General features: G+C 65.2%; 46 protein-coding genes. 14 read left to right on the top strand and 32 right to left on the bottom strand.

Translation table 11 applies throughout. The annotated features are described in order from the left end of the window. Window positions 1-84: 84 nt before the first annotated feature. The 4 genes from ACED18_RS14670 to ACED18_RS14655 all read right to left on the bottom strand — a co-directional run bounded on the left by ACED18_RS14670 (window position 85) and on the right by ACED18_RS14655 (window position 2431). A complete protein-coding gene (locus tag ACED18_RS14670) occupies window positions 85-786 on the bottom strand; it encodes a class II aldolase/adducin family protein (protein ID WP_377293479.1) in 702 nt (233 codons plus the stop codon). 131 nt (window positions 787-917) lie between these two features. After that, on the bottom strand, window positions 918-1562 hold the full coding sequence (locus ACED18_RS14665; RefSeq protein ID WP_377293477.1) for a nucleoside/nucleotide kinase family protein: 645 nt from the start codon (window positions 1560-1562) through the stop codon (window positions 918-920). Between the two features lie 254 nt (window positions 1563-1816). Beyond that, window positions 1817-2035 carry a hypothetical protein gene (locus ACED18_RS14660; RefSeq protein WP_377293475.1) on the bottom strand — a complete coding sequence of 73 codons (219 nt, stop codon included), beginning with the start codon at window positions 2033-2035 and terminating at the stop codon, window positions 1817-1819. Window positions 2036-2173: 138 nt separating this feature from the next. Next, window positions 2174-2431, bottom strand: coding sequence for a WGR domain-containing protein (locus ACED18_RS14655; RefSeq protein ID WP_377293473.1), 258 nt, complete (start codon window positions 2429-2431; stop codon window positions 2174-2176). A 201-nt stretch (window positions 2432-2632) separates the two neighbouring features. Between ACED18_RS14655 and repA (ACED18_RS14650) the strand changes: the two genes are divergently transcribed. Together repA (ACED18_RS14650) and repB (ACED18_RS14645) are read left to right on the top strand one after the other, a co-directional pair. Continuing rightward, window positions 2633-3829, top strand: coding sequence for a plasmid partitioning protein RepA (gene repA / locus ACED18_RS14650; RefSeq protein ID WP_377293471.1), 1197 nt, complete (start codon window positions 2633-2635; stop codon window positions 3827-3829). A gap of 80 nt (window positions 3830-3909) precedes the next feature. Next, complete coding sequence (gene repB / locus ACED18_RS14645; protein WP_377293469.1) at window positions 3910-4887, top strand: plasmid partitioning protein RepB; 978 nt, start codon at window positions 3910-3912, stop codon at window positions 4885-4887. Window positions 4888-4991: 104 nt separating this feature from the next. Here repB (ACED18_RS14645) and ACED18_RS14640 read toward each other — a convergent pair whose 3' ends face one another. From ACED18_RS14640 to ACED18_RS14590, 11 genes are all read right to left on the bottom strand, one after another. Further along, window positions 4992-5606: a VanZ family protein gene (locus ACED18_RS14640; protein WP_377293467.1), complete on the bottom strand. Its 615-nt coding sequence runs from the start codon at window positions 5604-5606 to the stop codon at window positions 4992-4994. Window positions 5607-5849: 243 nt separating this feature from the next. Next, the gene (locus ACED18_RS14635; RefSeq protein WP_377293465.1) at window positions 5850-7352 is read right to left on the bottom strand and encodes an NAD(P)(+) transhydrogenase (Re/Si-specific) subunit beta; all 1503 of its coding nucleotides are present in this window, start codon (window positions 7350-7352) and stop codon (window positions 5850-5852) included. Between the two features lie 19 nt (window positions 7353-7371). Beyond that, window positions 7372-8946, bottom strand: coding sequence for a Re/Si-specific NAD(P)(+) transhydrogenase subunit alpha (locus tag ACED18_RS14630; RefSeq protein WP_377293463.1), 1575 nt, complete (start codon window positions 8944-8946; stop codon window positions 7372-7374). A gap of 1232 nt (window positions 8947-10178) precedes the next feature. After that, entirely contained in the window at window positions 10179-11684 is a 1506-nt protein-coding gene (locus tag ACED18_RS14625; protein ID WP_377293461.1) for a tripartite tricarboxylate transporter permease, read from the bottom strand. 10 nt (window positions 11685-11694) lie between these two features. Beyond that, complete coding sequence (locus tag ACED18_RS14620) at window positions 11695-12156, bottom strand: tripartite tricarboxylate transporter TctB family protein (RefSeq protein WP_377293459.1); 462 nt, start codon at window positions 12154-12156, stop codon at window positions 11695-11697. Between the two features lie 244 nt (window positions 12157-12400). Beyond that, a complete protein-coding gene (locus tag ACED18_RS14615; RefSeq protein ID WP_377293457.1) occupies window positions 12401-13378 on the bottom strand; it encodes a tripartite tricarboxylate transporter substrate-binding protein in 978 nt (325 codons plus the stop codon). Window positions 13379-13581: 203 nt separating this feature from the next. Then, on the bottom strand, window positions 13582-14937 hold the full coding sequence (locus ACED18_RS14610; RefSeq protein WP_377293455.1) for a sigma-54-dependent transcriptional regulator: 1356 nt from the start codon (window positions 14935-14937) through the stop codon (window positions 13582-13584). Continuing rightward, a complete protein-coding gene (locus tag ACED18_RS14605) occupies window positions 14934-16658 on the bottom strand; it encodes an ATP-binding protein (RefSeq protein ID WP_377293502.1) in 1725 nt (574 codons plus the stop codon). The genes ACED18_RS14610 and ACED18_RS14605 overlap by 4 nt, the downstream gene beginning before the upstream one ends. Before the next feature lie 211 nt (window positions 16659-16869). Then, entirely contained in the window at window positions 16870-18273 is a 1404-nt protein-coding gene (locus ACED18_RS14600) for a PepSY-associated TM helix domain-containing protein (RefSeq protein WP_377293452.1), read from the bottom strand. A gap of 80 nt (window positions 18274-18353) precedes the next feature. Then, a complete protein-coding gene (locus ACED18_RS14595; protein ID WP_377293450.1) occupies window positions 18354-18761 on the bottom strand; it encodes a DUF2946 family protein in 408 nt (135 codons plus the stop codon). 100 nt (window positions 18762-18861) lie between these two features. After that, window positions 18862-19491 (bottom strand): exopolysaccharide biosynthesis protein, encoded by a 630-nt coding sequence (locus ACED18_RS14590; protein ID WP_377293448.1) that lies wholly within the window; start codon window positions 19489-19491, stop codon window positions 18862-18864. 278 nt (window positions 19492-19769) lie between these two features. Between ACED18_RS14590 and ACED18_RS14585 the strand changes: the two genes are divergently transcribed. Next, entirely contained in the window at window positions 19770-22295 is a 2526-nt protein-coding gene (locus tag ACED18_RS14585) for a methyl-accepting chemotaxis protein (protein WP_377293446.1), read from the top strand. Between the two features lie 94 nt (window positions 22296-22389). Here the strand turns inward: ACED18_RS14585 and ACED18_RS14580 are convergent, their stop codons facing one another. Further along, the gene (locus tag ACED18_RS14580) at window positions 22390-22920 is read right to left on the bottom strand and encodes a GNAT family N-acetyltransferase (RefSeq protein ID WP_377293444.1); all 531 of its coding nucleotides are present in this window, start codon (window positions 22918-22920) and stop codon (window positions 22390-22392) included. Between the two features lie 138 nt (window positions 22921-23058). On the opposite strand from ACED18_RS14580, the gene ACED18_RS14575 reads away from it, so the two are divergent. The 8 genes from ACED18_RS14575 to ACED18_RS14540 all read left to right on the top strand — a co-directional run bounded on the left by ACED18_RS14575 (window position 23059) and on the right by ACED18_RS14540 (window position 31130). Next, complete coding sequence (locus tag ACED18_RS14575) at window positions 23059-23685, top strand: DUF922 domain-containing Zn-dependent protease (RefSeq protein WP_377293442.1); 627 nt, start codon at window positions 23059-23061, stop codon at window positions 23683-23685. Between the two features lie 55 nt (window positions 23686-23740). Then, on the top strand, window positions 23741-24268 hold the full coding sequence (locus ACED18_RS14570) for an MgtC/SapB family protein (protein ID WP_377293500.1): 528 nt from the start codon (window positions 23741-23743) through the stop codon (window positions 24266-24268). A gap of 119 nt (window positions 24269-24387) precedes the next feature. Continuing rightward, on the top strand, window positions 24388-25584 hold the full coding sequence (gene repA, locus ACED18_RS14565; RefSeq protein WP_377293440.1) for a plasmid partitioning protein RepA: 1197 nt from the start codon (window positions 24388-24390) through the stop codon (window positions 25582-25584). Between the two features lie 3 nt (window positions 25585-25587). Beyond that, window positions 25588-26574 (top strand): plasmid partitioning protein RepB, encoded by a 987-nt coding sequence (repB, locus tag ACED18_RS14560; RefSeq protein ID WP_377293438.1) that lies wholly within the window; start codon window positions 25588-25590, stop codon window positions 26572-26574. Window positions 26575-26728: 154 nt separating this feature from the next. Continuing rightward, window positions 26729-27943 (top strand): plasmid replication protein RepC, encoded by a 1215-nt coding sequence (gene repC, locus ACED18_RS14555; RefSeq protein ID WP_377293436.1) that lies wholly within the window; start codon window positions 26729-26731, stop codon window positions 27941-27943. Between the two features lie 70 nt (window positions 27944-28013). Next, complete coding sequence (gene pncB / locus ACED18_RS14550) at window positions 28014-29318, top strand: nicotinate phosphoribosyltransferase (RefSeq protein ID WP_377293434.1); 1305 nt, start codon at window positions 28014-28016, stop codon at window positions 29316-29318. Window positions 29319-29353: 35 nt separating this feature from the next. Continuing rightward, window positions 29354-30058, top strand: a complete 705-nt coding sequence (locus tag ACED18_RS14545; protein WP_377293432.1) for a GntR family transcriptional regulator — start codon at window positions 29354-29356, stop codon at window positions 30056-30058. 109 nt (window positions 30059-30167) lie between these two features. Next, complete coding sequence (locus tag ACED18_RS14540; RefSeq protein ID WP_377293431.1) at window positions 30168-31130, top strand: dihydrodipicolinate synthase family protein; 963 nt, start codon at window positions 30168-30170, stop codon at window positions 31128-31130. Between the two features lie 123 nt (window positions 31131-31253). Here the strand turns inward: ACED18_RS14540 and ACED18_RS14535 are convergent, their stop codons facing one another. The 6 genes from ACED18_RS14535 to ACED18_RS14510 all read right to left on the bottom strand — a co-directional run bounded on the left by ACED18_RS14535 (window position 31254) and on the right by ACED18_RS14510 (window position 35110). Continuing rightward, window positions 31254-31634, bottom strand: a complete 381-nt coding sequence (locus ACED18_RS14535; protein WP_377293429.1) for a DUF6481 family protein — start codon at window positions 31632-31634, stop codon at window positions 31254-31256. Window positions 31635-31682: 48 nt separating this feature from the next. Further along, window positions 31683-31907 (bottom strand): hypothetical protein, encoded by a 225-nt coding sequence (locus ACED18_RS14530; protein ID WP_377293427.1) that lies wholly within the window; start codon window positions 31905-31907, stop codon window positions 31683-31685. Window positions 31908-32251: 344 nt separating this feature from the next. After that, on the bottom strand, window positions 32252-32461 hold the full coding sequence (locus ACED18_RS14525) for a cold-shock protein (RefSeq protein ID WP_007605510.1): 210 nt from the start codon (window positions 32459-32461) through the stop codon (window positions 32252-32254). Window positions 32462-32802: 341 nt separating this feature from the next. After that, window positions 32803-33522, bottom strand: a complete 720-nt coding sequence (locus ACED18_RS14520) for a D-lyxose/D-mannose family sugar isomerase (RefSeq protein ID WP_377293424.1) — start codon at window positions 33520-33522, stop codon at window positions 32803-32805. 51 nt (window positions 33523-33573) lie between these two features. Further along, window positions 33574-34383, bottom strand: coding sequence for an SDR family NAD(P)-dependent oxidoreductase (locus tag ACED18_RS14515; protein WP_377293422.1), 810 nt, complete (start codon window positions 34381-34383; stop codon window positions 33574-33576). Window positions 34384-34411: 28 nt separating this feature from the next. Then, the gene (locus tag ACED18_RS14510) at window positions 34412-35110 is read right to left on the bottom strand and encodes a FadR/GntR family transcriptional regulator (RefSeq protein ID WP_377293420.1); all 699 of its coding nucleotides are present in this window, start codon (window positions 35108-35110) and stop codon (window positions 34412-34414) included. Window positions 35111-35234: 124 nt separating this feature from the next. Between ACED18_RS14510 and uxuA the strand changes: the two genes are divergently transcribed. Next, the gene (gene uxuA, locus ACED18_RS14505; protein WP_377293418.1) at window positions 35235-36413 is read left to right on the top strand and encodes a mannonate dehydratase; all 1179 of its coding nucleotides are present in this window, start codon (window positions 35235-35237) and stop codon (window positions 36411-36413) included. Window positions 36414-36504: 91 nt separating this feature from the next. Here the strand turns inward: uxuA and ACED18_RS14500 are convergent, their stop codons facing one another. The 6 genes from ACED18_RS14500 to ACED18_RS14475 all read right to left on the bottom strand — a co-directional run bounded on the left by ACED18_RS14500 (window position 36505) and on the right by ACED18_RS14475 (window position 44276). Continuing rightward, the gene (locus ACED18_RS14500) at window positions 36505-38160 is read right to left on the bottom strand and encodes an ABC transporter ATP-binding protein (protein ID WP_377293416.1); all 1656 of its coding nucleotides are present in this window, start codon (window positions 38158-38160) and stop codon (window positions 36505-36507) included. A 1-nt stretch (window position 38161) separates the two neighbouring features. Beyond that, complete coding sequence (locus ACED18_RS14495) at window positions 38162-39010, bottom strand: ABC transporter permease (RefSeq protein WP_377293414.1); 849 nt, start codon at window positions 39008-39010, stop codon at window positions 38162-38164. Then, window positions 39010-39960: an ABC transporter permease gene (locus ACED18_RS14490; protein WP_377293412.1), complete on the bottom strand. Its 951-nt coding sequence runs from the start codon at window positions 39958-39960 to the stop codon at window positions 39010-39012. Before ACED18_RS14490 ends, ACED18_RS14495 begins: the two co-directional genes overlap by 1 nt. Before the next feature lie 188 nt (window positions 39961-40148). Further along, the gene (locus tag ACED18_RS14485) at window positions 40149-41750 is read right to left on the bottom strand and encodes an ABC transporter substrate-binding protein (RefSeq protein WP_377293410.1); all 1602 of its coding nucleotides are present in this window, start codon (window positions 41748-41750) and stop codon (window positions 40149-40151) included. 270 nt (window positions 41751-42020) lie between these two features. Next, a complete protein-coding gene (locus ACED18_RS14480) occupies window positions 42021-43394 on the bottom strand; it encodes an aspartate aminotransferase family protein (protein ID WP_377293408.1) in 1374 nt (457 codons plus the stop codon). A 39-nt stretch (window positions 43395-43433) separates the two neighbouring features. After that, complete coding sequence (locus ACED18_RS14475) at window positions 43434-44276, bottom strand: GNAT family N-acetyltransferase (protein ID WP_377293406.1); 843 nt, start codon at window positions 44274-44276, stop codon at window positions 43434-43436. 325 nt (window positions 44277-44601) lie between these two features. Here ACED18_RS14475 and ACED18_RS14470 point away from each other — a divergent pair, with 325 nt between their 5' ends. Both ACED18_RS14470 and ACED18_RS14465 read left to right on the top strand, forming a co-directional pair. Continuing rightward, complete coding sequence (locus ACED18_RS14470) at window positions 44602-45270, top strand: haloacid dehalogenase type II (protein ID WP_377293403.1); 669 nt, start codon at window positions 44602-44604, stop codon at window positions 45268-45270. Window positions 45271-45446: 176 nt separating this feature from the next. Then, window positions 45447-46721: an NAD(P)/FAD-dependent oxidoreductase gene (locus ACED18_RS14465; protein ID WP_377293401.1), complete on the top strand. Its 1275-nt coding sequence runs from the start codon at window positions 45447-45449 to the stop codon at window positions 46719-46721. A gap of 108 nt (window positions 46722-46829) precedes the next feature. Here ACED18_RS14465 and ACED18_RS14460 read toward each other — a convergent pair whose 3' ends face one another. From ACED18_RS14460 to ACED18_RS14445, 4 genes are all read right to left on the bottom strand, one after another. Continuing rightward, complete coding sequence (locus tag ACED18_RS14460; RefSeq protein ID WP_377293399.1) at window positions 46830-48287, bottom strand: NAD-dependent succinate-semialdehyde dehydrogenase; 1458 nt, start codon at window positions 48285-48287, stop codon at window positions 46830-46832. Between the two features lie 10 nt (window positions 48288-48297). Beyond that, window positions 48298-49347, bottom strand: a complete 1050-nt coding sequence (locus ACED18_RS14455) for a tartrate dehydrogenase (protein ID WP_377293397.1) — start codon at window positions 49345-49347, stop codon at window positions 48298-48300. A gap of 10 nt (window positions 49348-49357) precedes the next feature. Next, the gene (locus ACED18_RS14450; RefSeq protein WP_377293395.1) at window positions 49358-50821 is read right to left on the bottom strand and encodes an aldehyde dehydrogenase family protein; all 1464 of its coding nucleotides are present in this window, start codon (window positions 50819-50821) and stop codon (window positions 49358-49360) included. Between the two features lie 167 nt (window positions 50822-50988). Next, the gene (locus ACED18_RS14445; RefSeq protein ID WP_377293393.1) at window positions 50989-51357 is read right to left on the bottom strand and encodes a cupin domain-containing protein; all 369 of its coding nucleotides are present in this window, start codon (window positions 51355-51357) and stop codon (window positions 50989-50991) included. Between the last annotated feature and the right edge of the window lie 11 nt (window positions 51358-51368).

Here is a 51368-nt window from a genome sequence, read left to right as displayed (position 1 = left end):
AAGGGGCACTGTGCAGACGGCAGGGCGCGGGTGGTGACGATCCACCCGCGCCCTGTCACGTGTCGAATGGAAACGGCAACCGGATCAGCCGGCCGACTGGCGCGGCCGGGCAACGTCGCTTTCGCCTTCGGCTTCCGGGCCAAAGCCGTAGCTCATGCGCTTCATCTGCGCGGCGACGCGTTCCATTTCCGCTTCGGAGAGCACGGGTGGCTCGCCCAGCGTGAGCGCCTGCACATAGATGCGCGACAGCGTCTCGATCTCGATCGCCATCCACAGTGCATGCTCGAGGTTCTTGCCGAGCGAGATCTGGCCGTGCTGGCCGAGCAGGCAGGCAAGCCGCCCTTCCAGCGCCTTCAGCGCATGGTCCGACAGTTCCTGCGTGCCGTAGGTCGCATAGTCCGAGCAGCGGATCGTGTTGCCGCCGGCAATGGCGGTCATGTAGTGGAAGCTTGGGATGGAACGGTGATGGCAGGCCAGCGTCGTCGCATAGATCGAGTGGCAGTGCAGCACCACCTCGATATCCGGCCGGTTCTTCAGGATATCGCGGTGGAAGCGCCATTCGGACGAGGGGCGCGGGCCGACATAGGTGCCGTCGAAATCCATCTCGACGATATCCTCCGGCTTCATGGTTTCGTAAGCCATAGACGACGGAGTGATCAGGAAGCCGCGGTCGATCCGGACCGAGAGATTGCCCGAAGTGCCCTGGTTGATGCCGCTGTCGTTCATGCGGCGGCAGATGTCGATCATCTGCCGGCGAAGCTCGGCGTTGCTGGTGGCGGTGGTCATGTCGTGATCCTTTCGGAAAGCCTTTTGCTGGCGTTGGGTGGACGGGTCGTCAGCTTCGGCGTCTTCTTCGCGCGTGACCCGTGCCGTGACCGCCGGACCTCCCTCCCCGGGGCTCCGGCGGGAATTCTGTCTCAGTTCTTGATGCGCAGATCCGGCTCCGCGCTGCCCCGGATGATCGTCATGCCGTTCGGCATGTCGTTTTCGTCAAGCTTGAAGCGGATCTCGTCCGGCGTAAGATTGTAATGCACCCAGCGCGCCGTCAGGCGGCGGCGCAGCTCCTCCTCGGTGACATCGACGAAGACGGTATAGTCGAAGACGGGCTTCAACTGGTCCCAGGGTGTGGCCCGCATCAGAAGAAAGGTGCCTTCGCAGACGATGATGCCGGTGGAGCGGGGGATGAGCCGGCCGCCGGCGCGCGCGATCTCAATATCGCGGTCGAAGACCGGCACGGCCACGGTATCGTCCTCGTTCGCCTTCAGCCGCAGCAGCATGTGGCGCAGGCCGTGCACGTCGAACGTGTCCGGCGCGCCCTTGTAGGGCCGGCGCCCGATCGCGTTCAGCACGAGGTCGTCATAGTGATAGCCGTCCTGCGGAAAGATCGCCGCGTGACCGGGCGCGTCCCGGTTCAGCCGCTCGACGACGGCCTCCGACAGCGTGGATTTGCCCGAACCCGGCGGGCCGGCAATGGCGATGATGACGCGGCGCCCGCCGCCGTCGCGAAACCGGGTCTCGGCGACCTTCGCAATGATTTCCGCATTCTCCATGAGATCGGTCACGGCGCATCTCCTCCGGCCTGCTCCGGCAGATGAGATAGCACCGCTGACCGCCGGAAGGCGACAGCAAAATTGCAGGTTTGCGCAGCAAATTGCTGCGTTTGTCACTCAAAAGAGGAAGGCCGGGAACGGACATCTTTGCCCCCTCCCCTTCCGGGCCCCATTCGGCCGCACCGGTTTTCGCGCATCAGTCCTTTGCAAGACCGGCTGACGCCTGCGAAACCGTTGGTTCTGTCGCCTTCTCCGGGCGTTGCCTGTCAGTAGAACAGGTGCCAGGGCGTGAGAAAGGCGCGTGCCATTTCCTCTTCGCGTTCCCGCTCGCTGCGTTCGTCGCTGCGCTTGCCGAACAGGCTCTGGAAAAAGGAGGGCCTCTCCGAGCCTACCGTTTTCGTCTCCGCTGCCCGCAGGGTGTCTGTGCCGCTGGTCGTTTCCGCCGCAGCCAGGTAGCCCATCGTCATGCCGCCAAAGTGAAACATGCCAAATCCCCTTCTCGCCAATAAGGTCCGACCGCGCCTCTTTTCGTGCGCCTGTCCGCGGCTGTTGGTTAACCGTCGGTAAAGAAAGAGTGCCACGTTCCCGCCGAGAGTCAATAGTCTACCAATATGGTCGTGAACTCACGCCACAGGGGATCCGATCTCGGCATAGCCGCGCTTCCTCCGCCGCGCCGCCTGCCGGGCAAACGCCGCTTCCGCCTCGCCTTCCGTCGCATGCCATTCGATGCGCTGCTGCCCGCGCGTGCCGATGCGCCCCCAGACGCGCACCAGTGCGACCGGTCCGAACAGCGTCGGCTGCAGGCTGAGCCCGTAGTAGCGCGCGACGTTGCGCGAGGGGTCTTCGCGGCGGAAATGCAGGTGCTGGGGTGGCGTCATCATGGGGTCGAGTCTGGATCGTCCCGCAGCCAGCGTCCAACGCATCTTGTGAATCGGTTCGGGCCAACCGATTCACGATCGTGATGCATCGCGCTGGCATCATGGTGACCAGTGGATTAACGCTTGCGCGATTCCTGCAAATCACAGAATAATAGCGGCAGATCGGCGTTTCAGCCGTAATTGCCGCCAGAATCCGGTGACCCCATGCAGCACCTGCCCAGCCTTCCCGTCTTCGAGTTCGACGACAAGATCCTGCACCAGGGTGCGGAAATTTCCCGCAAGCTCGACCAGCTGCGTTTAGAGAAGTTTCCGCCGAACGCGCGCAAGACGCTCAGGCAGTTTTCCATGGCCGAGGTCGCCCACTATCTCGGCGTCAGCCCCAACAATCTCAAGCGCCTGCATCTGGAAGGCAAGGGCCCGGTGCCGACCACCGCCTCGGGCGGGCGACGCTTCTACACGGCCGAGCAGATGCAGGAGCTGCGCCTCTTCCTCGACCGCACCGGCAAGGCCGAAGCGAAGAAATACGTGCCGCACCGCAAGCCCGGCGACAAGCTGCAGGTGATCGCCGTCGTCAATTTCAAGGGCGGCAGCGGCAAGACGACGACCACGGCCCACCTCGCCCAGCATCTGGCGCTGACCGGCCACCGCGTGCTTGCCGTCGATCTCGACCCGCAGGCTTCGCTCTCGGCGCTGCACGGCTTCCAGCCGGAGCTTGATCGCAATCCATCGCTTTATGACGCGATCCGCTACGACGACCAGCGCAAGGCGATCGGCGAGATCGTCATGCCCACCAATTTCCCCGGCCTCGACATCATCCCCGCCAATCTCGAGCTGCAGGAATATGAATATGATACGCCGCTTGCCATGCAGGGCGGCGGCGAGGGGCGGCGGTTCTTCACCCGCTTCGGCAAGGTGCTGGCAGAACTGGACGAGCGCTATGACGTGGTGGTGGTCGACTGCCCGCCGCAGCTCGGCTATCTCACCCTGACGGCGCTGACGGCAGCGACCTCCGTGCTCATCACCGTGCATCCGCAGATGCTCGACCTCATGTCCATGTCGCAGTTCCTGCTGATGCTCGGCAACATCACCCGCACCATCAAGCAGGCCGGTGCCGATGTGCGCATGGACTGGCTGCGCTATCTCATCACCCGCTACGAGCCGCAGGATGTGCCGCAGGTGCAGATGCTCGGCTTCATGCAGTCGATGTTCGCGGAAGAGATCCTGAAGAGCCCGATGTTGAAGACCACGGCAATTTCCGATGCCGGCCTCACCAAGCAGACGCTCTACGAGGTTGACCGCTCGGCCTTCACGCGTGAAACCTATGACCGGGCCATCGAATGCATGGATGCGGTGAATTTCGAGGTCCAGGGCCTCATCCACCGGGTCTGGGGCAGGCTTTAGGCGGGCGCTGCTGTTGACGGCCGTAAAAAGTCGTTATTTCGATATCAAAGTCAAGGAATTAGCTGGGCTGGAGACGAGGCATGGCGCGCAAGAACCCCTTTGCCAATCTGATGGACGACAAGCCGGCCGAGGACGGCCGCGTCGCGCTCGACTATACGATCAAGGGCGCCTCGAAGTCGATCCTGAGCTCCATCAACGAGATGGCCTCGCAGGCCGACAAGCTGCTGGCCGGCGAGACGGTGGTGGAGATCGCCCCGAGCGATATCGACGGCTCCTTCGTGCGCGACCGCATGGCCGATGACGATCAGGAGTTCGAGGCACTGGTGGAGGCGATCCGCGAGCGCGGGCAGGACAGTCCCGTGCTGCTGCGGCCGCATCCGTCCGCCGCCGGCCGCTACATGGTCGTCTTCGGTCACCGCCGCGTGCGCGCTGCCGAGCGGCTGGGGCTGAAGGTCCGTGCCGTCATCAAGCAGATGGACGACCGCGCCCATGTGATCGCGCAGGGCCAGGAAAATTCCGCCCGCGCCAATCTTTCCTTCATCGAGCGCGCCGTCTTCGCCGAGCGGGTGGCGCGGCTTGCCTATGACAATGACAACCGCGTGGTGATGACGGCGCTCGCCGTGGATCGCAGCACGCTCTCCAAGATGCTCTCCGTGACCGCCATTCCGGGCGACGTGCTGGAGGCGATCGGTGCCGCGAAGGGCATCGGCCGCGATCGCTGGTACGAGATGAAGCAGCTTCTGGAAAAGCCGGTCCGGCTGGAAGAGGCGAGGGCGCTGCTTTCCGGTGCCGACATGGGGTCGCTTTCGAGCGACGAACGGTTCAACCGCCTGATGACAGTTCTGAAGGCCGCCGACAGGCCGGTGAAGGCGAAGCCGGTGCGAAAGAGCCGGAGCTGGGCCGCGGAGGACAAGGCCGTGGCTGCCGACATCTCCTCCGACGGACGCCGGTTCACGCTGGCGCTGAAGGCGCGCGACGCCGTCGATTTCGGGGACTTCCTGTCCGATCGCCTGCCGGAGCTCTACGAAGCCTTCCGCAGGGAAAAAGACGGCCGCTGATCGGGCGACCGTCCAGCTCGGGCGCCGATACCGGCGCCGTCAACCTTTCGTTAACCATGAAGCGTCGGCTCTCGACGCCATCGGTCCGTGCACCTCGCCCCGTCTCAGGCGGCCAGCCGGCGGAACTTGGTGCGGACTTCCTCCACATAATGCTTGCCGGGGGAGGGGGCGTTGACGAGTGCCTCGACATCGCCAAGGCTGACGCCCTCGAAGAGACGCTGTTCGCCGCTGTGCAGGCGCACCCGGAGCTTGCCATCCTCGGGGCTGAAATAGACGGCCTCGATCAGGCGGGACTGGACCGGAAGTGCGGTCATCCCCTCCACGGCCGGAATATCGGATACGACGCGAAGCGGCGGCCGGCGCGTGGCGCGGGTGGCATGGCGCATCGCGCGCAAAGCGTTGTAGGCATAGGCGAATGCCATGCCCGCTGCGGCGCCCGCCGTCTTCACCAGCGCATCGTCGATGCGGGCGTGCCGGGTCGGCGACAGCAATTGCAGCGCCTCGGTCGCGCTGGCCGCGAGAACAACGAGCAGGCCCACCTTCAAGGCATGGCGCGGATAGGCAATCATGAAGCCTGCGGCCAGAAGGCCGAAGGCGAGTGCGCGATCCACATCCACGGCGAAAATGTCGCCGGGCCGCATCTGGATGGGGGAGACCGTCACGAAGACGATGGCGGCAAGGGCGGTCCAGACCGCGATCTGATAGGGTGCGTTTTTCATGCCCGGGAGCTTAGGGCGTCAAGTCCTAAAGCTCTGCCTAAAGCGCGCAGCCTTCCGCCGGCGATCGTTTCGGAGGGTTAAGGGAGGGTCAAGCGCGCCGCGGGCCGTCTCATTGGCCGGCCCTGAGCGTTGATGGGAGGCGAGGGGAGGGGAGCGGTCGGTGGACACAGCGCCTCGCCCCCCATGCAACAAAAAGCCCCCGGCCATCGCGTGATTGCCGGGGGCTTGCGAGAATGGGCCGTATCAGTCGATCAGCGGCAGAAGCTCGCTGACGGACTTCTTGGCATCGCCGTAGAACATGCGGGTGTTCTCCTTGAAGAACAGCGGGTTTTCGATGCCGGAATAGCCGGTGCCCTGGCCGCGCTTGGAGACGATGACGAGCTTTGCCTTCCAGACTTCCAGCACGGGCATGCCGGCGATCGGCGAGTTGGGATCGTCCTGGGCAGCCGGGTTGACGATGTCGTTGGAGCCGATGACGATGACGACGTCCGTGTCCGGGAAGTCCTCGTTGATCTCGTCCATTTCCAGCACGATGTCGTAGGGCACCTTGGCTTCGGCCAGCAGCACGTTCATGTGGCCGGGCAGGCGTCCCGCGACGGGGTGGATGGCGAAGCGGACATTCTTGCCCGCCGCGCGCAGCTTGCGCGTCAGTTCGGACACCGCAGCTTGAGCCTGCGCCACCGCCATGCCGTAGCCGGGCACGATGATGACGCTGTCGGCTTCCTTCAGGGCGCTAGCGACGCCGTCGGTGTCGATCGCCACCTGCTCGCCGGTGATTTCCATCGCCGGACCCGTGGTGCCGCCGAAGCCGCCGAGGATGACGGAGACGAAGGAGCGGTTCATCGCCTTGCACATGATGTAGGACAGGATGGCGCCGGACGAGCCGACCAGCGCGCCGGTGACGATCAGCAGATCGTTCGACAGCGAGAAGCCGATGGCCGCCGCCGCCCAGCCGGAATAGCTGTTGAGCATGGAGACCACGACCGGCATGTCGGCGCCGCCGATGCCCATGATCAGGTGGTAGCCGATGAAGAGCGCCAGAAGCGTCATCAGGATCAGCGTCCAGCTGCCGGCGCCGTTGAAGTAAAGCACGAGCAGCAGCAGCGAGCCGATGGCCGCGCCGGCATTGAGCAGATGGCCGCCCGGCAGCTTCTTCGCCTTGCCGTCGATCTTGCCGGCCAGCTTGCCATAGGCGACGACCGAGCCGGTGAAGGTGACGGCACCGATGAAGACGCCAAGGAACACCTCGATCTTCAGCACCGAGAGTTCCGGCAGGGTCTTCTGGGCGATCTTCAGGGCAAAGCCGTGGAAATCCGCAAAGAGACCCGACTGCCCCGCCGCCGTCGCGCAGGCGATGGCGCTGGAGAGCGGATCGCAGGCCGCAATGCCGGCAGCACTCAGCGTGGAGGCGATGCGCCACATCTCGACTTCGGCGTTGAAGCCGATGAAGACGGCGGCAAGGCCGACGAGGGAGTGCATGGCCGCCACGAGCTGCGGCATTTCCGTCATCTGCACGCGCTGGGCCACGACCCAGCCGATCGCGCCGCCGATGACGATCATGACGAGCGAGACGCCCCAGTTGCCGGCGCCGGGTCCGTAGATGGTCGCGGCAACGGCCAGCGCCATGCCGACGATGCCGTACCAGACGGCGCGCTTGGCGCTTTCCTGGCCGGAAAGGCCACCGAGCGAGAGGATGAAGAGAACGGCCGAGACCACATAGGCCGCCGTGGTGAATCCGTATTCCATGTGTCTTTTCTCCCCCGGCTCAGGACTTCTGGAACATGGCGAGCATGCGCCGCGTGACCATGAAACCGCCGACGATATTGATGCCCGCCATCAGCACGGAGAGCGCGGCGAGGATGATGACGAGCCAGTTGCCGGAGCCGATCTGCATCAGCGCCCCGAGGATGATGATCGAGGAGATCGCATTGGTGATGGCCATCAGCGGCGTGTGCAGCGAATGGCTGACATTCCAGATCACCTGGAAGCCGACGAAGCAGGCGAGCACGAAGACGATGAAATGGCTCATGAAACTCGCCGGAGCGTAAAGACCGGCGAGCAGGATCAGCGCGCCGCCGCCGGCAAGCATCGCCACCTGGCTGCGGGTCTGCGCCTTGAAGGCCGCGATCTCGCGGGCGCGCTTCTCCTCCGGCGTCGGCTCCTTCACCTTTTCCTTCGGCTTGGCGGCCGCGATCGCCTGGATCTTCGGCGGCGGCGGCGGGAAGGTGATCGCGCCCGCATGCGTCACGGTCGCGCCGCGGATCACGTCGTCTTCCATGTTGTGCACGACCGTGCCGTCCTTGGCGGGCGTCAGGTCGGTCATCATGTGGCGGATGTTGGTGGAATAGAGCGTCGAGGCCTGGGCGGCCATGCGGCTCGGGAAATCGGTATAGCCGACGACGATGACGCCGTTGTCGGACACGATGCGCTGGTCGGCGACCGTGAGGTCGCAATTGCCGCCGCGTTCGGCGGCGAGATCGACGATGACGGAGCCGGGCTTCATCATCGCCACCATGTCGGCGAGCCAGAGCTTCGGCGCGTCCCGGCCGGGGATCAGCGCCGTGGTGATGACGATGTCGATGTCAGGCGCCAGCTCGCGGAACTTGGCGAGCTGCTTTTCGCGGAACTCGGGCGAGGAGGGGGCTGCATAGCCGCCGGTCGCCGCACCGTCCTGGGCCGGGCCGTCGAAGTCGAGGAAGACGAATTCGGCGCCCATGCTCTCGATCTGCTCGGCGACTTCCGGGCGCACGTCGAAGGCGTAGGTGATGGCGCCGAGCGAGGTGGCGGTGCCGATGGCGGCAAGGCCGGCCACGCCTGCGCCGATCACCAGCACCTTGGCCGGCGGCACCTTGCCGGCGGCGGTCACCTGTCCGGTGAAGAAGCGGCCGAAATTGTTGCCGGCCTCGATCACGGCGCGGTAGCCGGCGATGTTGGCCATGGAGGAGAGCGCATCCATCTTCTGGGCGCGCGAGATGCGCGGCACCATGTCCATGGCGATCACGCTCGCACCGGTCTCCTTCGCCTGCTCCAGAAGATCCTTGTTCTGGGCGGGATAGAAGAAGGAGATCAGCGTCTTGCCGCCCGACAGACGGGCCACTTCCGCGCTTTCCGGCGGGCGCACCTTGGCGATGATGTCGGCATCCGCATAGAGCGCCTCGGCACTGTCGACGACCGTCACGCCGGCCGCCCGGTAGGCCTCGTCGGAAAAGCCTGCGGCCTTGCCGGCACCGGCTTCGATCAGGCAGGCATGGCCGAGTTTCTGCAGTGCGAGCGCGCTGTCGGGCGTCATGGCGACGCGCGCCTCGCCCGGATAAAGCTCTTTCGGTGTCCCGATCTTCATAGGAAATCCCCCTGTCTGCGATGGTGTGCTGCCGGCGGCCGGCGGAAGATGACCGCGGTAGCGCCTGCAAGTTGTGATGCTGGATGAGCGTCGGGCTCGGCCCTTGCCGGTCCCGCAGCACGCGGCCAGCCTGCCGATGTGACAAAGACGTCTGTCATGCCGATATGCCCCTCCCTCTGGCCCTATCGTGCGCGCGGCGCTTGCAAGTGGCGCCTTCTTTTCTCCCCGTTACCGCATCGTTCGCAAAACACAAGGCCGCCAAAGGCTCGGCCAAGAAAATATTTTAAGCTTAAACGATTTAGGTTCCTCCCGGCGACGATAGAGGAGAAGATTTCCGCTGAACAGCCGCAGGCCACGCTTCGATTGCGAAAAATGACGCAACGACGCCACAAAATGCCGCTTGTCGGGCACGGACGTCGCCAGGTGGCCTGAACCCCCGAAGGAGAAGACGAAGCGATCCTCGCCGGGTGCGGCCTCCACCGGGTCCGTCTGTCCAAGGCGTCTGCCATCCAGGCTCCCTGATATTCCGACCGGTTGTTTACCCATTGTTCGGAGTTTATGCGGTAGCCATGGGCCACGGGCGCTTCAGGTAGTGCGTGCGCCCGGCTTTTCCTTTCGCCCATGGCCCCGTTGCCCACAGGCTCAGAAAATCCTTCCGAAAATCAAATAGATAGAAGCGCGTCATTGCACGCGTGGGAACGCGTGTGCTCTTTGTACCGGTATGCAACGAGCTATGCATGCACGTGCAATGCTGCTTTGCACAATGGACATTGGTCAGGCGGCCGCTCCCGCTCTATAAACATTCTCAGAAACCGGGTCTCCTCCTCCTCCCAACGACCTGNGCACGTGCAATGCTGCTTTGCACAATGGACATTGGTCAGGCGGCCGCTCCCGCTCTATAAACATTCTCAGAAACCGGGTCTCCTCCTCCTCCCAACGACCTGGTTTCGGGCGACCGCGGACCTCCTCCTCCTCCCAGTCCGTGGTCAATTTCGGGAAGCCCGGCACTCCTCCTCCCAGCCGGGCTTCCCCTCCTCCCCCCCCCCCCCTTCAATGTCTTGCAGCAACGTACCCTTTGACCGGCCAAACGCTTTGAGGCGCTTGCGTGCCGGTGTTTCCGTGTGGTCGCCCATCCGCATGCTTCATCGGCCATGCCCGTCGCGGCAAAGAAAAAGCCCCGAAGCGTGGAACTTCGGGGCAGGGGAGGAGAGGGAGGAGCCTTGTGCTGTTTCTCAGCCTTCTTCCTGGAAGACCGTCTCGCGCTTTGCCTTCACGCTCGGCAGGAAGACGACGATCAGGACACCCAGTGCGATCAGCAGCAGGGTGGCGCTGATCGGCCGCGTCACGAAGGTGCTGGGATCGCCGCGCGACAGGATCATGGCGCGCCGCAGGTTTTCCTCCAGAAGCGGGCCGAGGACGAAGCCGAGCAGCAGCGGCGCCGGCTCGCAGCGCAGCTTGGACAGCAGGTAGCCGGCAAGACCGAAGCCCGCGACCGCATAGAGGTCGTAGGGGTTGCCGTTGACGCTGTAGACGCCGATGGCGCAGAAGGCCATGATCGTCGGGAAGAGCACGGTATAGGGTACGGTCAGCAGCTTCACCCAGATGCCGATCAGCGGCAGGTTCAGCACGACCAGCATCAGATTGCCGATCCACATGGAGGCGATGATGCCCCAGAAGAGTGCCGGCTGTTCGGTCGCGACGTTCGGGCCGGGCACGATGCCCTGGATGATCATCGCGCCGATCATCAGCGCCATCACAGGGTTGGCGGGAATGCCGAGCGTGAGCAGCGGAATGAAGGAGGTCTGGGCACCGGCATTGTTGGCCGATTCCGGACCGGCGACGCCGGCGATCGCACCCTTGCCGAACTCTTCCGGATGCTTGGAGATCTTCTTCTCCACCGTATAGGAGGCGAAGGAGGCGAGGATGGCGCCGCCGCCGGGCAGGATGCCGAGGGCCGAGCCGATGCCGGTGCCGCGCAGCACGGGGCCGACCATCTGGCGGAAGTCGTCCTTGGTGGGCAGCAGGCCGCTGACCTTCTTCATGAGAACGGTGCGGTTGAAGTCACCTTCGAGGTTGCGCAGGATTTCGGCGATGCCGAAGACGCCGACGGCGAGTGCCACGAAGTTCAGCCCGTCGGCATATTCACTGATGCCCATCGTGAAGCGCGGGGTACCGGTGTAGATGTCCGTGCCGACGAGGCCGAGCAGCAGGCCGAGCGAGACCATGGCGAGCGCCTTGATCACCGAACCGTGGGCGAGCGCGATCGACGAGACGAGACCGACCACCATCAGCGAGAAATATTCCGGCGCGCCGAACTGCAGGGCGATGACCGTCAGCGGCGGGGCAAAGATCGCGACCAGCATCGTCGAGACCGAGCCGGCGAAGAAGGAGCCGATGGCGGCGATGGCGAGCGCCGCGCCGGCCCGGCCCTTGCGGGCCATCTGGTAGCCGTCGATGGCGGTGACGGCGGATGAGGATTCGCCGGGCATGTTGATCAGGATGGCGGTGGTCGAGCCGCCATATTGCGCGCCGTAATAGATGCCGGCGAGCATGATCAGCGAGGAGACGGGCTCCAGCTGGAAGGTGATCGGCAGCAACATGGCGATGGTCGCCGTGGCGCCGATGCCGGGCAGGACGCCGATCAGCGTGCCGAGCAGGGCGCCGATCAGGCAGAACAGCAGGTTTTCCAGGGAGCCGGCGGTCGCAAAGCCGAGCGCGAGATTGTTGAAGAGTTCCATGGCGGCCTCCTTAGAACCGGACCCAGGGGCCGAAGCGCTCGAAGGGAAGCCCGAGTGCGTAGCTGAAGATGGCGACCGAGAAGACGGTGATCGCCGCGGCAAGTGCCAGTGCGCCGAGCGGCTTCATCTTGCCGGATGCGAAGGCGGCGATGAACGATGTCACGAAGAGCGATGGCACGAAGCCAAGGCCGCGCACCGTCAGGCCGAAGAAGATCGGCGCCGGCAGGATGAAGAAGATGCCGCGCCAGGCGAGCATGCCCATCGGCTGCTCTTCCTTGCCGAAGGAGCCGACGAGGATAATGAGCCCGAAGATCATCAGCAGGATGGCGAGCATGAACGGGAAGTAGCCCGGGCCCATGCGGAAGGCGGTGCCGAGGTCCAGCGCGAGCGACTGGACGGCGAAGAACAGGCCGAGGCCGATGAACAGCGCTCCACAGAGCAGGTCGGTCCGATCATAGCGAGATGGTGACATGGTTTCCCCCGGAAGTCTTGGCCGTCCGGCGCATCGGCTGCGGCGGCGGCGTGACACGGCCCGGCCATTGCCGTGGATGATCATCATCGACGGGGCCGGGAACGCATGGGTCTTCGGTTGTTTGTGACGCCGGTCCAGTGACCGGCGTTGGTGCGTCTGGCCGTCCTCCCGGCCGCGTCGCCGGGTGGAGGCGAGGGGAGCGGGGCCATCACTGCGCGCCGCTCCCGCCGGGTTTGCCCTTGCCTTAGTCGGCGTAGGTGCCGGCCGCGTCGATGATCGGCTTCCAGCGGGCGATTTCGCCTTCGAGCTTGGCCTTCAGCGCAGCGGGCGTCGCGTCGGCTTCCGACGACGGTGCGGTGCCGAGTTCGGCAAAGCGGCTGACGACGTTCGGATCCTTCAGCGCCTTCTGCAGCGCAGCCGACAGCTTGGTGTTGACGGCTTCCGGCGTGCCCTTCGGCGTGTAGATGCCGTGCCAGATGCCGATTTCGAAGCCCGGCAGGCCGCCTTCGACGGCGGTTGGCACGTCGGGGAAGATGTCGAGGCGCTTGGGCGCGGTCACGGCATAGGCCTTGATGGTGCCGCCCTGGATCTGCTTCGTCGTGTTGGTGGTCTGGTCGCACATGATGTCCACCTGGCCGCCGAGCAGGTCGGTCATCGCCGGGCCGGTGCCCTTGTAGGGCACGGTGACGAGCGGGGTCTCGATCGCGCTCATGAACAGCATGCCGCACAGGTGCGAGGCCGCGCCGATGCCGGCATTGGCGACGGTGACCGTGTCCTTGTTGGCCTTGACGTAGTCGATCAGGCCCTTGAGGTCGGTCGGCTCGAGATCCTTGCGGGCGACGATCGTCATCGGGACATCGGTCACGAGGCCGACATAGTCGAAGGCGTTCAGCGGATCATAGGCGAGCTTGCGGTAGAGCGTGGCGCTGGTGGCCATGCCGATGTGGTGCAGCAGGATGGTGTAGCCGTCCGGATCGGAGCTCGCCACGCGGCCGGCGCCCAGCGTGCCGCCGGCGCCGCCGACGTTTTCGACGATGATCTGCTGGCCGAGATCCTTGGACATGGATTCCGCCACGAGGCGCGCGACCGTATCCGTCGGACCGCCGGCCGAGAAGGGCACGACCATCGTGATGTTGCGTTCCGGATATTCGGCAAAGGCCGCGCCGGAAAAAAGGGTAGCCGCAAACGCGCCCGCGACAGCGAGCGTTTTCAGGAATGACATGGGTATCCTCCACCTGTTGAAAGCAAGCCCGGAACACTCCTCTGTGCCGGATGCTTGGAGGCGATTGTGAGCACCTTTGCCGCGTTCACAACGGTTCGCCCGGCGGCATGTCTCAATTTTTGCTTAACAATCGCCGTGGATGGGTGGAGAGGGTAACAAACGCCATGTCTGATGGGTGGATTTCCACCCATTCGACCGTGGGATTATTCGACGAGGCGGCCGTCCTGCTTGTCGAGGCCATATTTCTGCATCTTTTCGTAGAGCGTCTTGCGGGAGATTCCGAGCGTTTCATAGACCGGTTTCAGCGCGCCGCCATGGGCCGCGATCGTGCTGGCGATGATGCGCCGCTCATAGGCCGCGACGCGATCGGCAAGCGGCAGGTCCGTGCCGCCATCGTCTGTCCTGCCGGCCCGCGCCACCTCCGGCTGGCCGATGCCTAGCACGAAGCGGTCGGCGGCGTTGCGCAACTCCCGCACATTGCCCGGCCAGTCGGCCTCCCCGACATCCGCCAGAACCGAAGGCGGCACGTCAGGATCCTCGCGCCCGTAGCGGGCAGCCGCCTCGCGCACCAGATGCAGGAAGAGCAGCGGAATATCGGCGCGCCGCTCGGCAAGGGCGGGAATGTGCAGGGTCGCGACGTTCAGCCGGTAGAAGAGATCGGCGCGGAAACGGCCGGCGGCGACCTCGCCTTCGAGATCGACCTTGCTCGTCGCCACGAAGCGCACGTCGAGCGGCAGGGTCTCGTTCGATCCGAGACGCGTGATGGTGCGCTCCTGCAGCACGCGCAGGAACTTGGCCTGCAGGTCGAGCGGCATGGAGCCGATCTCGTCGAGCAGGATCGTGCCGCCGCGCCCGTGCTCGAACTTGCCGTGCCGGGCCCGGAGCGCGCCGGGGAAGGCGCCGACCTCATGGCCGAACAGCTCGCTTTCGATGAGTGATTCCGGCAGGGCCGCGCAGTTGATGGCGAGGAACGGCCGGCCGGCCCGGCTGGAGAGATCGTGCAGCGCGCGCGCCGCCACCTCCTTGCCGGCGCCGGTTTCGCCGATGATCAGCGTATCGGCCTCCGTCGCCCCGATGGCCCTCAGACGATAGCGCAGATCGACCATCACCGGGGTGCGGCCCGGCATGCGGGTTTCCAGATCGTCATTCTTACCGGCCACCGCCTTCAGCCGCCGGTTTTCCAGAACCAGCCCGCGCCGGTCCAGTGCGCGGGCAACAATCCCGGCAAGCGTCTGCAGCGAGAAGGGCTTCTCGATGAAGTCATAGGCGCCCTCGCGCATCGCCTTGACGGCCAGCTGCACGTCGCCATGGCCGGTGACGAGGATGACAGGGATCTCGTGGTCGATTTCGCGGATCCGCTGCATCAGCGTCATCCCGTCCATGCCCTGCATGCGGATGTCGGTCACGACGATGCCGGGAAAGCCGAAGCTGACACGCGCGAGGCCATCCTCCCCACTCGAAAGCGCCTCCACGGGAAAGTCTGCGAGTTCCAGCGCCTGGGCCGTCGAACGGCGCAGTTCTTCCTCGTCGTCGATCAGCAGGATACGCGGATTCTTCACTGGGCGGCTTCCATGGTGGTCGATACCGGATTGGCTGTGGCCAGCACGATGGAGAACACCGCCCCGCCGTCGGGATGATTGGCAACGGAAAGCTCGCCGCCGAAATCCTTGACGATGTTATAGGAAATGGAGAGCCCGAGGCCCAGTCCCTTGCCCACCCCCTTGGTGGTGAAGAAGGGGTCGAAGATGCGCGCCGCGATGGCCGGCGGCACGCCCTCGCCATGGTCGCGCAGGGCAATCGTCACCGCTTCGCCGCTTTCGCGCGCGGTCAGTTCGATCAGCCGGTTCTCCCGGCCCTCCACCGCATCCCCGGCGTTGGTGATGATGTTGACCAACACCTGCTGCAGGCGCACCGGCCCCGCCAGCACCACGGGTGCGGGATCGCCAAGGTCGATGACGAGGCGTGCGCCGGCGGCGTTGAGGCGCGGCGCGACGATCTCCAGCGTGTCGGTCAGCACGGCCGGCAGCGAAACGGGGCCGAGCTTTTCGTTCGGCTTGCGGGCGAAATTGCGCAGGTGCTGGCCGAGCGAAGCCATGCGGTCCACCAGCTTGGTGATGCGCGAGACATTGTCGGAGGCTTCCTCCGTCCGGCCCCGCGCCATGAGAAGGGCGGCGCTTTCGGCGTAGTTTCGCACCGCCGCCAGCGGCTGGTTGAACTCGTGGGAAAGTGCTGCCGACATCTGGCCGAGGCCGGCGAGCTTGGCGGCCTGGATGAGATCGGCCTGCGTTTCGCGCAATTGCTGGTTCACGCGGGCGAGATCGGAGGTACGCTCCTCGACGCGCCGCTCCAGTTCGGCCTTGGCGCGGATTTCCATCGACAGCTGTTCGTCGCGTCGCGCCTTGCGTTGCATCAGCACCAGAAGGCCCAGCCCGGCGAGAAGCAGCGAGAGCACGATGGCCACCGTGGCCGTCCGGATCTGGCTTTGCACCGACGCGGTGTCGAGGAGCACATGCACCGTCCAGCCGGCATCCGTCACATGCTCCTCGCGTGCCAGATATTCGCGCGTCGTCCCGTCGCGGTCCGTCACGCTCATCAGCACATGGTCGCGAAAGCGTGTCTCGCTCACCGGCAGCTCCCTCAGGACCGCATCGGAGTAGCGCCGCGAGGCCTGGGTGCGCGCCAGTCGCTCTGCCGTCAGCGGTTTCAGCCCGGCATATAGCCAGTCCCGATTGCCGCTCATGAAGATGATGCCTTCGGGGTCGGTGACGAGAATGCGCGACTCGCCCGCCGGCCAGCTGGCCTCGATCTGGTCCACATCGACCTTGAAGGCGATCACGCCGCGGATCGTGCCGTAGATGCGGATGGGCGCGGAGAAGTAATAGCCACGTTTGGCCGACGTCGTGCCGAGCGCATAGAAGCGCGCATCCCGGCCCGCAATCGCGTCCTGAAAATAGGGCCGGTAGCTGAAATTCTCCCCGATGAAACTCGCAGGCCTGTCGAAATTGCTGGCCGCGATCGTCTCGCCCGTCTCGTCCATCACGTAGATGTCGGAGGATTTCAGCAGCGCGTTGATGGCGCGCAGATAGTGGTTGGCATTGGCACGCAGCGTCTTTTCGCCCGGCCGCGCCAGCAGTTCCTTGATGTCGTCATTGTCGGCGATGAGCGCCGGCAGCGCCTCGTAGCGTTTCAGGTGCCCGTTAAGGGCCGCCACGGCGAGGCTGAGCGTGCTCGCGGCCTGTGTGGACGCTTCGTCGAGGAAGCTGCGCTTGAGAAAGGGCATGCTGACCGCCGCCGCAAGGACCGCGAAGGCGATCGTCACGGCAAAGACGGTCAGACCCTGTCTTGTTCTGCGCTGCAAACCTCGTCCTCCCGCAACGTCCACAACCGCAACAATAATCATGCTGGCGGCCATTGACCATGGGCTTGCGGAGCGCGGCAGGCGTCGCCACCCGCGCCGCCTGTCATGCGGCGGCGCGGGCAGTGCTTAAGGGTCAGCCGAAGGCGTGGCGCAGGGCCGGCACGCGAGAGAGAACGAGCATGTCCAGCGCCAGCACCGCCATCAGTGTCAGCCCCGTCAGCGGGAAGGCCATGGACACGACCAGCATCAGCAGCATGGCGCCCTTCCACATCGGTACATTGTCCGGCAGCGGTGGCGGGGCGAGCCTGAACGTGCCCGCCGGGCGACGCTTCCACCACATGATGAGGCCGCTCACCGAAAGGAAGAGGATGGAAAGGCAGAAGATGGTGACGAGCACCAGGTTCCACAGGCCCATCTCGCCTTCGTGAAAGGCGACGCCGATCGCCATGGCCTTGGCAACGGGGGCGTAATCCCGATAGCCGATATCGGCGAGCACCTTGCCGGTGTAGCGGTCGATATGGACGATCCGGTCGGCGGTGGGGTCGGACGAATCGTAACTCATGCTGTCGCGCGAGAGGCTCCAGACATCTGTTTCCTTGACGGGGATGTTGAGCTGGAAGCGACCGTCAAACCCGATCTGGCGCGCATAGGCCACGACGCCGTCGAGATCAGGCGCGACACCGTCCTTCAACCCCGACGTTCCGGCATTGGAGCCGGAGACGGGCATCGGCGTCTGCTCCAGCGTCCAAGGCACGTTCTTGGCCCCGCCGTCGTTCAGTGCCGCGGCATGGCTGACGTCGGAGAGCGGCGTGTCGTACCATTTGCCGATCGGGAAGGTGTTCCAGGCCTGGGTGAACTTCTCGCCCCAGACGCCTGCCCAGGACAGGCCGGTCAGCAGGAAGACCAGCAGCAGACCCGCACTCCAGAAGCCGACCACCTTATGCAGCGACTTCCACCACATCCGACCCTTGAGCGAGAGATTCGGGACCAGCACACCGTCATCAACCCGTCGGGCACGCGGCCACCAGAGATAGAGGCCGGTCACGATGAGCACGATGCCGAAGCCGCAGGCGATCTCGATCAGCCGGTCGCCGACGGTGCCGATCATCAGCGAGCCGTGGATCGTCTCGGCGAAGTCGTACCAGCCGTTGCGGCGCGGCCAGGCGCCCAGCGCCTCGGCCTTGTAGGGATCGACGGCGACCATCACGGCGGCATCGCCGGCATTCACCCGGAAGAGCGCCGCCGTTTCCGGCGTCCGGGGAGCTATGTACTGCTTCAGCACGCCGCCGGGTACGTAGCTGAGGGCGGCAGCGGCCTGTTCGGTGACGCTGCGCTCCGTGCCGGCCGGCACGACGGGGAACGCCTTTTCGCCGTCACGGCCGACGAAAACGGTGGACCAGACCATGATGACGCCCGTGACGGCGAGCATGGCGAGGAAGGGCGCGACATAGAGGCCGGCATAGAAGTGCCAGCGCCAGACGGCGAAATAGAAGTGGCGCGCGGGTTCACGCGCGGATGCGGGCTGAGCAAGGCTCATGAAAAACTCCTGGATATGACATCACGATTTCCCGGCGCGCAGCGGTTGGATCACGTGGCAAAGCGACGGGCTTCGAAGGATCAGGCCAGGAGGGAAGGGGGCGCTCGTGAACGTGTGTTGCCGGTCCGGATGACGGGCAGCGGAGGCGCTTCGCGTCCGGGTGTCAGCCGCTCCGCCGGCTCGCCTGCGGGAATGCCGGGCGTGTCGGCCGGCAGCGGCAGGACCGTCGAGGCGCTGATCCGGCAGGCTTCGCAGCCGGGATTGCCGTGGCCGGGCCCCTTGTGATCAGCGCTCTTGGCGTCGCTGGTCTCGCAGAGCGAGGCGAGCGTGCCGTCGGGCAAGACATAGGCGGCGGAAGCGATTGTCGGATCGGCGGGCGTGGAAGCCGTCGCGACGGGCGCGCGGTGGGCGAAGCCGACGGCAAGCAGCGCCAGCGCGCACAGCATGCGCACCCACACCTGCCAACCTGTCGTGCGTCTGCGCCCCATTGTCGTCCGCCACTATCCCCGTCTGCGCTCATGCCTGAGGATCGGTCGGAGTTCAAGGGGACAAAAAGGCGCGGCTGCGGTTGTCAGGCCGCCGATGGCATCACGCGCCCAGCGCCCATCCGGCCGCAAAGACGGTGCCGTAGAGCAGGGCGGCCGTGACGATGACGGCAAGACCGGCGAGGCCAAGGCCGATGATGGTGGCAAAGCCGTCCCGCTCCATCAGCGATACGGCGATCACCGTCAGCGCCAGCACCGGCAGGATGTTGCCGAAGGGAATGGGAAGCGCCACGATCACCGCCAGCAGGAAGACAGGAATGCCGAGCAGCATGTGCGCCCGGCGGCCGGTCAGGCTGCGCATCCGGTTGGGCTTCAGCCAGGCTTCGACCCGGCTGACGAGCGGCGCGGTGTGCCGCACGATGAGCGCGATCGTTCCGGCCGAGACCCTTCGGCGGCGGATCAGGCGCGGCAACCACACCTTCTCGTAGCCGACGATGATCTGCAGCGACACGAGTGCCAGGCAGGTGCCGAACACCATGCCGAAGGGGCCGGGGATCGGGCAGAGCGCGGGCAGGGAAAGCGCCAGGATGACGAAAGCGATGCCTGCCCGACCCATCACGTCGATCATCTCGCCAAGGTCGATCGAGCCGGCGGCGGCGGCGTGCTCGGCCAGGGCTGCAAGACGGCGGGACGCGACGCCTTTCTCGATGTCATCGGTCGTGGTCGCAGACACGGTCGCCTCAGCCTTCTTCTCTGTTGGAGCGCGTTGATGGGACTGCATCTAGGCACCGTATGTGGCGATACAAGGTCCGCGGTCGATTTGAGAAGGGCGGCGCGGTTGTCCGCGGACAACTTCGCTTGATCTCGCCAGCTTGTGCTCGCCATCCGGGAAAATGAGGTTTTGACTTAAGTTTTGCTTAAATCGGTTACCGTAGGTTTTCACCGACACAGTTGCCCATGGTGCCTTGTTCCGTTCGGCGCGCGCACGTGGTTGTGGTTCGGGGGAACTTCATGATCGATCGTTTCATGTCACGCGTACGGATCCAGACGAAGGTTCTGGTCCTGGTCACGCCGTTTGTGATTTCCATCATGGCCGTCGGCCTGACGGGCCTTTATGCTTCCGGCCTTTTGCAGGGACGCATGGAGATCTCCAATAGCGTCATGCAGTCGCTGCGCGGGTTCAAGGACGTCTATTCGGCCATGACGCGCTTCCTGCTCGAACCCTCCGACGAGACCCATACGGCTGCGCAGACCGCTCTGCAGACGCGCGTTGCAGAGTTGCAGACGATGACGGACGCGCTGCGCGCCCAGTCGAGTGTCACGCAGCTCGAAGCGGCCCTGACGGAAGCCGGCACGATCGATGAGAATATCGCCGCCCTCTGGTCGCTGCACAAGGATCAGCAGACGCTTGCCGCGGCGGTGGTGGAGCGCGAGCTGACGCTGGACGACGTACAGGCCGAAGCCGCCAAGCAGGTCTTCTTCCTGCTGGCGGGCGCCAAGAAGGTCGAGAAGGGCGCCAAGACCGGCCTGAAGGCCGCCGTGCAGATCGGCAATATTTCGTCCGCCGTCGATGACATGATCGGCAAGGTCTCCGCAGCGCTGATGGTGACCGACAAGGCGGCCATCGCGCGCGACAGCCTGCCGGCCCTGCTGAAGGATGTCACTGCGGCCGACAAGGCGCTGGCGTCTGCAAAGATTGATGCCGTCATCCAGATGAAGGAGGCCGTCACCGCTGCGGCCGCGCTGGCGGAAAAGACCAAGACCGATCCTTCCGCACTTCCCGATTTCGTCAATGCGCTCGGCCAGATCGGCACGCTGAACGAGGCGCTGCAGACGGCCGGTGATACGATCATGCGCAAGGGCGTCACCGATCTCGCCGCCTCGGAAGGCAAGACCGAGCTCGCCGACAAGGTCGGCAACAAGCTCCGCTCCATCGTCAACCACGGCAACGAGATTCGCGTCTCCTTTGCCGATCTTCAGGCCGCCCCGTCGCAGAAGGGCGTGGAGCACGCCCAGAAGAGCCTCTTCCTCTATGGCCAGGAAGTCGATGCGCTCGCTGCCATGGCGCCGGACAATGATGGGCTTGCCGCACTGCCGTCGCAGGCCAAGGAGGCCCTCAAGGCCTTGGATGCGAGCGCCGTCGCACTGCTCGACATTCAAAGCCGCCGGCAGAAGGAATTCAATGCCGCAGCGGCCGTCATCGACAGCACGTGGTCGCATCTGTCGGACTTTGCCGAAAGCCAGAAGCAGAGCGCCGGCGCCGAGCGCAGCCAGGCCAATTCCATCTCCGTCGGCGCCATGGTCGTCGGCGTGCTCATCGCCATGGCCGCCGGTGCCGCACTCGTCATCACGCTGAAGGGTCCGATCAGCCAGATCACCGGCGCCATGCGTCGTCTGGCCGAAGGGGCGCTCGACACGCAGATTTCCGGCGAGACCCGCCCGGACGAAATCGGCGACATGGCCCGCGCGCTCTCGGTCTTCAAGGGCAACGCACTCGCCAAGGTCAGCATGGAAGAGCAAGCCGCAGCGGCCCGCCGCCAGGCAGAGGCCGAGCGCGAGCGCAACGAGCGCGAACGCCAGCAGAGCCTGTCGGAAGTCGAGTTCGCAGTGGAAACGCTGGCGACGGGCCTCTCCCGCCTGTCGCGCGGCGACCTGACGTTCAGCATCGATACCCGCTTTGCCGATCATCTTGACCGTCTGCGCCACGACTTCAACCAGTCGGTTGCCGGGCTTCGCGAGACGCTGTCGGAGGTGCGCGATATCTCCGGCGCCATCCATCACAATGGCGAGCAGATGGCCGATGCCGTCTCCGACCTCGCCCGCCGGACCGAACAGCAGGCGGCTGCCCTCGAAGAAACCGCCGCGGCCGTCGACCAGATCTCGGCGACGGTCAAGACCTCGTCCGGCCGCGCCAGCGAAGTGCGCCGCATCGTGCAGGATGCCAAGCGCCGCGCCGACAGCTCCTCCGGCGTCGTGCAGAATGCCGTGTCCGCCATGACCCGCATCCGCGAGGCCTCGGACCGGATTGCCAATATCGTCGGCGTCATCGACTCCATCGCCTTCCAGACCAACCTCCTGGCACTGAACGCCGGCGTCGAGGCGGCACGTGCAGGCGAGGCCGGCAAGGGCTTTGCGGTCGTGGCGCAGGAGGTGCGCGAACTTGCGCAGCGCTCGGCCCAGGCTGCCAAGGAAATCAGCGGGCTCATTGCCAACTCCTCCAGCGAGGTTGCGACCGGCACGCGCTATGTGTCCGAGACCGGCGACGCGCTGATGGACATCGCGACCCAGATCGTCGGCATTGCCGAGCATGTCGATCTCATCGCCACGTCCAGCCAGGAGCAGACCGTTTCGCTCGATTCGGTCAACGGGTCCGTCAACGAACTCGACCACATGACCCAGCAGAACGCGGCCATGGTGGAAGAGACCAATGCTGCGACCCGCCAGCTTGCCGAGGAAATCCGCCAGCTGAGCGCCCTGATCCAGCGCTTCCATCTGTCGGGCAGCGAGACCGGCATGCGCACCGCGCGCGCTGCGTGATCCGGCCGTTTCGGCTCGCCTGATCCGGCGGGGTGAGGGAGGTTTCAGTCATCCCGGCAGCCATGGCAGGGCCGGGGTGTGCGGGGTTTTGAGCCTAGAGACGCCCGGACCAGTCCGACCGCGTCAGCGCATACCAGACCTCGCCCTCTTCGCTGCCGGGAACGTGGCTGGCGCTGAGGGCGACCGTCTGCGTATGACGCATCCCGATCTTTTCCATCACGCGGCGTGACCCGAGATTGGTCGCCATAGTGCAGGCGACGATGGTATCGAACCCCTTGGCGTCAAAGCCCCACTGGACGAGAGCGGCGGCACCCTCCGACGCCAGTCCTTTGCCCCAGCTTTTGCGGGTGAGACGGTATCCGAGTTCAGCGCGCGCCTCGCTTTCGGCAGAGAGGCAGAACCAGCCGACGAAGTCTCCGGTTTCGGTCTGCCGGGCGGTCCAGACGTCGGTTTCCGTTCCCCGCGGCATGAGAAAGGTGACTGCGTCCGGATCGACGGTCTCGTGGTCGACGGCCCCGCCATTCAGAAAATGCATCACCTCCGGGTCGCGCTCGAGCGCGACGAAGTCGTCCCTGTCGCCGGGACGGCACGGTTCGAGCGTCAGGTTTCTGGTCCGCAGTGCCACCAATGGGCGATCCTCCTTGAGTGGGGGCAATCGCCACCCTATCAGAGGCGCCTTCGATTTTCACGCCCGACAACCTTGAACCGCATGGCCGGCCGGCCTATCCCGAAGGCTGAGCTTGCATCTGACGAGGCCTGCCCCGTGACGTTTCCTGCCCTTCTGCGGACCCTTCCTGCGTGCTGCGGTCGTCTGGCCGCTGCCGCGACCCTTGCGGCCCTCTTGCCACACGGTGCGGACGCCGCCGGCTGGTCGCCGCAGGAGACGGTCGCTCCCTATGCGATCGATGGGCAGACCGGCATCGACCTCTATCGCTCGATCGGCGAGAAGGGCCCGGCGATCGGTCCGACGCGCGCCATCGCGCATACGACCTTCAAGCTCACCTGGCGGCGGGATTACCAGCAGCGCGGCGCGGACTGCGTGCTTGCCTCCGCCGTGCCGAAACTCGTCATCACCTACACCTTGCCCAAGCCGCGTCGCAAACTGACGGGGGAGGTCGCGGTGCGGTGGAAGACCTTCATCGATGGCATCGCCGCCCATGAGCGCGTGCACGGCGCCGACATCATCGCCATGGTGCGCGCCATCGAGCGTGAGAGCGTGGGCCTGACGGCCGTCAACGATCCCGGCTGCCGCAAGATCCGCCAGGACCTGACGGAACGCCTCGGCCGCCTCTCCAACGAGCAGCGCGCCAAGAGCCGCGCCTTCGACCAGGTGGAGATGAGCGACGGCGGGAATGTGCAGAGGCTTATTCTCGCGCTCGTCGCGCCCTGACAGAGGTGCTTCGCGACAGGATGGAACCTTGAGCCGGCGAATGGGTTCGGTGTCCATGCCATCCGCCACGCTCGACATTTTCGCCGATCATCACCTGCCGCTTCTCGTCGTCGCGGCCCGCCTCATCCTCGCGCTCGCCTGCGGGGCGGCGATCGGCATCGAGCGGGAATGGCGACAGCGCCCGGCCGGCCTGCGCACCCACATCCTCGTCTGCCTCGCTGCCGCGCTTGCCTCCATCACCGCCATCGAGATCACGCATCTGCCCGCCTTTGCGGGCCAGGAAATCCGCATCGATCCGCTTCGCATCATCGAGGCGGTCACGGCGGGCGTCGCGTTTCTGGCGGCTGGCACGATCGTCTTTGCGCGCGGCACGGTGCAGGGGCTGACGACCGGCGCCGGCCTGTGGCTGGCGGGCGTCACCGGCCTTGCCGCCGGTCTCGGCCTCTGGCAGATCGCGCTTCTGACGACGCTGCTCGCCGTCGCGGTCCTCAGCCTGATCCGGCTGGCCGAAAGCGGCAGAGCCAGGAAAACGGTTGCGGAAAACGAGTCTGGCCAAGGCTCGGAAACATCCTTAACAGACTGATAAGAAACGTCCTTTCCGCTTTATGACCGAAGTTTGTCATCCGCCCCCGAATCGGCGCATAGTCCATCTGCGCAATTTTCGCCGGATCGGCGATTTTTGCGCAGATTTCGGGGAAGACGATGTTGCAGCAACCCATCGAGCGCGCGGACGAACGGGAACACCTCCCGTCGCTTCTGGCTGCCGATGCGGATGAACTGGTCCGCCGCCTTCAGCACCACCAGAAACTGACATTCCCGCCCGCCGCCCGCAAGGCGCTGAGGCTTTTCTCGCCCGCCGAGGCGGCCGGCTTCATCGGCATTGGCGAGGGATATCTGCGCCAGATCGCCGCCGACGGCCATGGTCCGGCGCCGCAGGCCAATGGCCGGCGTCTCTATTCGATCGGCGATATCGAGGCGATCAGGCGCGTGCTGGACGATGGCGGCCGGGCCGGCAAATATGTGCCGCACCGCCGGCTTGGCGAGAAGCTGCAGGTCATCTCCGTCATGAATTTCAAGGGCGGCTCGGGCAAGACGACGACGTCTGCCCATCTCGCCCAGTATCTCGCGCTGCGCGGCTACCGCGTGCTGGCCATCGACCTTGACCCGCAGGCCTCGCTGACGGCGCTGTTCGGCCATCAGCCGGAGCTCGATGTGGGGGAGGGCGAGACGCTCTACGGCGCCATCCGCTATGCCGAGCCCCGGCCGGTGCGCGATGTCGTGCGCGCCACCTACATGGCCAATCTCCATCTCATCCCCGGCAATCTTGAGCTCATGGAATTCGAGCACGAGACGCCGAAGGCGATGATGGGCGCGCGCACCGAGACGATCTTCTTTGCCCGTCTCGGCGAGGCGCTGGCCGAGATCGAGGCGGATTACGACGTCGTTGTGATCGATTGCCCGCCGCAGCTCGGCTATCTCACCATGTCCGCGCTCTGCGCCGCCACCTCGGTGCTCATCACCGTGCATCCGCAGATGCTCGACGTGATGTCCATGGCACAGTTCCTGTCGATGACGAGCGAATTGATGGCCGTGGTCGAAAAGGCGGGCGGGCGCACCGATTACGACTGGATGCGCTATCTCGTCACCCGCTTCGAGCCGAATGACGGGCCGCAGAGCCAGATGACCGGCTTCATGCGGGCCATCTTCGGCAATCGCATGCTGACCAATGCCATGCTGAAATCCACCGCGATCTCGGATGCCGGCGTCACCAAGCAGACGCTCTACGAGATCGACCGCAGCCAGTTCATCCGCGGCACCTATGACCGCGCCATGGAATCGCTCGGCCTCGTCAACCGCGAGATCGAAGAGATGCTGCGCGGCGTGTGGGGGAGACGCTAAGTCATGGCGCGTCGCACCTTCCTCACCGATTTTGCAGAGACGGCCGGCGTGACGGCCAGCATGCCCGCCGCAGACGGCGAGGTGGCGCTGCGCCGCACGCCCGTGGGCGGCATTTCGCGCACGCTCGCCTCCATCACCGCCCGCGTCGAGCGCGCCGATGCGATCGAGCGGCAGCTCGCCGAGGGTCAGGCGGTGGTCGATCTCGATCCGGCGCTGATTGACGCCTCTTTCGTCAGCGACCGGCTGGAACGGCTCGATCTCGACCCTGTGTTCGTCGAGCAGATCCGTGTCCATGGCCAGCAGGTTCCGATCCTCGTGCGCCCGCATCCGCAGGCGCCGGAGCGCTATCAGGTCGCCTACGGCCACCGCCGCCTTGCCGCCGCGCGGCGTCTTCGCCTGCCCGTGCGCGCCATCGTGCGCGGCCTCGGCGATGACGAACTCGTGGTGGCGCAGGGCCAGGAAAACTCCGCCCGCACCGACCTCTCCTATGTCGAGCGCGCCCTGTTTGCCGCGCGCCTCGACCGCCTGGGCTTTACCCGTGCCACCATCATGGATGCGCTCTCGGTCGACAAGGCGGCGCTCTCGCACATGCTGGGCGTCACCGCCCGCATTCCCGAAGCGCTGATCGAGGCGATCGGCCCGGCGCCGGGCTTCGGCCGCCGTCGCTGGCTGGAGCTGGCCGACCGGCTTGCCGACCGCGCGGCCCTGGCGCGTGCCGAAACCTGCGCCAGCGCACCCGATTTTTCCGCGCTCGCCTCCGACCGCCGTATGCAGGCCGTGCTGGATGCGGCCCTTGCGCCGGCAGACACGTCTGCGGCCGATGCCGATGGCTGGCAGGCGCTGGATGAGACCATGCCGGTGCGCATGCGCGTCGAGAAGGCAAAGACGACCTTCGTCTTTGCCCGCGCCGCAGCGCCCGGCTTTGACGATTTCGTGCGGGAGCGGCTGTCCGGCCTCTACCGCGACTTCATGAACCAGTCAGGAGAGTAGAACCCGCAAAAGAAAAAAGCCTCCGAACGTTGCCGTCGCGGAAGCCTTTCTCGATGTTTAGCAGCTTGAGAATCCCATTTTCGCGAATCACTGTCAAGTCGTTTTGGCGCCTTTCGGCGGACGGACTTCTTTTGCCTTCTTGAAAGTGAGGCAAATGGAAAGCGGTATCATAACGACGCCTTTCGGGCGGCGGCCTATGACGCTTGGGATGATCAGGGCCCAGGCGGAGGCGGCGCGCGTGCCGGAAGGCGCGCGCATCGACAAGTGGAAGCTGTTTCGGGCGCTCTGCGTGGCGCGTCCCCGGTTCAATATTTCCGATCGTGCGCTCGGCGTTCTCGACGCGCTGCTCACCTTCCATCCGAAGGCGGAGCTGGCCGAGGGCGAGGTGCTCGTCGTCTTCCCGTCCAATGCCCAGCTCTCGGTGCGCGCCCATGGCGTGGCGCCGGCCACGCTGCGCCGCCATCTGGCCGCGCTCGTCGATGCCGGTCTCATCACCCGCAAGGACAGTCCGAATGGCAAGCGGTATGCCCGCAAGGGCGAGGGCGGCGCAATCAGCGAGGCCTTCGGCTTCAGCCTTGCGCCGCTTCTGGCGCGGGCCGAAGAGATCGAGGTGGCCGCTGCCGACGTCGAGGCCGAGCGGCTTCGCCTCAGGGCGTTGCGTGAAGGCATCACCATCTGCCGCCGCGACATCGTCAAGCTCATGGAAACGGCCCTGGACAATGGCCTGGGGCTCGACGCGACAGCCATCCAGCTTGCTCTTGCGGAGACCGCGCGACGTCTGCGGGCCCGCCTGGAGAAGGATGAGATGGAAGTGATCGCGAAAGAGCTTGCGGACTTGCGCGATGCCACGGCTAAACGCCTCCTCAGCCTCGAAAAAACAGAAAAATCGATCGCCAATGAGTCTCGAAACGAGCGGCACATACAGAATTCAAACCCAAACCCCACTTCTGAACTTGAACCTCTCTCCGAAAAGGGAGAGGGCGGCAGCGCTCAGGCTGAAAAAGCAGGCTCACCGGCTGCTGGACGCGCCTTCCCCCTTTCTCTGGTTCTTTCCGCATGTCCGGCAATGATCGATTACGGGCCGGGTGGCACGATTGCGAGCTGGCGCGACATGATGACGGCGGCCGTTGTGGTGCGCAGCATGCTGGGCGTCAGCCCGAGTGCCTATCAGGAAGCCTGCGAGGTGCTGGGCCCCGAAAATGCGGCGACCGCCATCGCCTGCATCCTCGAACGCGGCGGCCATATCAATGCGCCCGGCGGCTATCTGCGGGATCTGACGCGCCGGGCCGCGCGCGGCGAATTCTCGCTCGGGCCGATGCTGATGGCACAGGTGCGCGCCAATGCGCCGGGCGGCCGAAGAACCGGATGAGCGTGCATCTAAATCGGTTTTACTTCGCCGGTTCAAGGCGATAGGGTGCCGCAAACTCATGGGGATCTTCATGCCGAAGACCGATATTGCCCGCCGCGTCTATAATCACTCATGGAAGCTCGATCCGATCGTGCGTTCGCTGCTCGACACGGATTTCTACAAGCTTCTGATGCTGCAGATGATCTGGACGCTGCATCCCGATGTCGATGTCAGCTTCTCGCTCATCAACCGCACGAAGACGGTGCGGCTGGCCGAGGAGATCGACATCGAGGCGCTGCGCGAGCAGCTGGATTACGCACGCGGTCTGCGTTTTTCCAAGAAGGAGATGATCTGGCTTGCCGGTAACACCTTCTACGGCCGCAAGCAGATCTTCTCGCCGGAATTTCTCGCCTGGCTCGCCGATTTCCGCCTGCCGGAATACCGGCTCGCCGTGGTTGACGGGCAGTACGAACTCTCCTTCCACGGCAAGTGGACCCACACGACCATGTGGGAAATCCCCGTGCTCGCCATCATCAACGAGCTCAGGTCGCGCGCCGCGATGAAGCACATGGGGCCCTTCACGCTCGATGTGCTCTATGCCCGCGCCAAGGCGCGGATGTGGTCCAAGGTCGAGATGCTGAAACAGTATCCGGGCCTGCGCATCTCCGATTTCGGCACGCGCCGGCGCCACTCGTTCCTGTGGCAGCGCTGGTGCGTGGAAGCGCTGAAGGAAGGCATTGGCCCGGCCTTTACCGGTACCAGCAATGTGCTGCTCGCCATGGATACAGACCTCGAGGCTGTCGGCACCAATGCGCACGAGCTGCCGATGGTGAAGGCGGCCCTTGCCGAGACAGACGCCGAGCTTGCCGCCGCACCCTATGCCGTTCTGCAGGACTGGAACCGTCTTTATGGCGGCAACCTGCTGATCGTGCTGCCGGATGCCTTCGGAACCGCGGCGTTCCTGCGCGATGCGCCGGAGTGGGTGGCTGACTGGACGGGCTTTCGCCCCGACAGCGCCCCGCCGATCGAGGGCGGCGAGAAGATCATCGCCTGGTGGAAGAAGATGGGCCGCGATCCCAGCGAAAAGCTGCTGATCTTCTCTGACGGCCTCGATGCCGAGACGATCGTCGAGACCTACCGGCATTTCGAGGGCCGCGTGCGCATGAGTTTCGGCTGGGGCACCAACCTCACCAATGATTTCGCCGGCTGCGCGCCCGACCCGACGCCTGGACTCGACCCGATCTCGCTTGTCTGCAAGGTTACCGAGGCCAATGGCCACCCGGCGGTCAAGCTCTCCGACAACCCCCGCAAGGCCACCGGGATCCCGTCGGAAGTCGAGCGCTACCTGCGCTTCTTCGGTTCGCAGGATTTCGTGGAGCAGGCGGTGCGGGTCTGACACGCCGCGATCACACAGAAGGGACCAAACCTCGAATGACCAGCAGCGAACCCGGCGAAGCGATCGAACGCAAGCGCGGCTCCGGCGCCCGAGTCGTCTATGAGTTGCTGCGCGACGAGATCCTCGATCTCGTGCTCGTTCCCGGCAGCGCCATCGACGAGGTCGAGCTTGCCGACCGTTTCGGCATGTCGCGCACGCCGATCCGCGAGGCGCTGGTACGGCTGGCGGGCGAGGGCTTGGTCGTGACGCTGCCGAACCGTTCCACGCTGGTCGCGCCCATCGATTTCCTCAACATGCACGCCTTCTTCGAGGCGCTGGTGCTGATGTACCGCGTGACGACGCAGCTTGCGGCCCGCGATCACCGCGCCGAAGATCTGGAAACGATCCGCGCCCGGCAGACGGTCTTCACCGCCGCTGTCGAGGCGCAGGACGCGCTGGCGATGATCGCCACCAACGCCGCCTTTCACCTTTCCATCGCCGAGGCCGGGCGCAACGCCTATTTCACCAGCCTGTTCAGTCGCCTTCTGGATGAGGGGCGACGGATCCTCAGGCTCTATTATCAGTCCTATGCCGATCGCCTTCCGGCCCGTTTCGTGGAGGACCACGACGAGATCATCGCTGCGATTGCCGCCCGCGACGAGGCGCGCGCAGAGGAACTCGCCCGCCTGCATGCCGAACAGGTGGTCGATCAGGTCCGCAAATGGCTGATCCGGCAAGAGCGCCTCGACATTCGTCTCTAGGCTTGCATAATTCTTGTCGACAAATTGAATGCAGAGATGTAAAGAGGCGTCATCGACCGGCGCGAGACGGTGTGCCCTGCCGGTCCCGCTATCCAAGAAAGGAACGATCATGACCGCCAGCATTTTCTCCGGTGTCATTCCGGCCCTGATGACGCCATGCAAGGCAGACCGCACGCCGGATTTCGACGCGCTGGTGAAGAAGGCGAAGGAACTGATCGCGGCCGGCATGTCGGCCGTCGTCTATTGCGGCTCGATGGGTGACTGGCCGCTGTTGACCGATGCACAGCGCATGGAAGGCGTGGCGCGCCTGACGGCCGCCGGCATTCCCGTCATCGTCGGCACGGGCGCGGTCAACACCGCAACGGCTGCCGCGCATGCCGCCCACGCCCAGAAGGTCGGCGCGAAGGGCCTGATGGTCATCCCGCGCGTTCTCTCCCGCGGCACGGTGGTCGCCGCCCAGAAGGCGCATTTCAAGGCGGTGCTCTCGGCCGCGCCGGAGCTTCCGGCCGTTATCTACAACAGCCCCTATTACGGCTATGCGACGCGCGCCGACCTCTTCTTCGCGCTGCGCGCCGAACACCCCAACCTCGTCGGTTTCAAGGAATTCGGCGGCCCGGACGATCTGCGCTACGCCGCCGAAAACATCACCAGCCGCGATGACGACGTCTCCCTGATGATCGGCGTCGATACCGCCGTCTTCCACGGCTACGTCAATTGCGGCGCCACCGGCGCCATCACCGGCATCGGCAACGTACTGCCGAAGGAAGTGCTGCACCTCGCCAACCTCTCCCAGGCCGCCGCCCGCGGCGAGGCGGAAGCCCGCACCCGTGCGCTGGAACTCGAAGCGGCGCTTGGCGTCCTCTCCTCCTTCGACGAAGGCCCGGATCTCGTGCTCTTCTTCAAGCACATGATGGTGCTGAAGGGCGACGCCGAATACACGCTGCACTTCAACGAAACCGACGCCCTCTCGGCCAGCCAGCGCGGCTACGTCGAAGCCCAGTTCAAGCTCTTCAACAGCTGGTACGCCGAATGGAGCCAGCTGCCGGGCGCGGTCGCGACGTACAAGGCGTAAACTGCCAGCTCAGACGTTCGTTCTGAAACAGAAAGGCCGCAATCTCCCGGGTATCCGGGGAGTTGCGGCTTTTCTTGTGTCTGCATGGGGGGCGGCGTCTACCGGCGAGGCCTCGCGGCGCGCTCAGCCCTGGCGGGCCTTGCGGGCGGCGTAGCGGCGGTCGCGTTCGGCTTTGCGGGCGGCTTCGTCTTCGAGCACGCGGGCGATGCGGTTCCTGTCGGCGGCTTCGCGGGCGTCTGCTGCGGCGCGGGCTTCGGCGGCAATGGCTGCTTCGCGTTCTGCGGCCTCCGTCGCCAGACGGTTTTCTTCGGCCTGCCTGGCTTCTGCGCGCTCGGCGCGGCGTGCGTCCCGCGCTTCGGCAAGCTCCAGCCGTTCGGCCTGGCGTGCTTCACGGGTCGGCTCGGCGGCGGCAAGGGCGGCGCGGTGGGCGGCGAGAAGTGCGGCCTTGGCGGTCTGGGCAGCGGTGCGGCGGTCGGTAAGGTCGGTGTTGCGGCTGGTTTTCAAATCCGGCTCCATGAGTGCGTGGGGTGAGGGGTGCGTGGGGTGAGGCGATCAGGCCCGGCGGGCGCGTTTCGCGGCAGGTTTGGTGGCAAGCGTCAGGCTGTTCTGGTGGTCGCGGGCAAGCCGGGCCTGTCGCAGACGCAGCGTTTTCTCATCACGGGCAAGCGTGATCGCGTCTTCTTCCTGACGGGCCTCGCCGCGGGCGAAGAACTGTGCCTGTTCCTTCTGGAACGCGATTTCGGCCCGCTGGCGCGGCTTGCTGTGCGCTTCGTTCATGGCTGTTCTCCCAAAGCATGTCTCCTGGACGTGTATTGCGGTTCCAGGAAAAGACATGTCAAAACAAAATCTTACCGCATGTCGCGTCAGTTCCTGAACGTGTGGCCCCTGAACTGGCGTCATGCTGGAGCGCGGCTGATGGCGACCCTGTGGTCGGCCGATGGCCGCCTGGCGCTGTCCTGCAACGGGTTGCAGGCGTCGCATGCCCGCGGGCACTGCCGGGAGCGGCGTTGAGCGCGCTCCGACAATAAAAAAGGCCAGGCAAACTGCCTGACCTCGTTCGGGTTCATGCTTTCAACCGTGCCAGTACATCCGTGGTCAGGGGAAAGCAGATCCCTGTTGGATCAGGCGGCCTGAAGGTTGCAGGCCGACATCTTGCCCGACTTGTTGTCGCGCTCCATGTCGTAGCCGATCTTCTGGCCCTCGACGATTTCGCGCATGCCGGCGCGTTCAACGGCCGAGATGTGGACAAAGGCGTCCGGGCCGCCATTGTCGGGCTGGATGAAGCCGAAGCCCTTGGTGGAATTGAACCATTTTACTGTGCCAGTGGTCATGATGAACCCTTTCATAGCATAGAGAGAGGATCTGCGAAGCGAGCGCCGCGCAGCCGGTGATAACGATGCTTTAAAGGGAGGGTTCGCTCAAAACGCGGTGCTAATCGCGTGCTAACAAAAGCTCAGCAAGAAAATATCGATGACACAGAGATAGGCGCCTGGAGCGACTTTGTCAAATTATAATTTTGAGGAACATTTTTATTCGATGAGAATACGGGCAGGCGAGGCGGAAATATTTTCAAATATGGCGGTTTTATTTTCCGCCCTGAATTCTTTCCGTCAAACCTGTGACGATGGAGGCCGGGGAGCCTCCATCGAAGCAGAAACAGCGTCGGCAGCCCTCAATACCCCCCGCCACCGGCCACACCGAGCCACGCCGGATAATCCGACACCAGCAGGCGGTACGGCGGCTCGTCTTCCTCGATGCCGGAGAAGCGGGCGACGCGTGTGTCGTCGAAGATGTTGTCGGTGTTGTCGTCGTTGACGGTGGAGACTTCGCCAATGAAGACGTCGCCGCCCTCGGCCCAGAAGGCGTGCCAGTCGCCCGGCATCAGGGTCACGCTCTCGCCGGGGGCAAGGCGCAGCTTGTGGCCGGCCGGGAAGCTGCGGGTGATGCCGTCGCAGGCGACGGTGACGCCCTTCGTCCGGTCACACGTACCGTCCGTGTCGCCGAAGAGTTCGATGACCAGCGTGCCGCCGCCGCGGTTGATGATGTCTTCCGTCTTGGTGATGTGCCGGTGCATCGGCGTCATCTGGCCCTCGCGGGCAATCATCGCCTTTTCGGCATAGACCATGCCGAAGCCCTTCTTCAGATCCTCGGCCTTGCCGTTGCGCACCGTGAAGAGGAAGAGGCCATAACCCTTGAAATCACCGAAGCCGAAGTCGGTGATATCGAAGCCGAGGCCGGGGCCGGTGATCGCGGTCAGCTCGTCCTTTCGCGCCTTGAACTCGTCGGGGCTGAGGCGCGCGAAGGGCGGCAGCGTATAGCCGTGCGAGGCGAGGAAAGCCTCGCCGTCGCGGATGATCCGGTTGACTTCGCTGCGCTTGAACTTCTGGCTCATGGTCTTTCCTCCCGTTGCGACCGCAAGGCCGCTTATCCTTTTCAGATGATGTTACTTCACGCCGATGCCGGCAATCAGCGCCCCGTCGATCACATGGTCGGAACCGGTGATGAAGGCGCCGCGGTCCGAGGCGAGGAAGGCGATGAGGTCGGCCACTTCCTCCGGCTCGCCGATGCGGCCGATCGGGTGGGCCTCGCCGAAGCGGCGGAAGACGGATTCGATATCGGCATCCGGCCCCTCGAAGGTGCGGGCGGCAAGCTCTAGGATCGGCGTGCGCACCGAGCCGGGGCTGACGGAGGTGACGCGGATGCGGTCGGGTGCGAAATCGAGCGCCATGGCCCGCGTCATCGCATGGATCGCGCCCTTCGAGGCGACGTAAGCCGAAACGCCGCGCTGGCAGGCATGACCCTGCACGGAGGAGACGTTGACGATGGCGCCGCCGCCGCGGGCCCGCATCAGCGGCACGGCTGCCCCCGCCGTCAGATGGATGGAGCCGACATTGACGGCCATGCAGCGCAGGAACGTGTCGAAATCCGTGGTCGTCGCATCGCCATAGGGGTGGATGGCGGCGGAATTGACGACGACATCCACGCCGCCGAAGAGCGCCACAACGCGCTCGAAGGCGGCCGTGACCGCGTCGGGCTTCGACACATCCGTCTCGATAACGGTGAGCGTCAGGCCGCGGTCGCGCGCGATGGCCTCAAGCTCGGCATTTGACTTGGGGTCGATGCCGAGGCTGGCGACCTTGGCACCGCCGGCCGCAAGCCGGAGTGCGGCCGCGCGGCCGATGCCGCTCGTTCCCGTGACGACAGCGACCTTGCCGTCGAAATCGGCCTGTGGCGTTCCCGCTGATGCGGCCATGGCAATCCTCCCAATCAAGGCCGCGGCGTCAGGCGCCGGGCACGAATTCCAGCCCGGCATCCAGATGCCGGTTCATGTGATAGACGAAGGCGATCCGGTCGCGGGCGGCAAGCGCCGCAAGAATCGCGTCGTGATCGTCGGCCGCCCCCTCCAGTGCCCGGCGCTGCGATTTTCCGGCGAGCATCAGACGGCGGATCACCGGCTCCAGCATGCCGTAGGTCTCCGACAGTGTCCGGTTGCCGGCCGCATCCACGAGCCTGCGGTGAAAGCGGTAGTCCTCGGCGGACGCCGTTTCGGCGTCCGGGGCGTCGCGCAGCCGCCGGTTCATCTCCGCCATCTCGGCCATGTCGGCGTCTGTCAGGCGGTCGATCACGAGGTCGAAGAGGTTCATTTCCGTCAGCCGGCGATAACCCTGGATGTCGCGAAACGCATCTTCCGAAATGTCCATGGCGAAGGCGAAGAGATCGCGCATGGCGTTGCCGTGCTGGGCGGTCAGCACCGCGCCCACCTTCTGGCGCGATTCCGCGACACCATAGGCCTTCAGCGTGCGGAAGGCCTCGCGCACCGTGCCGCGGCTGGCCGCAAACATGTCGGCCAGTTCCGCCTCGCTCGGCAGCACGTCGCCCACCTTCAGGCCACGCGCGCGGATGAGGCCACGGATCTGCCCCACCACCGTATCGACGGCGGAGGTGCGCGGGCTCTCCATCAGGTCGGGCGAAAGGGTCATGACGGACGGTCGATCGTATCAGGGCTCTGCATTCAAATGTCGGACATATGTTTTGCATTTCCGCCGATCCCATGCAATATCCGCCGGAGAAAACTTCTATTGTCGGACGAAACGGGAGGAAATGATGCTTGAGAGCTGGCGCTGGTTCGGACCCGAGGACCCTGTCACCCTTGCCCATGCGCGCCAGGCTGGCGCCACCGGCGTCGTCACCGCCCTGCATCACATCTATGACGGCCGCATCTGGACGCCGGAGGATATCGCAGAGCGCATGGATCTCGTGAAGAAGGCCGGCATGGTCTGGTCGGTATGCGAATCCATTCCCGTCAATTCCGCCATCAAGCTGCGCAATGGCGACAGCCGCCGCTATATCGATGCCTGGAAACAGTGCCTCGCCAATCTCGGCAAGGCCGGCATCCCCGTTGTCTGCTACAATTTCATGCCGGTGGTGGACTGGACGCGCACCGACCTCCTGTTTGCGACCGCAGCCGGCGGCTTCGCGCTGCGCTTCGACATGGAGGAGTTTGCCGCCTACGATCTCTTCGTGCTGAAGCGGAAGAATGCGGAGGCGAGCTATTCGGCCGACCTGATCGAGAAGGCCGAGGCGCGGCTTTCCATGATGAGCGAAGAGGCCATCCTGACGCTCGAACACAATATCATCGCCGGCCTGCCGGGGGGCGAGGACACCCACACCCGCGAGACGATCCGCGAGCGCATCGCCGCCTATGACGGGCTGTCGTCGGCCGACATGCAAGCAAACCTCATCGAATTCCTGCGCGAAGTCGTGCCGGTGGCGGAGGAAAACGGCACGAAGCTCGCGATCCATCCGGATGACCCGCCGTTTTCGCTCTTCGGCCTGCCGCGCGTCGTCTCGACGGCGCAAGACGTGCGTACCATTCTTTCCGCCGTGCCGAGCGCGGCGAACGGCATCACGCTGTGCGCCGGCTCCTACGGCTCGCGGCCGGAAAACGACGTGGTCGCCATGGCGCGTGAGTTTGCCGACCACATCCACTTCGTCCACCTGCGCAACGTGACGAAGGAGCCCGACGGTTCCTTCATCGAATCCGAACACCTCGGCGGCGATGTGGACATGGTGAAGCTCATCACGGCGCTGCGCGCGGAAGAAAAGCGCCGCCTCGAAACGGGCCGCCCCGACCACGTCATCCCCATGCGCCCCGACCACGGGCATCTTCTGGTGGACGATATCGGCAAGAAGGTAAACCCCGGCTACTCCTGCATCGGCCGCCTCAAGGGGCTCGCCGAACTGCGCGGCGTGACGGCCGCGGTGGACAGCCTCGTGGCGTGAGGGCGGGGAGGGCGGCGTGCTCTGCGCGCGGCGCCTGCCTCTTTCGTCAGGCCGGATTTGAGAGGGACCCGCCGATGAGGCGGGTCAGCCCTCACGCCCCGCCATACTGCCGCACCAGCTCCGGCTCCAGCACGAGCGTGTCGAGCCAGGCCGGGTCGAGTTTCGGCACGGAGGAGAAGAGCAGCTTGGAATAGGGATGCGTCGGGGATTTCACGTCCTCGCGCGTCAGGTGCTCGACCTTTTCCCCGCGATACATGACCGCGATCTCGTCGCAGATCGCCTCGACCACCGAAAGGTCGTGGCTGATGAAGATGTAGGAGAGGTCGAGCTCGCGCTGCAGTTCCTTCAAGAGCTCGATGATCGCGGCGGCGACCACCGTGTCGAGTGCGGAGGTGATCTCGTCGCAGATGATCAGCTTGGGATTGGCGGCGAGCGCGCGGGCGAAGTTGATGCGCTGCTTCTGCCCGCCGGACAGTTCGGCCGGATGGCGGTAGCGCAGCGCCTTGGGCAGCCGCACCATGTCGAGAAGTTCATCGACGCGGGCGTCGCGCGCCTTGCCGCTGAGGCCATGATAGAAGCTCAAGGGACGGCCGAGAATGTCTTCGATGGGCTTGGCCGGGTTCAGTGCCGTATCGGCATACTGGAAGACGATCTGCAGGGTGCGCAGCGCCTCGCGCGAGCGCCGGCGCGCGTCGCGGTCGAGTTCCTTGCCGTCGAAGATGATGGTGCCGGCGCTGGCCGGCAGGATGCCGGCGATGGCGCGCGCCAGGGTGGATTTGCCGCATCCGGATTCACCGATGATGCCGAGATTGCGGCCCTTTTCCACCGACAGGCTGACCGCGCGCACCGCCTTCATCAGGGGCAGGCCGTCGGCCTGGATCTGGCCGTAGCCGGCGGTCAGGGCCTCGATCTCGACGAGTGCGGGGGCCTTGTCGGTGCGCTTGCCGGCAAAGTGCGTTTCCTTCGGCTCGAAGGCGGCCAGCAGTTCCTGCGTGTAGGGATGGGCCGGCGCCGACAGGATGGCCTCGGTCGTGCCCTCTTCCTGCACCACGCCGCCCTTCAGCACCACGATCCGGTCGGCGATCTGGGCGACGACGGCGAGGTCGTGGGAGACATAGACGCCGGCAATGCCGCCGGCCTTCATCACCGACTTGAACGCTTTCAGCACGTCGATCTGCGTGGTCACGTCGAGCGCGGTGGTCGGCTCGTCGAAGATGACGAGCTTCGGCCCGCCGATCAGCGCCATGGCGGCGGCAAGCCGCTGCAACTGGCCGCCGGAGACCTGGTGCGGATAGCGGTTCCCGATGGTTTCGGGCGCGGGCAGCGAAAGCGCGCGGAAGAGGTCGATGGCGCGTTCGCGCGCCTTGTCCGGCGTCATCAGCCCGTGGATCCGGGTCACCTCGATGACCTGGTCCATGATCGTCTGCGAGGGATTGAAGGCGGCCGCCGCGCTCTGCGGCACATAGGCGACCTCCGTGCCGCGAATCGCGGCCCGCTCGCGCTCGGACAGCGTTGCCATGTCCTTGCCATCGACCAGGATCGCGCCGCCCGAGATCCGGCAACCGGGGCGCGTATGGCCCATCAGCGTCAGCGCAATCGTCGTCTTGCCCGAGCCGCTTTCGCCGATGAGCGCGACGATCTCGCCCTTGGCAATCTCGACATTGACGCCCCGGATGATCTCGATGCGGCGGCCGGCATCCGTGGTCGCCTCGACATGCAGGTCCCTGATTTCAACAAGCGTGCTCATGTCAGGCGCTCCGGTCGCGGATCTTGCGGGGAAGATTGTCGATCAGCAGGTTGACGCTGATCGTCAGGCTGGCGATCGCGATCGACGGCGCGATGACGGCGGCCGAGCCGAAGGACAGGCCTTGAATGTTTTCGTGCACCAGCGCGCCCCAGTCGGCGAGCGGCGGCTGCACGCCGAGCCCCAGGAAGGACAGGCCGGAGAGAAGCAGAACGATGAAGACGAAGCGGATGCCGAAATCGGCCAGCACCGGGCGGATGATGTTCGGCAGGATTTCCGACACGGCGAGATAGAGCGTGTTTTCGCCGCGAATGCGCGCCACCGTGATGAAGTCCATCGTGTTGACGTTGACGGCCAGCGCCCGGGCGAAGCGATAGGAGCCGGGCGTGTAGATGAAGGCGAGCGTCAGGATGAGGGAGGGAAGCGAGGAGCCGACCGCGGCGACCACGACCAGGCCGAACAGCTTGCTCGGAATGGAGATCATCGCATCCATGAAGCGGCTCAGCGCCGTATCGAACCAGCCGCCGATGACGGCCGCCGACATGCCGAGAATGACCCCAGCGGATGAGGCGATCAGCACCCCGGCCAGCGCGATGCCGAGCGTGTAGCGCGCGCCGAAGATGATGCGCGACAGCACGTCCCGGCCGAGATAATCCGATCCCAGCCAGAATTTCGCGCTCATCGGCCCGAAATAGTCAAGATCGACGATCTTGCCGACCGGGTAGGGCGTCAGCTGCGGCGCGAAGATCGCCACGATCGCCCAGAACAGGATGACGACGAAGGCGATGACGCCGACGGGACTGACGGAGTAGCCGAACAGGCCGGCGGAGACGGACGAAGTGCTGTGCGTCATCAGCGGAGCCTCGGATTGGAGATGATGGCGATGATGTCGGCGATCGTGATCAGGATCAGGTAGCCGGCGCAGAAGATCACCGCGCAGGTCTGGATCAGCGGCAGATCGCGGGTGGCGACCGCATCGACCATGAGCTTGGCGATGCCGGGATAGTTGAAGATCGTCTCGATGATGATGACGCCGCCGATGAGATAGGAGAGCGACAGCGCCAGCGCGTTGACGATCGGCCCCAGCGCATTGGGCAGCGCATGGCGCAGCACGATGCGGCTGCGCGACGCGCCCTTCAGCAGCGCCATCTCGACATAGGGCGTCGTCAGCGTCTCGATCACGGCGGCCCGCGTCATTCGGATGATCTGGGCCGAGACGACGAAGGTCAGCGTCACCACGGGCATCGCATACATGCGCAGCATGTCGGAGAGCGAATGCACCTCGTTGACGAAGGAAATCGCCGGCAGCCATTTCAGATAGACGGCGAAGATGAGCACGGCGGTGGAGGCGACCATGAATTCCGGCACGGAAATGACGCCGATGGTCAGCACCGTGACGATGCGGTCGTAGAGCGAGCCGCGCAGGACGGCGGAGGTGATGCCAAGGGTCAGCGCGAAGGGCACGGCGATGAGGGCCGTGATCGCGGCAAGCTCCATCGTGTTGACGAAGCGGCCGGCGATCAGCGTCGCGATCGGCATGTTGTTGGCATAGGAGGTGCCGAGATCGCCCGTCACGAGCCCGGCGATCCAGAGCAGGAAGCGCCACACGGCCGGCTCGTCGAGATGCATGGCCTGGCGCAGGCCGGCCACGGCCTCGGGCGTGGCCGCCTGGCCGAGCAGGATGGTGGCCGTATCGCCCGGCAGCATGCTCGTGGCGAAGAAGACGGCGAAGGAGACGATGAGCAGCGTGATCACGGCAATCACGAGCCGTCTGGCGATCATGCCGGCGATTTCCGAATTCATGTCAGACCTCCAGCCGCACGGTCACTTCCCGGCAACCACACCACTTTTCCATCAAATGGGCATTGAAAAAAGGGCCGTCCGCCGCCGGCCGGCGATTGTCTCGCCGCATGGCCTGGCGGATGCAAAGGGGGATCGGACGGCAATCGGGTCCGGAAGGCCATCAGGCCTCCCGGACGGTTTCCTGCCGGTCAGGCTTCGAGCCAGACATATTCGGCGAGCGCAAAGCCCATCATGCCGCCGAGCGGGTTGCTTTCCAGGCCCTTGACCTTGGAGGAACGCGCATCCGCATTCGTGATGTAGGCCGGAATGATCGTGCCGGCTTCGTCGGCGATCATGGTCTGCATCTCGTTGTAGATCTCGTGGCGCTTGGCCTCGTCGAGCATGCCGCGGGCTTCCAGCAGCATGGAGTCGAACTTCGGCGACTTGTACTGGCTTTCGTTCCAGGGCGCGTCGGACGAGTAGAGCAGCGAGAAGTAGATGTCCGGCGTCGGGCGCGGGTTGATGTTGCCGAAATGGATCGGCGCCTTCAGCCAGTACTTGTCCCAGTAGCCGTCGGAGGGCACGCGCTGCACATCCAGCGTCAGGCCGATATCGGCGCCGGCGGCCTGCATGATCATCGCCATGTCGATGGAATTGTTGGCGGCTTCGGAGGCGATGACCGGGATCGACTGGCCGAGAACGCCGGCCTTTTCGAAATAGTGCTTTGCCTTGTCCGGATCGAAGGCCGCCGGCTTCAGGTCCGGATTGTGGAAGACATTGGCCTTGGAGATCGGCTGGTCGTTGCCGACTTCGCCGAAACCGCGCAGGGCGGCGGTCACGATCTGCTCGCGATCGACGAGGTGCTTCATGCCCTTGACGAAATCGGCCTTGTTGGAGTCCAGGCGGATGTTGAGGTTGGTGTAGTTGCCGGACGTCGACTTGGAGATCTCGAAGCCGGACTGGGCCTCGACAAGCTTGGCCGAGCGCGGATTGATCGCGTAGGCATAGTGAATGTCGCCGGCCAGCAGCGCGTTGACGCGGGCATTGTCCTCGCTGATGGCGAAGAATTCGAAGCTGTCGAGATGCGGCAGGCCCGGCTTCCAGTAGTTGGTGTTCTTCTTGACGACCGAGCGCACGCCCGGCTCGAAGGTTTCCAGAACGAAGGCGCCCGTGCCCACGCCCTTGGAGAAATCGGTGGTGCCGTCCTGCACGATCATGAAGTGGTGCAGCGCCAGGATGAAGGGCACGTCGGCATTGGCGGCCTTCAGGACGATCTCGACCGTGGTCGGGTCGATGGCCTTCACATCCGAGATCTGGGCGGCGATCTTGGCGACCTTGGAGCCGACGGCCGGATCGAGGTGGCGCTTCAGCGAGTAGACCACGTCGGCCGCGGTCAGCGCCTTGCCGTCATGGAAGTTCACACCCTTGCGCAGCGTCACGGTCCAGGTCTTGGCGTCCTTGGTGTCGAGCTTTTCGGCAAGCTCCATCTGCGGCGTGCCGGTGGTGTCGATGAAGGTCAGGCGGTTATAGAGCGAGCAGCAACGGACATAGTCGGTCGCAGCCGATGCCTTCGCCGGGTCGAGCGTATCGGCGTTGGAGGAGGAAAGCCCGGCAACCTTCAGGTGGCCGCCGGAGACCGGCGTTGCCGCGACGGCGCGCTCGGCGCGGCCGAACAGGGCGCCGCCGGCAGACAGCGCGACGCCGCTGGCCAGCATCATCTTCAGGAGATCGCGGCGCGAGGCGCCACGGCGGATGGCATCTTCGACGCGGGCGTCATCGCGGCGCGTCCAGTTGGTGATGGTGTCGGTCATGTCATTCCCCTTTATCTGGTTGGATCGGCCGTCCGTCTTGTGCGGACTTTTCCGGGATTGGGTGGATGTCTTGCTTGTGGCGTCCGGCCCTGACGGCGCATTCGGTTCGTTTGCGACGTCTTCCGGCTTCCTTGCGTCTTCCCTTAAACAGTCTTGCAGGTCTGCCGGGGCGTATCATTCGAATTGGCCGGCAGCGGCAGCATAAAATTGCGAACTTGCTTGCCCCGGCGGTATATCGTCGATCGCCCCGCCGGGGGTCTTCCTCGGCTCTCAGGCCATGGCCTTGCGGATGTCGGCATCCTCGAGGGTTTGGTCGAGCGTCTTGCGGGTGCAGGCGACGATGGCGTCGATGTCGTCATCCGTGCAGCACAGCGGCGGGGCATAGCCGAGCACGCCCTGCGGAAAGGCGCGGATGACGAGGCCATTGTCCCAGGCGCGGTCGAAAATGCGGCGGGCCGGCTGGCTGGCGGCCGGAAGCGGCGTCTTCTTCGCCTTGTCGGTCACCAGTTCCACGCCGTAGAGCATGCCCCGGCCCCTGATGTCGCCGACCAGCGGGTGGTCGGCGAGGCTGTTCAGCCCCTCCAGCAGCCGCGCGCCGGCCTTGCGCCCGTTGTCGAGCAGGCCGCCCTCGTAGAGATCGAGCACGGCAAGGCCGACGGCCGCGCTGACCGGGTGGGCCGAATAGGTGAAGCCGTGGCCGACGGCCGCTTCGCCCGCGCCATCGGCAATCACGTCGTAGACGTGATCGGCCATCAGCACCGCGCCCATCGGCACGTAGCCGGAGGTCAGCCCCTTGGCGACCGTCAGCATGTCCGGCACGATGCCTTCGTCGGTTGAGGCAAAGAGCGGGCCGGTGCGGCCGAAGCCGGTGATGACCTCGTCGGCGATGAAGAGAATGCCGTAGCTCTTGCAGAGTTCGCGCATGGCCCTGATCCAGCCCCTGGGCGGCACGATGACGCCGCCCGAACCCTGGATCGGTTCGGCATAAAATGCTGCCACGCGATCCGGGCCGATCTCCTCGATCTTCGCCTTCAGGCTGGCCAGCGAAGCGGCGGTGATCGCCGCGTCGTCCTGCCCGACCGGGTTGCGGTAGGGATAGGGCGAGGGGATCTTGTGCTGCCAGTCGAAGGGCAGGCCGAAGCCGGCATGGAAGGCGGGAAGGGCGGTCAGCCCGGCGCCGACGGTGGAGGAGCCGTGATAGCCCTGCTGGATGGAGATGAACTGGTCGCGCTGCGGCTGGCCCTTGGCATTCCAGTAGTAGCGCACGAAACGGATGGTGGAATCCACCGCATCCGAGCCGCCGAGGGTGAAATAGACGCGGTTCAGATCGCCCGGCGCGCGTTCGGCCAGTTCCGCGGCCAGCCGGATCGCCGGTTCGGAGCCGAGGTCGAAATAGCCTGTCGCATAGGGCAGTTCGCGCAATTGCCTGGTGGCCGCCTCGATGATGCTGTCATGTCCGTAGCCGGCATTGACGCACCACAGGCCGGCAAAGCCATCGACCAGCTGGTGGCCGTTGGCCTCGGTGACCCGGGCGCCGGCGGCGGATTTGAGCACGCGCACGCCCTGCCGCTCATGGCCACGATAGGAGGCGACGGGGTGGATCAGGTGGGCGCGATCGAGTTCGATCAGGGAATTGGCGAGCATGGTCGGTCTCCGGATGGACAGTCGTGGACGGGCGCGGGGTCAGCCGAGCGCCTGGTTGGCGAGCGCATAGACCTTGCGGCGCGCCTGTTCGGCGTTTGCCCGCTCCGGCTTGCGCATGGCGATGCCGCCGCCGACATGGGCGAGGCCGATGTCGGCGAGCCAAGGCGAAAGGCCCGTTTCGCTGCCGGTATCGACGCGCAGGAACGCGCCGGGGCGGGTGGCGGCGTGATAGGCAATGAGCGCGCAGGCGGTTCTGGCATCCGGCGCGATCACCGGGCCGATGACCTCGCCCCGGCCGAAGGCGCGGATCGCAGCCCAGGCCTCAATGGCGGCACCCTTGCGCACCACGGCGATCGAACCGCGCTCGACCAGCGCATCGATCAGCGCGGAGCGGTCGGCGCCATAGGCTTCGCGGTCCAGCGCCTTCAGCGCATCGAGATCGCCGGCCCGCATCGCCTCGACGCCCTCGGGACGCTCAAGCGGGCGAACCGCGCCCTGGTGCTGGCGGATCTCGCCGCTCGCCACGAAGCCGAGCTTTTCGTAAAGCGGCAGGCCCTCCTTCGTGGCGACGAGCCTCAGCGGGCGCTCGCCGGCCAGCGCGAAGGCGCGCTCCATCAGCTTGCGGCCAAGGCCAAGCCCGCGCATCGACCTGTCGACGATGACCATGTTGATCGTGGCGCAATCCTCGCCATAGGGGGTAACCAGCGTCGTTCCGGTCACGCGGCCATCCGCATCGGTCGCAACGACGCCAGCGCTGAGATGCTGGGCCAGCATCCAGTCCTCGCGCCGGTGCGGCCAGCTTTCGGCCTGCGACAGGGCGACCGCGCCGTCAATATGTTCAGGCCCGAAGGCAACGAGATCGATCTGGGTGTGCATGGCCATTCCCTTTCCTTGCGATCAGTGTCGGCGAGGATGCGGAAGCTATTCGTCTGAATGGCGAGGCCCGCGCACTATCTTTCGCCAAAGGGGCGGGATGTCGCCGCATCTTATGCTGCGGCCGTGCGGGCCCTGGAGCGGACGGCGCCATCATCGGTGACGCCGGCTCCCGCAGCGGCAAACGGGAAGGCTTGCCCGTGCAATAGTCTGCCAAACGGGGCGCCACATTAAAAACATTCTGCTTCACGGACAGGTGAATTCGGACCGCCGACGCCGGGCCACACCGCATAAGATCAGCACAACGAAACGTCAAAGCCAGAGGAAGAACGTCATGGCCCCCATCCGCCCGAAATACATCTCCTTCGACTGCTACGGCACGCTGATCAATTTCGACATGGCGGGGGCTGCCCGCGATCTCTACGGCGACCGTCTCGATGCGGCGGCCATGGACAAATTCATCCGCAACTTCTCCGCCTACCGCTTCGACGAGATCATGGGCGCCTGGAAGCCCTATGCGGAGGTGGTCTACAATTCGCTGTCGCGCACCTGCAAGGCCAATGGCGTGACCTTCAAGGATGAAGACGCCCAGATGGTCTACGAGCGCGTGCCGACCTGGGGCCCGCATGCCGACGTGCCGGCCGGCCTTGCGAAGGTGGCAAAGGAAATTCCGCTGGTCATCCTTTCCAACGCGATGAATTCGCAGATCATGTCGAATGTCGAAAAGCTCGGCGCGCCCTTCCACAAGGTCTATACCGCCGAACAGGCACAGGCCTACAAGCCGCGCTTCAAGGCGTTCGAATACATGCTCGACATGCTCGGCTGCGGCCCGGAAGACATGCTGCATGTCTCCTCCTCCTTCCGCTACGACCTGATGTCGGCCCACGATCTCGGCATCCGGAACAAGGTCTGGGTCAACCGCGGGCACGAACCGGCCAACCCCTATTACGGCTATACCGAAATCGCCGACATTTCCGGCCTGCCGGGTGTCGTGGGCCTTTGAGCCGGCTACGGTAAAGCCTTGCGAGAGCCCCCTCATTCGACCCTTCGAGCCACCTTCTCCCCGTTTGGGAGCAGTCCGCCGGGCGTCAAGCGCAGGCGGGGTGAGGGGGAGCCGCAACGGCAGACAGACAAGGTCGCATGTCCTGCGTCCAACAAGACCAAGCAAAGGCAAGGCCGATGAAATTCGTCTCCTACTGGCATGATACGGCCCCGGTCTTTGCAGGGGGTGCGAAAGGTCCGGTCGAGGGCCATTACGATGTCGCCGTCATCGGCGCGGGCTTTACCGGGCTCGCAGCGGCGCGGCAGCTGGCGCGGGCGGGCGCGAAGGTCGTCGTGCTGGAGGCCGAGTGCGTCGGCTTCGGCGCGTCGGGGCGCAATGGCGGGCACCTCAACAACGGTCTCGCCCACAGCTATCTCGGCGCCAAGGCCGAGCTTGGCAAGGAGCGCGCCATCGCGCTCTATCATGCGCTGGACCAGTCCATCGACACGATCGAGACGCTGATCGCCGAAGAGGGGATCGACTGCAGCTTCCGCCGCTCCGGCAAGCTGAAGCTCGCCTCGAAGCCGAAGCATTTCGAGGCGATCGCGCGCAATTTCGAGGCGCTGAACAGGGAGTGCGATCCGGATACGGCGCTGCTGTCGCCGGAGGAGCTGAAGAGCGAAGTCGGCGCGCCCTTCCATGGTGCCATGCTGTCGAAGAAGAGCGCCATGATACATATGGGCCGCTACGTCGTCGGGCTCGCAGAGGCTGCCACGCGCCATGGCGCGACGATCTTCGAGGGCACGACCGTCACCGGGCATTACAAGGCGAATGGCGTTCACACGCTGCAAACGTCACGCGGCGGCGTCACCGCCGCCAATGTCATCATGGCGACAGGGGCCTACACGACGAAGAATTTCACCTGGTTCCGCCGCCGCATCATCGCGGTCGGCAGCTTCCTGATCGCCACGCGTCCGTTGACCAAGGCGCAGGTGCGATCCGTCATGCCCGGCAACCGCACCTGCGTCAACACGATGAACATCGGCAACTACTGGCGCCTTGCGCCGGACGACCGCCTGATCTTCGGCGGCCGCGCCCGCTTTTCGGCGACCTCAGACCAGCGCTCGGACGCAAAGAGCGGCGAAATCCTGCGCACCAGCATGGAGCGCATCTTCCCGCAGGTCGCCGGCGTCGATATCGACTATTGCTGGGGCGGCCTTGTCGACATGACGGCCGACCGCTACCCGCGCGCCGGCTTCCAGGACGGTCTCTGGTACGCCATGGGCTATTCCGGCCATGGCGCGCAGCTCTCCACCCAGCTCGGCATGACGGTCGCCGACGCCATTCTCGGGAAGCCGGATCGCAACCCCATGCGCGACTACCCCTGGCCCGCCGTGCCCGGCCATTTCGGCAAGCCCTGGTTCCTGCCGCTGGTGGGGCAGTATTACCGGATGCTGGACCGGTTCCAGTGAGGGTCCTGTGAAGACAAAGAGAGGGCGCGGATTGGAGACAATCCGCGCCCTCTTCATTTTCATGGAAAGAATATTGGGGGGCGGTTTTCAGCCGCCCTTCCTCTTTCCTCAAGCCAGCCCGCCCATGTGGAAGCTCTTGGTTTCCAGATATTCCTCAATGCCCATCTGTGCGCCCTCGCGGCCGAGGCCGGATTGCTTGACGCCGCCGAAGGGGGCGACTTCCATGGAGATGAGGCCGGTGTTGAGCGCCACCATGCCGAATTCCAGCGCCTCGCCGACGCGCCAGGCGCGCTTCAGGTTTTCCGTGAAGAAGTAGGAGGCAAGGCCGAAGGGCGTGCCGTTGGCAATGGCGATGGCTTCTTCTTCCGTCTCGAAGCGGAAGAGCGGTGCGACCGGGCCGAAGGTTTCCTCGGTCGCCAGGTCCATCCCGGTCGTGGCACCCGTCAGCACGATCGGGGCGGTGTATTGACGGCCTTCCGGCATGTCGGGCGTCTCGGTGATGATCTTGGCACCCTTCGCGAGCGCATCCGCCACGTGGCGCTCGATCTTCTCGATGGCGGCGGCATTGATCATCGGGCCGATGGAGACGCCGGCCTGCGTGCCCGGACCGACCTTCATGGCATCGACGCGGGCCTTCAGCTTGGCGGCGAAGGCATCGTAGACGCCGGATTGCACGAGAATGCGGTTGGCGCAGACGCAGGTCTGGCCGCCATTGCGGAATTTCGAGGCGAGCGCGCCTTCGATGGCGAGATCGAGATCGGCGTCGTCGAAGACGATGAAGGGGGCATTGCCGCCGAGTTCGAGGCTGAGGCGCTTGACGCTGTCGGCCGCGCCGCGCATCAGCAGCGAACCGACGCGGGTCGAGCCGGTGAACGAGATCTTGCGCACCGTCTCGTTGGCCATCAGTTCGTTGCCGATGTCCGTCGGCATGCCGGTGACGATGTTGATGACGCCCGCCGGAATGCCGGCGCGTTCGGCGAGAACGCCGAGCGCCAGAGCCGAATAGGGCGTGAATTCCGACGGCTTGATGACGACCGTGCAGCCGGCGGCAAGTGCCGGGGCCACCTTGCGGGTGATCATCGCATTGGGGAAGTTCCACGGCGTGATGATGCCGCAGACGCCGACCGCCTCCTTCAGGACGATGATGCGGCGGTCGCGGGTGGGTGCCGGGATCGTGTGGCCGTTGATGCGGCGGGCTTCCTCGGCGAACCATTTGACGAAGGAGGCACCGTAGCGGATTTCGCCGCGCGCCTCGTCCAGCGGCTTGCCCTGTTCCGATGTCAGGATCAGCGCCAGATCCTCGAGGTTTTCGATCATCAGATCGAACCACTTTTCGATCAGCACCGCACGCTCGGCATTGGTCTTCGCCTTCCAGACCTTGAAGGCCGCCTCTGCGGCGACGATGGCCGCGCGGGTCTCCTCGCCGCCCATGTCGGGAACGGTGCCGATGGCGCCCTGCGTGGCCGGGTCGATGACATCGACCGTCTTGCCGGAGCGGGCGGCGACCCACTCGCCATTGATGAGGCCGGCCTGACGGAGGAGGCTCTGGTCCTTGAGGTTCAGCATGGGCGTGTCCTTATTCAGCGGTGAGCGCGGCGATGACCGCAGCGGTGATCGTGTCGGTCGAATCCCGGCCCGCAACCGTGCCGATGCCCTTGGCCGTGACGGTGGAAAGGGCGGCCATGACGCGGGCGGCGGCATCCCGTTCGCCGAGATGGTCGAGCATCATCGCGCCGGACCAGATGGTGGCGATCGGGTTGGCGATGCCCTGGCCGGCAATGTCCGGCGCCGAGCCGTGGACGGGCTCGAACATGGAGGGGGCGGACCGGTCGGGATTGATGTTGGCAGACGCCGCAAAGCCGAGCCCGCCCTGAATGGCGGCGCCGAGATCCGTCAGGATATCGCCGAAGAGGTTGGAGGCGACGATGACGTCGAGGCTTTCCGGTGCGAGTACCATGCGGGCGGCGAGCGCATCGACATGGTAGCTCGTCACCTCGACATCCGGATAGTCGGCGGAAAGCGTCTTCGTGATCTCGTCCCAGAAGACCATCGAATGTTTCTGCGCATTGGACTTCGTCACGGAAGCGAGCTTGCCGCGCCGCGCGCGGGCCTGCTCGAAGCCGAAGCGGATGATGCGCTCGACGCCCTTGCGGGTGAAGATCGAGGTTTCAACGGCGACTTCATTGTCGAGCCCCTGATGGACGCGCCCGCCGGCACCTGAATATTCGCCCTCGGTGTTCTCGCGAATGCAGAGAATGTCGAAGCCTTCCGCCTTCAGCGGACCCTGCACACCGGGCAGAAGCCGGTGCGGGCGGATATTGGCATATTGCACGAAGGCCTTGCGGATCGGCAGCAGCAGGCCGTGGAGCGAGACCGAATCCGGCACCTCCGCCGGCCAGCCGACCGCGCCGAGAAGAATGGCGTCGAAGGCGCTGAGCGTCTCGATCCCGTCTTCCGGCATCATCCGGCCGGTTTCCTTGTAGAAGGCGCAGGACCACGGGAATTCCTTAGCCTGAAGCGAAAAGCCGGAGGTTTCGGCAACGGTTTGCAGCACCGCCCAGGCGGCGTCGGTAACGTCGCGGCCAATGCCGTCGCCGGGGATCAATGCGATCGTGTGGGTTTTCATCTCTTCATCCTCAAAGACTGATGAGCACGCTCTTACTCTTGCGGTTCGCCTCATAGGCCTCGCGGCCGAGATCCTTGCCGATGCCGGAGCGCTTGTAGCCGCCGGTGGGCAGGATATGGTCGCGCGAGCGGCTGTAGCGGTTGACCCAGACCGTGCCGGCCTCCAGCGCGCGGGCAAAGCGCAGCGTGCGGGAGAGGTCGATGGTGAAGAGGCCGGCGGCCAGGCCGTAGACCGGGTGGGCGGAAAGGGCGAGCGCTTCCTCTTCCGTCTCGAAGGTCTGGACGGTCAGCACGGGGCCGAAAATTTCCTCGACAATGGCCGGATTGTCCTGCGCCACGCCGCCGATCAGCGTCGGTGCGTAGAAATAGCCGGCACCCTCCATCGCGTCGCCGCCCGTCAGGCATTCGCCGCCGGCAGCCTTCGCGGCCTCCACGATGCTGGCGATGCGGCCGCGCTGGCGCTCGGAAATGATGGGGGAATATTGCGTGCCCGTCTCCCAGGTCGGGCCGGGGCGGGCGGCCTGCATGCGGGCGATGATCGCGGCGATGAGTTCATCGGCGACGGATTTTTCCACGATCAGCCGTGTGCCGGCCACGCAGGCCTGCCCCGCATTGAAGATCACGCTGCCGGCAATCGCGGCGGCGGCCTTGTCGAGATCGGCATCGGCAAAGACGAGCTGCGGGCTCTTGCCGCCGAGTTCCAGCGTCATCGGCTTGACGCCGGTGCGGGCGATGTTTTCCATGATGGCGGAGCCCGCCCGCGTCGAGCCGGTGAAGCTCACCTTGGCGATATCGGCATGTCCGGTCAGCGCATTGCCGGTCGTCGGGCCGTCGCCGAGAACGACGTTGATGAGGCCGGCCGGAATGCCGGCCCTGACGGCCAGTTGCGCCATGTAGACGGTCGAGAAGGGCGTCATTTCCGAGGGCTTGATGATGACGGCGTTGCCGGCGGCGAGCGCGGGGCCCAGCTTCCAGCCGGCCATGGAGACGGGAAAGTTCCACGGCGTGATGGCGCCGACCACGCCATAGGGCTCGCTGAGCGTCATGCCGAAGGTCTGGTCGTCGGTCGGCACGACATCGCTGCCTTCCTTGTCGGCAAATTCCGCGAAGAAGCGGATCTGCTCGGCGGTGACGGCAATGTCGCCGGCCACGAGCTGGCCGACGGGCCGGGTGGAGGAGAGCGCCTCGATCTTCGCCAGCGTCCCGGCTTCCGCTTCGATGAGGTCGGCCCAGGCCTGCAGCGCCTTCGTGCGCTCGCGGGGGCGCACGCCGCCCCAGTTGCTGGATGCGAGCGCCGCCTTGGCGTTTTCCACCGCGCGGTCCACCAGCTCGGCGTCGGCGACCGGGCAATGCACATAGGCCCTGCCATCGGAGGGCCGGTGCATGTCGAGGCCGTCTGCGGCCGAGATCAGGGCACCGCCGATGAAATGGCCGACCGGCAGGTCAAGCGTGTCGGGATTGAAGCTCAGGCTCATCGTGGCGGTTCCTTCCAGTCTTTGCCTGACACTAACTGGAACTGCCGAGCACGAATGGTTGCGTGCGCCGCACCGCGCCGACGTTTCTTGCGTTTTGATGCCGGGCGGCAGACAAATCTTTTGCCTTGCCGCCCGCGTAAGGGGTCGCGGGGAATGGCGCCCTTGCGTCAGTTCACGACGACGTAGATCTTGCGCACCGTTTCGATCGTCTTCCAGACGCCGGTGAAGCCCGGCTTCATGACGAAGCTGTCGCCGGCCCGGTAGATCACCGGTTCGCCGCCATCGGGGGTGATTTCGACCACGCCGGAGAGGATCTGGCAGAACTCGAAGACCTCGCCCTTGATCGACTTCGTTTCGCCGGGGGTGGCTTCCCATACGCCGGACAGCACCTTGCCATCCTTGGCCTCGTCCATCGCCCAGGTCTTGAAGGCGGGCGCGCCGGCAATCAGCCGCTCGGGCAGGGGGCCGGATTCCTTCGGCGCGAAGGTCGGGTTCGGATCAAGCGTTTTCAGGAGAGACGTTTTCGAGAGAGACATGGCGTTCCTTT

It is taken from the genome of Rhizobium sp. SG2393 (genome assembly GCF_042610495.1).
GTDB lineage: Bacteria > Pseudomonadota > Alphaproteobacteria > Rhizobiales > Rhizobiaceae > RU20A.
This window is presented reverse-complemented; position numbering and strand designations above follow the sequence as displayed.

Excerpts from the sequence above, each read along its gene's own strand:
- ACED18_RS14670 (WP_377293479.1), bottom strand. The coding sequence starts at position 786 with ATGACCACCGCCACCAGCAACGCCGAGCTTCGCCGGCAGATGATCGAC.
- ACED18_RS14570 (WP_377293500.1), top strand. The coding sequence starts at position 23,741 with ATGCCATCCGCCACGCTCGACATTTTCGCCGATCATCACCTGCCGCTT.
- ACED18_RS14655 (WP_377293473.1), bottom strand. The coding sequence starts at position 2,431 with ATGATGACGCCACCCCAGCACCTGCATTTCCGCCGCGAAGACCCCTCG.
- ACED18_RS14545 (WP_377293432.1), top strand. The coding sequence starts at position 29,354 with ATGACCAGCAGCGAACCCGGCGAAGCGATCGAACGCAAGCGCGGCTCC.
- ACED18_RS14605 (WP_377293502.1), bottom strand. The coding sequence starts at position 16,658 with ATGCCCTTTCTCAAGCGCAGCTTCCTCGACGAAGCGTCCACACAGGCC.
- ACED18_RS14660 (WP_377293475.1), bottom strand. The coding sequence starts at position 2,035 with ATGTTTCACTTTGGCGGCATGACGATGGGCTACCTGGCTGCGGCGGAA.
- repA (WP_377293471.1), top strand. The coding sequence starts at position 2,633 with ATGCAGCACCTGCCCAGCCTTCCCGTCTTCGAGTTCGACGACAAGATC.
- ACED18_RS14515 (WP_377293422.1), bottom strand. The coding sequence starts at position 34,383 with ATGGCCGCATCAGCGGGAACGCCACAGGCCGATTTCGACGGCAAGGTC.
- ACED18_RS14595 (WP_377293450.1), bottom strand. The coding sequence starts at position 18,761 with ATGGGGCGCAGACGCACGACAGGTTGGCAGGTGTGGGTGCGCATGCTG.
- ACED18_RS14530 (WP_377293427.1), bottom strand. The coding sequence starts at position 31,907 with ATGAACGAAGCGCACAGCAAGCCGCGCCAGCGGGCCGAAATCGCGTTC.
- ACED18_RS14600 (WP_377293452.1), bottom strand. The coding sequence starts at position 18,273 with ATGAGCCTTGCTCAGCCCGCATCCGCGCGTGAACCCGCGCGCCACTTC.
- uxuA (WP_377293418.1), top strand. The coding sequence starts at position 35,235 with ATGCTTGAGAGCTGGCGCTGGTTCGGACCCGAGGACCCTGTCACCCTT.
- ACED18_RS14445 (WP_377293393.1), bottom strand. The coding sequence starts at position 51,357 with ATGTCTCTCTCGAAAACGTCTCTCCTGAAAACGCTTGATCCGAACCCG.
- ACED18_RS14470 (WP_377293403.1), top strand. The coding sequence starts at position 44,602 with ATGGCCCCCATCCGCCCGAAATACATCTCCTTCGACTGCTACGGCACG.
- ACED18_RS14635 (WP_377293465.1), bottom strand. The coding sequence starts at position 7,352 with ATGGAATACGGATTCACCACGGCGGCCTATGTGGTCTCGGCCGTTCTC.
- repB (WP_377293469.1), top strand. The coding sequence starts at position 3,910 with ATGGCGCGCAAGAACCCCTTTGCCAATCTGATGGACGACAAGCCGGCC.
- ACED18_RS14640 (WP_377293467.1), bottom strand. The coding sequence starts at position 5,606 with ATGAAAAACGCACCCTATCAGATCGCGGTCTGGACCGCCCTTGCCGCC.
- ACED18_RS14510 (WP_377293420.1), bottom strand. The coding sequence starts at position 35,110 with ATGACCCTTTCGCCCGACCTGATGGAGAGCCCGCGCACCTCCGCCGTC.
- ACED18_RS14485 (WP_377293410.1), bottom strand. The coding sequence starts at position 41,750 with ATGACCGACACCATCACCAACTGGACGCGCCGCGATGACGCCCGCGTC.
- ACED18_RS14620 (WP_377293459.1), bottom strand. The coding sequence starts at position 12,156 with ATGTCACCATCTCGCTATGATCGGACCGACCTGCTCTGTGGAGCGCTG.
- ACED18_RS14525 (WP_007605510.1), bottom strand. The coding sequence starts at position 32,461 with ATGACCACTGGCACAGTAAAATGGTTCAATTCCACCAAGGGCTTCGGC.
- repC (WP_377293436.1), top strand. The coding sequence starts at position 26,729 with ATGGAAAGCGGTATCATAACGACGCCTTTCGGGCGGCGGCCTATGACG.
- ACED18_RS14500 (WP_377293416.1), bottom strand. The coding sequence starts at position 38,160 with ATGAGCACGCTTGTTGAAATCAGGGACCTGCATGTCGAGGCGACCACG.
- ACED18_RS14490 (WP_377293412.1), bottom strand. The coding sequence starts at position 39,960 with ATGAATTCGGAAATCGCCGGCATGATCGCCAGACGGCTCGTGATTGCC.
- ACED18_RS14520 (WP_377293424.1), bottom strand. The coding sequence starts at position 33,522 with ATGAGCCAGAAGTTCAAGCGCAGCGAAGTCAACCGGATCATCCGCGAC.
- ACED18_RS14630 (WP_377293463.1), bottom strand. The coding sequence starts at position 8,946 with ATGAAGATCGGGACACCGAAAGAGCTTTATCCGGGCGAGGCGCGCGTC.
- ACED18_RS14585 (WP_377293446.1), top strand. The coding sequence starts at position 19,770 with ATGATCGATCGTTTCATGTCACGCGTACGGATCCAGACGAAGGTTCTG.
- ACED18_RS14460 (WP_377293399.1), bottom strand. The coding sequence starts at position 48,287 with ATGCTGAACCTCAAGGACCAGAGCCTCCTCCGTCAGGCCGGCCTCATC.
- ACED18_RS14450 (WP_377293395.1), bottom strand. The coding sequence starts at position 50,821 with ATGAGCCTGAGCTTCAATCCCGACACGCTTGACCTGCCGGTCGGCCAT.
- ACED18_RS14475 (WP_377293406.1), bottom strand. The coding sequence starts at position 44,276 with ATGGCCATGCACACCCAGATCGATCTCGTTGCCTTCGGGCCTGAACAT.
- ACED18_RS14465 (WP_377293401.1), top strand. The coding sequence starts at position 45,447 with ATGAAATTCGTCTCCTACTGGCATGATACGGCCCCGGTCTTTGCAGGG.
- repB (WP_377293438.1), top strand. The coding sequence starts at position 25,588 with ATGGCGCGTCGCACCTTCCTCACCGATTTTGCAGAGACGGCCGGCGTG.
- repA (WP_377293440.1), top strand. The coding sequence starts at position 24,388 with ATGTTGCAGCAACCCATCGAGCGCGCGGACGAACGGGAACACCTCCCG.
- ACED18_RS14615 (WP_377293457.1), bottom strand. The coding sequence starts at position 13,378 with ATGTCATTCCTGAAAACGCTCGCTGTCGCGGGCGCGTTTGCGGCTACC.
- pncB (WP_377293434.1), top strand. The coding sequence starts at position 28,014 with ATGCCGAAGACCGATATTGCCCGCCGCGTCTATAATCACTCATGGAAG.
- ACED18_RS14480 (WP_377293408.1), bottom strand. The coding sequence starts at position 43,394 with ATGCTCGCCAATTCCCTGATCGAACTCGATCGCGCCCACCTGATCCAC.
- ACED18_RS14455 (WP_377293397.1), bottom strand. The coding sequence starts at position 49,347 with ATGAAAACCCACACGATCGCATTGATCCCCGGCGACGGCATTGGCCGC.
- ACED18_RS14540 (WP_377293431.1), top strand. The coding sequence starts at position 30,168 with ATGACCGCCAGCATTTTCTCCGGTGTCATTCCGGCCCTGATGACGCCA.
- ACED18_RS14495 (WP_377293414.1), bottom strand. The coding sequence starts at position 39,010 with ATGACGCACAGCACTTCGTCCGTCTCCGCCGGCCTGTTCGGCTACTCC.
- ACED18_RS14625 (WP_377293461.1), bottom strand. The coding sequence starts at position 11,684 with ATGGAACTCTTCAACAATCTCGCGCTCGGCTTTGCGACCGCCGGCTCC.